Source organism: Pseudomonas sp. GW460-12-10-14-TSB1, assembly GCF_017349775.1.
In the GTDB taxonomy this organism is placed as follows: domain Bacteria; phylum Pseudomonadota; class Gammaproteobacteria; order Pseudomonadales; family Pseudomonadaceae; genus Aquipseudomonas; species Aquipseudomonas piscium.
This window is the reverse complement of sequence record NZ_JACNAC010000043.1, coordinates 1-57671: the sequence shown is the minus strand read 5'-3', so window position 1 is coordinate 57671 and position 57671 is coordinate 1. Positions and strand designations below refer to the sequence as shown.

Here is a 57671-nt window from a genome sequence, read left to right as displayed (position 1 = left end):
GTGGAGCAGGCCGAGCGCAAGCACATCGCCCACACCCTCAGCGCGGTGCGCGCCGATGTGCGCAGCGGCATGCGCCTGGCCGAAGCCCTGGCGGCGCGGCCACGGGATTTCCCGGATATCTACCGGGCGCTGATCGCCGCCGGCGAAGAGTCGGGCGACCTGGCCCAGGTCATGGAGCGCCTGGCCGACTACATCGAAGAGCGCAACACCCTGCGCGGCAAAATCCTCACCGCCTTTATCTACCCCGGCGTGGTCGGGCTGGTGTCGGTGGGCATCGTGATCTTCCTGCTCAGCTACGTGGTGCCCCAGGTGGTCAGCGCCTTCTCTCAGGCGCGCCAGGACCTGCCGGGGCTGACCCTGGCGATGCTCAACGCCAGCGATTTCATTCGCGCCTGGGGCTGGCTGTGTTTCGGTGTGCTGGCCGGCGGCTTCTGGAGCTGGCGTATGTACCTGCGCAACCCCCAGGCCCGTCTGAACTGGCACAGCCGGGTGCTGCGCCTGCCGCTGATCGGGCGCTTCGTGCTGGGCCTGAACACCGCGCGCTTCGCCTCGACCCTGGCAATCCTCGGCGGAGCCGGGGTGCCGCTGCTGCGCGCCCTCGAAGCGGCGCGCCAGACCCTGTCCAACGACCGCCTGAGCCAGAGCGTCAGCGACGCTACCGCCAAGGTCCGCGAAGGCGTCAACCTGGCCGCCGCGCTGCGGGTGGAAAAAGTCTTCCCGCCGGTGCTGATCCACCTGATCGCCAGCGGCGAAAAAACCGGCGCCTTGCCACCCATGCTCGAACGCGCCGCGCAAACCCTGTCCCGCGACATCGAACGCCGCGCCATGGGCATGACCGCCTTGTTAGAGCCACTGATGATCGTGGTCATGGGCGGGGTGGTGCTGGTGATCGTCATGGCGGTGCTGCTGCCGATCATCGAGATCAACCAGCTGGTGCAATAAAAGGAAGGCTTCTGTAGGAGCGAAGCTTGCTCGCGATGACGTCCTCGCGTCGCCTGGATCGCGGGCAAGCCTCGCTCCTACGGTCATGGCGCCGAACTGCTGTCGACGCGAATGCCTGTAGCCGCTGCCGAGCGCAGCGAGGCTGCGCTCGAGGACGTAGTCCTCGCCAAACCTGAACACGCGGTTCGCCAGGAACAACAGCAGGGGTTGTCTCAGTTTTTTTCTGCTCCGACGCCTGCCACCCGAGCGGCACATCCACCGAACTCGGGTTCCTCGTTCTGTCATGCACAACTCCCCCCATCGCCCCCAGCCCAAGACCCACGCCGCGCCAGGCCGAAAGCTGGCCAAAGGCCCAGCGAAACCTCGCTGTCACCTGCGCCGAAAAGCCCGTGCCAGGGCCCTCGAACACCCGAGAAAGTTTTTGAAAATCAAGCGCTTTCTCCCGAGGTTTTTTCCTTTATCTGTCACCGGAAACTGCGAACTTCTTACCCATGGCCTCACCCCGCACAACGCTCTCAGAGCAGGGCAGAGGATCTGAGCGCCATGGCGTCATGCAAGAACCATTGACCTCCGTATACACACGACGAAAGGAGATTCTTCATGTTTAAGCGCACTATGATCGCAGCTTCCCTGGCCGTAGCGGCTCTGGCTTCGGCCCAATCGATGGCTGCTGTTGTGGGTGGCGGTGCCACTCTGCCTGAGCAGCTGTACAACACTCCGGGTGTTCTGAACTCCGGTTTCAGTCCCTACTTCGGCGTGGGCAGCGGCGCGGGCAAGACAGCCGTGCTGACCAACAACATCGGTTCGCTGACCAACACCCTGCCCGGTGCCACCGTGGACTATGCAGGCAGCGACTCGGTTCTCAACGCCACTGAAATCAGCACCTACCAGGCTGCCCACCAGTCTCCAGGCGTACCGGCTACCGATGCTGCCAACTGGGGCCCGCTGCTGCAGTTCCCATCGGCCGCCACCTCGGTGACCATTCCTTACAACAAGACCGGCACCACCAACCTGAACCTGACCAGCGAGCAACTGTGCCTGGCCTTGTCGGCCAACAACGGCGTCGCCCGTACCTGGGGTCAAGTACTCGGCACTTCCGATACCACTCCGGTTCGCGTGGTGTTCCGCTCCAACAGCAGCGGTACCTCGGAAATCCTCACCCGTCACCTGAACAACCGTTGCCCGTCGGTATTCACCTCCGTCAGCAGCACTTTCGCCAATGCCCACCCAGGTGCCGAGCCAGCTTCCTGGATCCCCGTCACCACCAGCGCCGCCATGGCCAGCACCGTGGCCTCCACCGCTGGCGCCATCGGTTATGTCGGCCCTGAAGATGTCGACGCCACCAACAACGCTGTAGTGGCTCGTGTCAACGGCCTGCTGCCTACAGTGGGCAACGTGCAGACCGCTCTGAGCACCATCGACCCTCCATCCACCGCCACCGACCGTGCCGACCTGACCAAGTGGGCTCCAGTACTGCCTAACCCGGCTACCGGCTACTCGATCGTTGGCTACACCAACTTCATCTTCGGCCAGTGCTACAAGGACACCGCGGACGTCACCTCGATCCGCACCTTCCTGACCAAGCACTACAACGCCACCTTCGCCAACAGCAACGACCAGGCGATCATCGACAAGAAACTGATCCCGCTGACTGCAAACTGGAAAACCGCTATCCGCGGTGCCTTCATTCCGCCAACCAGCGCCCAGGGCGTGAACAACGCCAGCGTGTGCAACGGTATCGGCCGTCCAGCCTGATCCAGGCCGAGGCCCGCAACACCGATCGGCAACGGCGCAAGCCGTTGCCGATTTTTTCTTCGCGCGAATTTCAAGTTGCCATGGGTCATCCCGGGCAACAGAGGGAATTGCCATGTCCAGATATCTGTTGATCGCCCTGGCCGGGGCCTTGACCGGCCTCTGTAGCGCTGCGGCCTCGGCCGCTCTCGACGGCGGCGGTTCGTACCTGATGCAAGGTTTCTACAACACCCCGGGCGTATTACCGTCGACAGCCGGGGCCTATCGAGCCGCAGGCAGCGGGGCCGGCAAGAAGGCGCTGCTGATCAATGACAGCCAGGCACTGACCCCGGGCTCCTCTGTGCCGTTTTCCGTGGACTACGCCATCAGCGAATCACGGCTGACCGTCAACGAGCTTGCGGAATACCGCAGTAACCACCAGGTACCGGGGGCCGTTGCCGGCTCGGCGGCGGACTGGGGCCCGCTGATCCAGGTCCCGGTGGCTATCACCTCGGTGGCGATTCCTTACCGGGTGCGCTTGGCCAGCGGCCAGCCGGTGACCGATCTGGACCTGAACGGCGGCATGCTCTGCGGCCTGTTTTCCGGCGCCATCACCACCTGGGACCAGATCAACCCGGCCTATTCGCGCACGCCGGTAAAGGTGATCTACCGCGCTGATCGCGCCGGTACCAGCGAGATCCTTACGCGCCACCTCAACAGCCTCTGTCCTCAGGCCTTCAACATCGGCAACCTGTTCGTTTCGGCTCACCGGGGGCCGCTGCCCGGGCACTGGCAGGCGGTGAGCAGCGATCAGGCGCTGCTGGCCGGGGTCGCCGCCAACGAAGGCGCCATCGGTTACTCGGGCCCCGCGGCCCTGGATATCACCAGCAACGCCCAGGTGGCGCGGGTCAACGGCCTGTTGCCACCCACCACGAGCACTCCAATCAGCCTGACGCAGATAGCGCCGCCGGCCACCGCCGTCGATCGTGCCGACCCGCACAAATGGGCACCGGATATCGCCAATCCGGCTTTTGGCTATGCCATGGTCGGCTACAGCTACCTGATCTTCAGCCAGTGCTATCGCGACCCGCAGGACGCCGCCGCCCTGCGGATTTTTCTGGTGCGCCACTTCAGCCCGAGCGCTCAGACCAACAACGACACCCGGTTGATCGCACAGCACCTGATCCCTCTGGACGCGGTCTGGAAAAGGGCCGTGCGCGACAACTTCCTGCTCACTACCAGTCTCCTGAGTCTGAATAACCCCAACGTCTGCAACGGTATCGGCCGTCCGCTCTGAACCCACAGGTGGATGAAGTTTTCATGACAAAGGTTCGGTGCCGGCCGGCGCCAACCGCCTATTACCTGAGCGCTCCGTCCGTGACAGCGGGCGGGCCGCCGACCTATTTCGCGACTGTGTAAAAGGATAAGTGAGCGATGCGCCTCGGTAAGCCCAACCCTGTTCTGAAGTCCGCAAGCCACTGCGAGGCGTTGCCTGTCCTGCATCTCAAGCCCTTGGCCCATGCCATTGCCCTGTTGCTGGTGGCGGGCAGTGCCCAGGCCGAGACGGCGTTCAGCGCCGGCTGGTTCGCCAGCAAGGGCGCGGCGCAGCAGGCGGCGGGCGCCGGCGGGGTAGCGGGCAGCTTGCCCAAGCCAGGTTCGCCTCCACCCCTGGCCCAGCAATTGAAGGCCAACCAGCAGTTGCAGCAGTCCTTGAGCAATGTCAGCAACACGGTGGCCGCTATCGCCGCGCAGCAGGCGGCTCAGGCGGCCGGGCGGCGCTCGGCCCTGGTGGCGGCCTCGAGCATTCCCGATGGCCTGGGCGAGGGCGGGCTCAAGGTCGACGAGAATACCCTGACCAAGGGCTGGACCAATGCCAGGAACCCGGTGCAGACCCAGGCCGACGGCAAGACCACGGTGAGTATCGGTCAGACCGCGGACAAGGCCATTCTCAATTGGGAAACCTTCAACGTCGGGCGCAACACCACGGTGGATTTCCAGCAGCAGGCTGACTGGGCGGTGCTCAACCGGGTCAACGATCCGCAGGCGCGACCGAGCGAGATCCAGGGCCAGATCAAGGCGGCCGGCACGGTGATGCTGGTCAACCGTAACGGGGTGATTTTCAGCGGCAGCAGCCAGGTCGATACCCGCAACCTGGTGGCCGCCGCCGCGACCATCAGCGACAGCCAGTTCCGCGAGCGCGGGTTGTATGTCGACAGCAGCGGCTCGCAGCCGACCTTCACCGACGCCGCTGGCAAGGTCCAGGTGCAACAAGGCGCGCTGATCCAGACCCGGGCGCCGGGAGTGTCCACCGAGTCCGGCGGTTATGTCCTGCTGCTAGGCAGCGAGGTGGATAACGCCGGTAGCATTGTTACGCCCAAGGGCCAGGCGACCCTGGCCGCTGGCGACAGCTTTTATATCCGTAGGGGTGCCGGCACCGCCGGTAATAGCACTTCGACCACCCGTGGCAACGAGGTGGCCAGCACCCGCAAGGCCGGCAGCCAGGCCGGCAAGGTCAGCAACAACGGCCTGATCCAGGCCGCCACCGGCGATATCACCCTGACCGGGCACCAGGTGCAGCAGAACGGCGTGGCCCTGGCCACCACCTCGGTGGACAGCCGCGGCACCGTGCACCTGCTCAATTCGGCCAGCGACAGCAGTTCCAGCGTGACCCTGGGCCAGGGCAGCCACACGGCGATTCTGCTGGACGCCGCCAGCGGCACCGCCCTGGACAGCCAGCGTGCCGCGGGCCTGGCCGGGATGGGGGGGCAGGGCAACAACATCGGCGGCGCCTTCGACAACCTCAGCAGCGTGGTCGACCGTACCGACCAGTCGCGGGTGGAGATCGTCAGTGGCGGCAGCGTGGACTTCCAGTTCGGTTCCAGCACCCTGGCCACCGGTGGCCAGGTGGCGGTCAGCGCCGGCCAGCGCAGCCTGGTGCGCGACGGCGCGGTGATCGATGTGGCGGGTGCGGTCGGGGTCAAGGTGGCCATGGAGGCCAACAGCGTCAAGGTCAATATCCAGGGCAACGAGCAGCGCGATGCCGCCGGCAACCGCGACCAGGGCAGCCTGAACAACAACGATGTGTGGGTCGATGTGCGCGAACTGGTCTATGTGCCGGCCGGGACCAACGGCTATGCCACGGATCGCTGGTACACCGGCGGCGGCCTGCTGGAGGTCGGTGGCTACCTGGGGACCCAGGCCCATGGGGTGGGCGAGTGGATGGCCCAGGGCGGTACCCTGACCTTCACCGGGCGCGATGTGGTGACCCAGGCCGGTTCGAGCATCAACCTGTCCGGCGGCACCCTCGATATCCAGGGCGGCCTGGTGCGTCAGACCTGGCTCAAGGGCCCGCAAGGGCGTCTCTACGAGTTGTCCCGGGCACCGGGCGACATTCTCTACAGCGGTATCTACAAGGGGTATGAGGACAACAGCCCACGCTGGGACCAGACCGATTACTACTACAGCCCGCTGATCGCGCCGCAGCAGCGCTACGAAGAGGGTTATAGCGTCGGCCGCGATGCCGGCAAGCTGGTGGTCGGCACCGGCAGCGCGGTGCTCGAAGGCCAGTTGCTCGGCAACACCTACCAGGGCGAGCGCCAGGCCCTGGCCGCCCAGGCCGGGCTCGATGGCTACGACCAGGCACAGAATGCCGTGGCCCGTGGCGCGCAGTTGATAGTCGGCGACTACCGCCCGTTCTGGCAGAAGGACAGCGGCACCCTGCAAAACACCCTGCAGGCCACCGACAGGACCCTCAAGCAAGTGATCCTGGCCCCGGGGCAGGTCGCTGAGGCCCTGGCCATCGAACTGAACTCGGCCCTGGGCGAGCGCCAGGGGCAACTGCGCCTGGACACCGAGCAGCTCAACGGCTTCGCCCTGGGCGCGGTGCGGATCGCTGCCTATGAGAGCGTGACGGTTGACGGCGACCTGCAGGTCGGGCCGACGGGGGAGATTGCCCTGCACGGTCCGCAGGTACGGGTCAATGCCGGGTTGACCAGCCATGGCGGGCGCATCGCCTTGGGCAACGTGCTGCTGCAGAGGCCCGCGTCGACAGCCGCCTTGGTGGATACGCTGATCGGCTCCACTGCCGGTCCCATGGCCAGCCTGGTGCTGAGCGAGGGCGCGCGTCTGGACACCAGCGGGTTGTGGAGCAACCTGTTGCTGGCGCCGCAGGACAACAGTGGCCTGGCCTTTGTCAACGGCGGCAGTGTGTCCCTGCGCAGCCGTGGCGACCTGACCCTGGCCGCCGGCAGCCAGGTGGATGTCAGCAGCGGCGCGGCGCTGCTGGTGAACGGTAGCCTGCGCGGTGGCAAGGGCGGTGACCTGACCCTGGCGGCCAATGCCGGCACCAGCGTAGGCAATGGCGTCCTGACCCTGGATGGTCAGCTCAAGGGCTATGGAGTGAGTGGCGGTGGCAACCTGAACCTGCAAGCGAGCAAGGTGCAGATCGGTGGCGCAGCGGCGCCCGACGCCGCGACCCTGGTCCTGGCCAGCGACTTTTTCGGCAAGGGCTTCGGCGCCTACGAGATCATCGGCAACCAGGGACTGAAAGTCGCCGAGGGCGCCCAGGTGGATGTGCGGGTACCGGTCTACGCCCAGGCTGCCGGGACGGCCAGTGTCGCCACCGGCGAACCGGCCGCCAGCGCCCTACAGCTGTGGCTGCCGGAGCAATATCAGGAGGACCCGGCCAAGGGCCGCCTGAGCCAGCGCACTGGTGCCAGCCTGACCCTGCAGACCGGGGGGCTCGATTCCAGTGCTGCCGATATCGCCAGCGTGGCCCTGGATATCGGAGAGGGCGCCACCGTGCGGGTGGACAATGGCCAGTCCATCGCCTTGCGCGGGATCGGCCAGATCAGCGTCGATGGCCACTTGATCGCCCAGGGCGGCAAGGTCTCGATCAGCGCCACGCGGATGCCGCAGGTGGACACCGACGCCTTGACCACGACTCATCAGCGCTCGATCCTGCTGGGGAGCAATGCCCTGGTGGATGTTTCCGGGTATGTGGTCAGTGCCCTGGATGTCCAGGGCCGGCGCTACGGCAAGGTCGGCGACGGTGGCAGCATTGTCATCGGCGGTGCCCTGGACCCGGCCACTGGCCGTGCGGCGGCGCCGGATCTGTTCGTGCAGCTCAAGACCGGTTCGCGCCTCGAGGCTTCCGGCGCCCAGGCCGTCCTGGATATCCGGGGCGCCGGTCCGATGACCCTGGCCAGCAATGGCGGCAGTCTCAGCCTCAGCTCGCTCAATGGCCTGTACCTGGACGGCGACCTGCGCGCCGCCTCCGGTGGCCAGGGAGCGGCGGGCGGCAGCCTGACGGTGGCCTTGGAGACCGCTGCCTATGATAGTGCCCAGTTGGGCAGCGATGCGCCCCTGGCGCCGCGGGAACTACTGATCAGCCAGCGCCGCCGGTCCCTCGACGACGCGGCTTCCGGGGCGTTGGCCTATGGACAGGGCAATCTCAGCGTGGAGCAGGTCGACGCCGGCGGCTTTGGCAACCTGACCCTGCTGAGCAACGGCCAGATCAGTTTCGACGGCGATGTCGATCTGGCCCTGGGCCAGAGCCTGCAGTTGTATTCGGCTTCCCTGGGCCTGGCCGAAGGCTCGGCGGCCGATACCCGGGTCAGGCTCAGCGCGCCTTACGTGCGGTTGGCGGAGGCTGCCCGGAACAATAACGGCTCCCCGGGGTTGACGGTGCCCGTGGTCCGCGGTGGCAGCTCGACCCAGGCGACCCAGGCGCAGTTGGTCGTGGTCAGCCAGTTGCTGGATATCCGCGATGAGGTCAACCTCGGTTCCCATGGCAACATCAACCTGCGCAGTGGCCAGTTGCCGCTGGACCAGCGCGGCTTCGCCACGATGGATGTGCGCAGCGCCGGGGACATGCGCATGTTGCGCCCCACCGGCAATATCTCCGTCACCCGCCTGAATACCCCAGGCGACCTGAACCTGACGGTGGCGCAGCTCTACCCGGAGACCCTGGCCCGTGCCGAGATCCGTGCCCGCCACCTGAGCATCGGCCGCAGCAGCGCCCAGGACCCCGACGTGCCCTATTCGGCCTATGGCAGCCTGCTGCTGTCCGCCCAGAGCATCGACCAGGGCGGGGTGGTTCGCGCGCCCCAGGGCAGCCTGGTGCTGGGCTTCAGCAATGGCCCGCAAGATAACAGCTCAATCATTCGCCTGCTGCCCGGCAGCCTGACCTCCCTGAGCGCGGTGGGGCTGGTGATGCCCTTTGGCGGTACGGTGGACGGCCAAGCCTGGACCCAGGACGGCAAGCCGCTGGGCGAGAGCATACTCAATCCCTTCCTGGGTTCCGACTGGCTGACCCTGACGATGTTGGGGCAGTCGATTGATGTCCAGAACGGTGCCGTGGTGGATTTGTCGGGCGGTGGCGAACTGACCGGCGCGGGCTTTGTCTCCGGGCGTGGCGGTTCCACCGATGCCCGTTTCAACCCCTTGGTGCAGATCGGCGCCGACGGTCGTTTCAGCCTGCCGGGGCTGGCCAGCAATCCGGTCTACGCCATCGTGCCCGGCAGCCAGGCCGGTTATGCCCCTGGCGCCGGACAGAGCGGCGCCCTGGACCCGCTGATCGGCCAGCAGATCACCCTGGAGGCCGGGGTACCGGGAGTGGCGCCGGGGGTCTATACCCTGTTGCCGGCGAACTACGCGCTGCTGCCGGGGGCGTTCCGGGTCGAGCTCAACGGCGGCGCCGGCCTGGCCGCCCAGCAGCCGGGCCTGGCCATGGCCAATGGCTCCTGGAGTACCTCGGGGCGCTTGTCGGTCCTCGGCACCGGGATCCAGGACAGCTTGTCGCGCCAGGTGATCCTGACCTCGGCCGATGTGCTGCGCCGCTATTCCCAATACAACGAAACTTCCCTGGCTCAATTCCTCGTCAGCGACGCGGCGCGCCTGGGCATTCCCCGCGCCGCCCTGACCGCCGACGCCAAGGGCCTGACCCTGAATCTGCTGCAGAACCAGACCGGGCAACCGTCCTTCACCTATGCCGGCACCAGTCGCTTCAACCCGGACAAGGGCGGCTACGGTACCGTCGCCAGTGTGCTGAGCCAGAGCCAGAGTTCCCAGATGGAGATCGTCGCGGGCGGCCCCAGCGCGGGCTTTACCGGCACCTCGATCGATGCGGCGCAGCTCAATGCCCTGGGCTCGGCCAGCCTGCGTATCGGCGGCACCGGTACCCGCCAGTATGGCCAGGGCGGCAATTACATCGCCTTCAGCTCCAACCTGACCGACCTGACCCTGCGCTCGGGAGCCCTGTTGTCGGCACCCGAAGTGATGCTCCTCAGTGGCATGACCATAGGTGGCATCGTGGTGGAGCAGGGCGCCGGGATCGATACCCTGGGGCGCGGCGCCAGTGCCTACGATTCCCGCGATGGCTTTATCTACGACCCCGGCAGGACCAGCCTGCTGGCGGTGTCCAACGGCTGGCTCGATCTGCTGCCGCCGACCCCGGCGCAGAACGGCCAGGTGGGGCCGGGCAGTATTCGCATCGGCAGCTGTGCCGGCAGTTGCAACGGCGTGACCCAGTTGTATTCCGAAGGCACCCTGGCCGCGGCCACCGATAACCTGTTCGAACTGGGGGACGAGGTGCGTTATGGCACCCGCAACCTGACCTTGGCGGTGGGTGGGGTCAATGTCGGCAGCAGCCAGAGCCTGGCCGAGGCCGCCGCGGGCAATACCCTGGCACCGGGCCTGACCCTCAACCAGCAGGTGCTCGACCGGCTGCTGCGCGGCGACCGCGAGCGCGGTGCGCCGGCCCTGGAGACCCTGACCCTGAATGCCCGGGATTCGCTGAACTTCTATGGCTCGACGCAGTTGAGCACCCTGGATCCGGTCACCGGCAAGTCCAGCCTGAGCAACCTGATCCTGGGCACGCCGGCGATCTACGGTCATGGCGGCGCCGAGGACGTGGCCAGCATCCGCACCGCCAACCTGATCTGGAACGGCACGGCGGGGCTGCCGGGCACGGTGATCAACCAGGGCGCGGGCACTGGCAGCGGTCGCCTGGAACTGGCCGCCGAGCGCATCGAGTTCGGCTACGGCCCACAATCGCAGCCCGACAGCCTGGCCTCCTTCGATCGCCTGGCCCTGGGTTTTGCCAGGGTCGACCTGCGTGCCAGCCAGCGCCTGACCGCCAACCACAAGGGCAGCCTGGCGGTCTACCAGAGCCAGGGGGCCTACGAGAGCGGCAAAGGCTACAGCTACAGCGGCGGCGACCTGAATATCCTCACCCCGTTGTTGACCGGTGAGGCTGGTTCGGTGAACCGGATCAAGGTCGGTGGCGATATCCGTATCTCCGGTGGTGGCGCCGTGCCGGGGCCGATCAACACCCTGGGCGGCGAGCTGGCGCTGGAGGGGCGCAGCATCAGCCTGGACACCGCGGTGGTGCTGCCCAGCGGCAAGCTGAGCCTGCTGGCCGAGCGCGACCTGGTGCTGGCGGACAATGCCCGGCTGGACCTGGCCGGGCGCACCGTGCCCTTCAATGACCTGAACAAGTACAGCTGGGGCGGCGATGTGATGCTGGAAAGCCGCGGCGGCGATATTCGCCAGGCCGTCGGCTCGCGGATCGACCTGTCGGCGCAGAACAACAAGGCCGGGACCCTGAGCGCCATTGCCCTGGATCCGGAAGCGGGCCAGGTGGCGCTGTTGGGGGCGATCCTCGGTGGCAGTTCCGGTCATTACGATGCCGGCGGCACACGGGTGCCGTACAAGGCCGGTGGGGTGGATATCCGCGCCCAGGGCGTGGGCGATTTTGCGGCCCTCAACCAGCGCCTCAACGAGGGCCAGGTCTATGGTGCGCGCAGCTTCCAGCTCAAGCAGGGCGACCTGCAACTGGGCAGCGAACTCAAGGCGGGAGAGATCAACCTGTCCCTGGACAATGGCCACCTGACGGTGCTCGGCACCGTGGATGCCAGCGGCGAGCAGGTCGGCAGCATCCGCCTGGCGGCGCGCAACGGCCTGACCCTGGGCGGGTCGGCGTTGCTCGATGCCCATGGCACGCAACTACGGGTCGACAGCTACGGCAAGATCATCGATGCACCGAACCGCGCGGTGGTCGAACTGACCTCGGGCGACGGCCGGCTGGTGCTGGCCGAGGGCAGCCGCATCGACCTGCGCCACGGCACCGCCGCGACCCTGGGCAGCCAGCCCGGGCAGCACGATGGTCAGGCCCGAGGCACCCTGGAACTCAATGCGCCACGGCTGGGCGGGGTCAGTGGCGGCGATATCGATATCGATGCCAGCGGCCGCCAGCAGATCAGCGGGGCCAGGTCGATCGCGGTCAATGGCATCTGGCGTTATGACGACAGTGACAGCGACGCCTTGCTCAAGGACGGCAGCGACGCCGCCAGCGGCAGGCCGTACCGGGTAATCGACCAGGCCTACATGAACCTCAAGCACGACCAGAGCACCGCCTTCATCGACGCGGCCCTGGCCAATACCGGGCTGCTCGACGGCAAGCTGGCCGGCCTGACCGCGGGCGGTTATGGCGATGCCCTGCACCTGCGCCCCGGGGTGCAGATCAGCAGCGAGCGGGACGTGGTGATCCAGGGCGACCTGGACCTGTCCGGCTACCGCTATGCCAGCCTCAATCCGCACTTTGCCAGGACCGCGGTCTACGGTTCCGGCGAGACTGGCAGCCTGGCGATCCGCGCCGCCGGCAACCTCGAAGTGCGCGGCAGCGTCACCGATGGTTTTACCCCGCCGCCCGCCACCCCGGACGACGCCGGCTGGGTATTGTTGCCCGGCAAGCAGCCGTTTGGCGGCGAGTTGGTGGTGCCGGGCCTGGGCGTGACCCTGGCCGATGGCACGCTGTTCCTGGGCGGCAAGACCCTCAACTATGACTTGCCGATCAAGGCCACCACTTTCGCCAGTGGCGTGGTGCTGCCCACCGAGGGCCGCCTGGCGCAGGCGCTGACCCTGGATGCCGGCAGCGTGTTGCGCGGCGATGTACGCGCCGCCGACGGCAGCCTGCTATACGCCGCCGGCACCTTGCTGGAACAGGCCGTGACCCTGCCCGTGGGCACCCGGCTCGGTGCCGGGACCCTGTTGACCAGCCGTACCGCCTTGCAGGCCATGCTCTGGCCCAAGGGCGTGGCGCTGCCGGCGACCCTCGATCCGAGTAGCGGCCAGCAGGACACTTATGCCCTCAATGGCGACCTGGCGCTGAAAGCCGGTGCGCTGATCCCGTCACAGACCGACGTCAAGCTGCCCAACGGTGCCTTGTCGGTGGCCCTGCGTCCGACCGATGGCGAAAGCCAGGGACGCAACTGGGCGATCGCCGGGTTGTTGCCCGAGGGCTCGCAATCCTGGTCGCTACGCCTGGTCAGCGGCGCCGATACCTCGGCGGCCGATACCCGCAGCGTCAAGCCCCGGGTGGTCGATGGCCAGTTGATCCTGGCCGATACCCATTATTCGCTGTTCCGGGACCGCGAGATCGTTCCCGGCAAGCCGGGAGGCAACTGGGTCTGGGGACCTGAGGCAGAGGGTCCGGACTGGAGCTGGTTGGGTGGCGTGGTGGGGCAACCGCTGTCGCCGGAAGACCTGGCTAACGGTTATTGCGACTGGGCTCCGGGACTCTGTGAATTCAAGCCCAGTGTCGATAGCTGGGTCTGGGGGCCTGAAGTGGAAAGCCCGGACTGGAGCTGGTTGGGTGGGGTAGTGGGACAGCCGCTGTCACCGGAAGATCTGGCTAATGGTTATTGCGACTGGGCTCCGGGACTTTGCGTCTTCAAGCCCGGTGAGCCAGGCGAACCCGACAAGCCTGGAGAAGTGATCGCGGTGCGCGCCATGGCGCCGATCTTCAGCGTGCTGCGCACCGGTACTGGCGACCTGGACCTGATCGCCGGTGGCGACCTGAGCATGCAATCGGTCTTCGGCGTCTATACCGCAGGCACCCAGTCCCCGGCCATGGGCGCGGGTTTTGCGGCAACCCGCGGCGTGGGCAGTGCCGGCACGGTGCTGGGTGGGTACAACAGCCTCCCGCTGTACGGCAATGCCAACTACAAGGCCGGTTTCGACGAGCAGGTGGCGGCCTATGAAAAACTGGTGACGGGCGCGGATCTCTACCAGGCCTGGTACCCGGAGCAGGGCGGCAACCTGTTGCTGTCGACGGCGGGTAGCCTGCGCGGCGATGCCCTGGGCAGTACCTGGGACCAGAGCGCGAACAGCACAGCCCTGTCGAGTGCCGGTACGGGCAACTGGCTATGGCGCCAGGGCAGCGGCTCGGCGGCGCTGGACCAGGCCGTCCCGACCGCCTGGTGGATTAACTTCGGTACCTATGTCACCCCGACCGTAGGCGCGCCCATGCCCCAGGTCACCGGCTTCACCGGAGTCGGCACCCTGGGTGGAGGCAATCTGGACGTCCGGGTCGGCACCGATGCCGGCACCCTGCTGCGCCGTGGCAACCGCGATATGACCATGCCGCGTAGCGAGGCGCTGATCCTGGCAGTGGGCAGCACCGGGCGGGTGACCGCTGATGGCAGCCTGGCCCTGACCGGGGGCGGCGACCTCAAGCTGAATATCGGCGGCAGCCTCAACCCTTCCCTGGACGCTCGGGCTTCCAGTGTTGGCAGCGGGCCCGCGGTGGGGCAGAACCATGAGTTGAACGGCGCCCTGATCAACCTGCGGGGCAATGTGCAGGTTGATGCCGGGGCCCTGGGCGGCATCAAGCAGAGTTTCGGCCGCTTCAGCCTCAACCAGGACGCCAGCGAAGTGCGGGCCTATGATCCGTATTCGGCCTCGGTGGCCAGTGCCACCGGTGGCCTGGTGATCATTCCCGGCGATGCCACGGTCAGCCTCGCCACCCGTGGCGACCTGGTGCTCGGCGGTGCGGTCGACCCAGGCCGTACGCGGCAGCACAATACCTCGGCGTTCAGCCTGGACGGCACTGCCTACCTGGGCGGCGGTAGCGGCTGGTTTTCGCTCTGGACCGAGCATACCGCCATCGACCTGTTCTCGGCGGGGGGCAACCTGACGCCTTCGACCCAGGCCGGCGAACTGGCCATTGGCAGCAATGACACGCCACGGGCGCAACTCGATACCTCGCCCACCGACGGGCGCTTTATCTATCCGTCGATCCTGCGGGCCGTGGCCCCGGGCGGCAATCTGTACTACGGCTCTTCGGCGCTCTACACAGGCAGTGGCACTGGCAGCGGCCAGAAAAACTCGCCTTACTCCCTGGTACTGGCGCCTTCGCCTAACGGTCAGTTGCAGATGCTGGCCGGCGGCTCGATCTTTGCCGGTGGTTATGCGCTCAACCAGTCCGGGGCCGACAGCCGTCTGTTGCCAACGCCGTTCGCGCCGGCCTTCGAAGGGCGCAGCGACGGGCGTTTGCTGGTGAGCAATCTCAGCCCCGATGGTTTGTCTTCCCTGCAAGGCATGGGCGGCTTCCCGCTCTTCGCCTTTGGCGGCGACACCCTGACCACCCTTGGCGGCCGACGGGATCCGGCGCGTTTCTATGCCATGGCCGGCGACTTGCTGGGCATACGCTCGGGTGAGCAACTGAACTTCAGCGCTTCCGGCTCGCGCCCGGGCCAGACCTGGTACGACGCGGCCGCGCCGGTGTGGATGCTGGCCGGCCGGGATATCGTCAACAGCGGCACCCAGCTGGGGCAGGCGACGACCATCGTGCCGTTGCTGGGTGGCGGTTCGAGCAGCGGCAACCTGTTCGTGCACAGCGATCCGCTGGATATCTCCCTGGTCTCGGCCGGGCGCGACATCCTCTACAGCAGCTTCAATGTCGCGGGGCCCGGCCTGCTGCAAATCAACGCCGGGCGCGATATCCGCATGGAAGACAAGGCTTCGATCACCAGTCTCGGCGCCCTGGCGCCGGGCGACAACCGGCCGGGGGCGAGCATCGTCCTGCAGGCGGGGGCCGGGGCCAGTGGGCCGAACTACACCGCCTTTGTCTCGCGCTACCTGGACCCGGCCAACCTGGCCAGCGACAGCGCTTCCCTGGCGGCACAACCGGGCAAGGTGGCCAAGACCTACGAAACGGAATTGGCCAGCTGGTTGAAGCTGCGCTACGGCTTCAGCGGCAGCGACGAGCAGGCCCGGGCCTATTTCGCCGGCTTGCCGGCGGTGGAGCAGGGGCTGTTCGCGCGCCAGGTGTATTTTGCCGAACTGCGCGCTGGCGGCCTGGAGTACAACCAGGTCGACGGCCCGCGCCAGGGCAGCTACCTGCGCGGACGCAACGCCATTGCCGCGCTATTCCCGGACACCGATGTGGCCGGCAACCCGATCGTCTACCAGGGCAATATCACCCTGTATGGCGGCGCCGGGGTGCACACCAATGTCGGCGGCGATATCCAGATGCTCACCCCGGGCGGGCAACAGGTGTTTGGCATCGAGGGCGAGGCGCCACCGTCCACGGCGGGGGTGATCACCCAGGGCCAGGGCAATATCCAGCTGTACTCCCAGGGCAGCATCCTGCTGGGCCAGAGCCGGATCATGACCACCTTCGGCGGTTCGATTCTCGGCTGGTCGGCCGAAGGCGATATCAACGCCGGGCGCGGCTCGAAAACTACCGTGGTCTATACCCCGCCAAGGCGTGTGTATGACAACTGGGGCAACGTGACCCTGTCGCCGTCGGTGCCGAGCACTGGGGCCGGTATCGCCACGCTGAACCCGATTGCCGAAGTGCCGCCGGGGGATATCGACCTGATCGCGCCCCTGGGCACCATCGATGCCGGCGAGGCGGGGATCCGGGTCTCGGGCAACGTCAATATCGCCGCCTTGCAGGTGGTCAACGCGGCAAACATCCAGACCCAGGGCAAGTCCTCGGGGATACCGGTGGTGGCGTCGGTCAATACCGGGGCCCTGACGTCGGCCAGTTCGGCGGCGTCGTCGGCGACGCAGGCCGCCGAGGATGTGGCGCGCCAGCAGCAGGCGGCGTCGCGGCAGAATATGCCGTCGGTGTTTAGCGTGCAGGTGCTGAGCTTCGGCCAGGAACGCCTGGCGCCGACCCAGGATGGCGCCAGCCGGGCCAACCCCGGTTACAACCCGGACAGCCCGGTGCAGGTGCTGGGCGCCGGGCCGCTGAGCGATCAGGCGCGGCAGCAGTTGACCGAGGAGGAACGGCGGCAACTGACCTTATAGGTTCTCTCGTGGTACCAAGCCTCGGGGTGATCGTTGATCACCCCTTTTTTTTGCCTGCATCTGTAGGAGCGGCTGGTCACCGCCTTTGCGCCGATTCATGGTTCAGGTAGTGGCAATTTAATGGCATTGCGCATTATTCTGCGTCACCCGAATACGCCTGGGGGCGTCGGGCGGCCTTATTTTCTGAATCAGAACTGGATGGATGCCAATGACTGAAGTCGTCATGAAATACCTGAAACTCGCTGGTTTGCTGCTGGCGACCACGACCTTGTTCGGCTGCGCCACCAGCCGTTCGGTGGTAGATATCGACGGGCCTGAAGTGGCCAGTGGCAACGGCCAGAAGGTGGTGATCAACGTGCTCGACGAGCGTCGTTTTGAAGCCGATCCGCGCAGTGCCGACATTCCTTCGCTGAAGAATGGCGAGATCAACGACAAGGCGATCACCGAGCGCGCGATTGCGCGCAAGCGCAATGGCTATGGCATGGGGTTGGGCGATGTGCTGTTGCCGGAGGGCGTCAAGGTCAGCACGCTGATTGCCAAGAGCATCGGCGCAGCCTACGGCAAAGCCGGTTATCAAGTGGTGCCGAGCACCGAGCAGGCGCCGGATGCCAGGACAATCACCGTGCATGTGGTCGAGTTCTGGTCATGGATGTCGCCGGGCGCCTTCTCCGTTGCGGTGAACAACAAATCGCACCTGAAGGTGGACACCGGTAGCGCGTCCTCGCCTGTCGAGGTCAAGACCTTGAAACGCGAAGGTATGCAGATGATTACCGAGGATGACTGGAAACTGATCACTGAGTCTGGCTTGCAGGCCATCAGCGAGTCCATGGCCAAGCAACTCTGAATCCAGGGTTGTTCAACTGCCGGGCGCCCGCATGCTGATGGGGCCCCGAGCGCTTACTTCCCTGACGCTTGCTCTGTAGCCGCTGCCGCAGGCTGCGATAAGGTCCGAAGGACCTTCAGCGGTCTTGAAACCGTCACAGCCATTCGGCCGATCGCAGCCTGCGGCAGCGGCTACAGGTGTGCGGTGTCAGGCCTGCAGGCGCCAGCCCATGACGTCGAGCAGGTCGCAGCTGTCGCGCAGCAGGATGGCGCTGGCGTTGGCCAGGTGTTGCAGGTCGGCGCTGTCGGCGTCTTTCAGGTCGAGGCGGGCGAGGCTTTCCAGCACTTGGGTGACAGCCAGCAGGCGCGCTGCGCTGTTGGCGTGAAGGACGTCGAGTGGGGTGTTTTTGTCGATCAGCAGGCAGGGAATGAGGCTGTCGATGCCCGTGAGGGGGATGTATTGCTTGTTCATGGGGTACTCCTTTGCGGATGAGAGGAGCTGCCGTCGTCGCCAAACGAAAGGGTGGCAGCTGCACGCAGGTTGGCGAACCGATCATCCACAAATCGGCAGATCCGAAGATCTCCCGCGCGCAGCCGCCATAAAAGATCGCCGCGAACATAAAGGCTCGACGGCAAAGATTGCAAGCGTGACTGCTTGTAGATGAATGGCCAGGTCGCCAAACCCGGTCGCCTTATGGGCGAGCAAGGACTATAGGGCGTGGTTTGCGCAGCAAACAAGTCAGCACTTTCTGCAAGTTGTGTAGGGCCAATCGCTGCCCGTCGCCCTTTGTTTTGCGCGGGTTTCAGAGGGGCAACCTTTTCAGGATCGCCTGATTCAGCCGCCTGATATTCGCCGCTACGTTCGAGGCAAATTCCTCATGGAGAACGTAGCCATGGCCTTTGTCATCAGGGAAGGCGACCCCACCACAACCGGCGGCAAGGTCATTGCCGGATCAGCCACCACCTTTGTCGTGGACCAACGAGTCGCCCGCATTGCCGACCCGGTGTGGTGCCCGGTGTGCCAGACGGTGGGCTATATCGCCGAAGGCCATCACACCTGGGCGGATAACCACCAAGCCACGGCGGTGGAGGGTGGCCTTGTGCAGTGTGGCTGCCCGACCGGGGCCAACCGCCTGATCGCTACTCAGCGGACGGTCTGCTCCGGGAATCAACCGACCATCCCGCTCGACAGCGATTACATCGGGCCCGCGGTGATCAATACCCAGCGATGGGCCGACGCCATTCACAAAGGCTACCCGCAAAACGAGTTTGCCGATGCGGTGCCACGGGATCGGGTGCGCGGCCTGACCGTTGCTCATGGCGAGATCGTTTCTCCGCCGCTGTCTGTGCAGGACACGCAGCATTTGGTGGAGCCGGGTTTTCATATCGTGCAAACGCCGATGAGTCGGGCTGCGCTGGAGACGGTGCTGTTCGGCCAGGCCGATGAGGCTGTGCTGGAGAAATTCCGCCGGCTCAATCCTCAGCTATCGAGTCCTGCCAAACCTGGCCAACTTGTTGTGCTCAGTCATCCCGACAACTATCAATGCACTCAGGAAGAAGCGTTGCTGATGGAAGCAGCGGAGAAGGTCAGTGCGGCCTTGGCGTCCATGAGCGATGAGGAGGCGGCCTTTATGCTCAAGTATCGGGCGCAGGTTGAGTCAATACTTTCTTATGGCTCGACTGCTTTAGGCGTCGGTACCGTAGCAGCGGGTAACCACATAGAGGGGCTGAAAAGGACGCTGCTGGATGTCGAGGCGCTCCATCAGAAATTCTTTCTGCGGGATGGGCATTTGCGCAGCGTTGAGTTCTTCAGTGAAAGGAGAAAGCTGTTTGCACAACTGGATACCAACCTGACCTCCATTACGAAAATGAGTATTGCCTTCCCCGATCACCCGAGCCTTAAAAATGCGTTGGGGATTTCCAACCGCAGCCTGGTGCATCGTTGGACCCAGGCGGGCGCAGTGGGGCAGATACCCGGATATGCCACGCATATCGACGGTATTTCCAAGGCCTCCAAGGTGCTGAAATTGGGCGGTTGGATTGGAACGGCATTAGGCGGTGGAGCTTCGTATGTGAAGGTGCAGGATGTTTGCCAGGCGGGGAGCAAAGAGGCGTGTGAGAGGGTGAAGTTTACGGAGACAGGGAGCTTTTTAGGTGGAGTGGCTGGAGGGGTGTTTACGGGAATGGCTTTAGGTGTGGGCGTAGCTGGGGGTGTTTGTGCGGCTATCGGGGTTCCTAGCGCTGGCATCGGCAGCGTGGTGTGTGGTTTGGTAGTGGCCGGAGGGAGCTTTTATGCAGCCAGCGAGACCGGGGAGCTTTTTGGCGAGTATTCCGGAAATATTATTTACGAGGTGGGGAAATGAATAAGGTCAGCACTGCAGATCTGGTGCTTGTCTCTTTTGGTGGGGCGACCTTTCTCGGGATGTTCGTTGTAATGGGGATCTATCTTTATTGGGGATATACCCGCATGGACAGCATTATGGTGGGACTTAAGAACTGCTTGTTGGTTAATAGATATAAGTTCTATCTGTATATGGGGCCATGGGGGCGTCTCATGATGATAGGCGGGGTGGCAGGGTGTTTTGCTTTTTCCGGGTATTTAATAAAAAAGGGGCTGTTGAGTGCGGGCGATATAAATGATTTTCCTAAGCCGCTTAAAAGGAGGCTGATCCTGTCGCACTATATTGCGCTGGGGTTGATTGCCAGTCTTTTTATCGAGGCTATCGCAGTAAAAGTTATTAAAAACCAGCTTTGAAAAACAGAAGTGGGGGGGTTGGAGAATTGATTTATGAGAGAGTAAACACATGGTAATCACCACAGCGCATATTGTTCTGGGTGTGTTTATTGGAGTTACGTTTCTCGGAATGTTTACCCTGATTGGGTACTACTTCTATTTGGGCTATACCCGCATGGATAGCATTCTGGAGGCGGTCAAGAACTGCTCGCTGATCAATAGCTATCGGTTTTATCTATACATGGGGCCTTGGGGGAAATGATGATGGTGGCGGGAGTGGGCAACTGTTTGTTGTTCTCTAACTATCTCATCAAGCATGGCGCGTTGGACAAGGGGGATATCGAAAACTTTCCGGAGCCTCTCAAGGGGCGATTGCTGATGTTGCAGTACATCGGATGGGTTTTGTTGGCGAGTCTTTTTCTGGAGGTTATCGCAGTCAAAATTCTTAGAGGTCAAGTGCAACTATAAGGAAATATCGCTTCATGTTCGGTATGGAAAATGCCACCCTGCCTGATCAACTTCAGTAAACCGGCATGCAAGAATATCGCTGTATCCACCAGGTCATTTCAGACAAGGATAACCCATGACAGACCTCAAGCCCTCGCAACCGGGGGTTGCCGACGCTATTGCCTACAACCGGGCCTCTTCGGCCTTGCAGCGAGCATTTGCCTTGTTGCAGCAGCGTGTCTATCCCGAACCGGATGAGTCTGAACCAGCGGAAGTCGCACCGTTGCACGATCCTGTGTTCGAAGCGTTCTCGTTTTATATCTGCACCCACGACAGGGTGGTCAGCTATGCCGCTGTCGTCATGAAGACGATCGAGCATAGCGGCGACACCTTCTACATTGGCGGGCTCAGCTGTGTCATGACCGATCCGGATTGTCAGGGACAAGGCCTGGGGCTGAGGACTGTCGCCGCGGCCACCCGCTGCATGGAGCACAGCAATCTTGATATAGGTGTCTTCACCTGCGATCCACCCTTGGCGCGTTTCTATGCCCGGGCGGGCGGTTGGACGATTGCGCCGGATGTGGTCCTGATCGGCAACCGGAACCACGGAGCGTTGCGCAGCGATACGCTGGGGAAGGTCGTGCTGTTGCGGCTGTTTTCCGCGAAGGCCAGGGCGGCGGCGTCGGCATTGGCCAGTGGGGTCATCGATCTGGGCCTGCCGGACGGGCAGTTTTTATAGCGGCGATGGCGGTCGGCTGGGAGTCTCGTGTACTCCATCCAGCGCATCAGCGATGGTGCCGACGCCATCGCGGGCAAGCCTCGCTCCTACAGGTTCTCTGAGCCCCGATGAACGCGAGGCTCCAGCCTTTTTCGACTCGTCTCCTGGCGGGTCAGGGCTATCTGGGCCGGTTTCACGGGGCCCCGTCTTTCTTGGATATCCCCTATCCGATTCGAGTACCTGGTGCTCTCAGCGTTGTCATCGCGAACAAACCCCACCCTCTGGTGAATGAAGCTTTTGTGACAAAAGTTCGGTAGCACTTCGCCAGTCCCGTCATGGATATGTGACGCGCTTGAGGGGGCCTTCTGGCCACTTTTCTGAGCCGAGGCGGGACGCCGGGAGTGAGGTTATGGGGACTATGGAACGCTACGCGAAAGTGGGCATGCAGGAGCTGGATCAGCGGCTGTCGAAGATAGTCGAGGCCGCGCGCAAGAAGCCGGTATCGGTCTATCGCTACGGTGCGCCGTGGGTCTGGATCGTTTCCCAGGATGACTGGCAGGGCGCCTTGAAGGAGGTGTCGAGCTATATCCCGCCGGGCCATTCGCTGGTGTTGCTGCGTCCGCAGATCGACGCCTTGCTCGACCAGCACCGCGACATTCTCCAAGGCCTGGATGCCGAGCCCGGCATGCTCATCGCCCCTCGCACGGTGATGCACATCCTGCTGTTGCAGCTGCTGTATTCGGTGCCCGGCGAGCAGCAGTTGTACGAGCAACTCAATTACAACCTGCTGTTTCGCTGGTTCGTCGGCCTGGACCTGAACCAGAAGGTCTGGAGCCTCGGCGTGCTGAGCCGCGATATCGCCACGCTGTTGAACGACGCACGGGCGGTGCTGCTGATCCAGAAAATCATCGGTGAAGTGTTCTGTGGCGCCTTGCTGCAAATGCCCGAGTTCTCGTTGAACTTCGCGCTGCTGCACAGCTGGCTGGCCAAGCACGCCACGACATCGACCTTGAGCAATTGATGCGGCCAAACGCCGTACAGACGGCGACGGCGGTTTCGACGCGGTTCGACATTCTTGGAAATCTAGGGGGCGGTGTGGAGCATCTGTTCGATAGGGGGCGGCCGGGGCCGACCAGGCGCTGGCTGCCGGTGTGCGGCTGGCTGGCGCTGGTTGCGCTGAGCCAGCCGTTGTTGGCCGAGGAGGGCGGCCCGGTGGAAGGCGAACCGGTGCAAGGCAGCGCGGCGCCAGGCGAAGCCGCACCCGCGCGGCTGGTGGATGTGAATGAGTACTTCGTGCGCGGCAACACCGTGCTCGACGCCCGGGCCATCGAAGAGGCGGTGTATCCCTTCCTCGGCCCGCAGAAAGCCCTGAGCGATATCGAGGGCGCCCGCGACGCCCTGCAGAAGGTCTACCAGGCCCGCGGTTACCAGTCGGTGTTCGTCGAGCTGCCGGAGCAGAAGGTCGAGGACGGCATCGTCTACCTGCAGGTCAGCGAGACCAAGGTCGGGCGGGTGCGGGTGGTGGGGGCCAAGCATTATTCGCCGGTGGAAATCCGCGACGAGGTGCCGGCGCTGCAGGAAGGCGAGGTACCGGACTTCGCCAAGGTCCAGGGCCAGCTGGCGAGCCTGAACAAGACTCCCGGGCGCCAGGTCATGCCGCTGGTCCGCGAAGGCCAGCGCCCCGGCACCATGGACGTCGACCTGCAGGTGGAGGACCAGAACCCCTGGCAGGCCAGCGTCGGCTTGAACAACGACTACAGCGCCGACACCAAGCACCTGCGGGCGGTCACCAGCCTGGGCTACAACAACCTCTGGCAGCTGGGCCACAGCATTTCCCTGACCTATTTCACCGCACCCGAGGACCAGGACAACGCCAAGGTCTGGTCCGGTTCCTATACCGCGCCGCTGAATGAGCGCTGGAGCCTGCAGTTCGCCGGCTACAAGTCCGACAGCAACGTCGCCACCATCGGCGGCAGCAACGTGCTGGGCAAGGGCCATTCCTACGGCCTGTCGCTGATCTACAGCCTGCCGGCCAGCGGCAGCTGGGCCAATTCGTTCTCGGTCGGGGTGGATTTCAAGGACTTCGAGGAAGAGCTGAGCCTGGGCGGCGAAAGCGACAAGGTGCCGCTCAAGTACGCGCCGTTCACCTTCGCCTACAACGGCTTCCGCTACACCGAGACCTCCCAGCTGGGCCTGGGCCTGAGCCTGGTGGCCGGCACCCGCAGCCTGTTCGGCTACGGCAGCTCGGACGAAGACTTCGACTACAAGCGCTACCGCGCCAACCCCAGCTTCGCCGTGCTCAAGGGCGATCTGAATTACACCTACACCTTCGCCAACGACTGGCAGACCGCATCCAAGGCCGCGTTCCAGCTGGCCTCGGGGCCGCTGGTGTCCAACGAGCAGTTCTCCGCCGGCGGCGCCACCTCGGTGCGCGGTTACCTGGCGGCCGAGCGCACCAGCGACGACGGCTACCTGTTTTCCCAGGAGCTGCGCACGCCGTCCCTGGCCAAGTACCTGGGCGGTTATGTCAACGAATGGCGCTTTTACGCCTTCGCCGAAGGGGCCCAGATGTACCTGCGCGACGAGCTTCCCGACCAGGAGGCCGACTACAGCCTGGCCAGCGTCGGCCTGGGCACCCGCGCCAGCTTGAGTAAATGGCTTTCCGGCAGCCTGGATTGGGGTTACCCGCTGCTTGATGGACCGAACACCCAGAAACAGGACTCGCGCGTGCACTTCAGTGTGCAGGCGACGTTTTGATCTTTCACGGAGTAACTTTCATGCAGCGCTTACTGATTTCCCTGTTGATCTGCCTGGGCTTCGTGCTCCCGGCGACCGCCCAGGCGTGGTGGCAGGACGACTGGCACTACCGCAAGCAGATCTCCATCGACACCACGCCGCAAGGTGCGGCCATCAATCAGGCCCTGGGCCGCACTGCGTTGCTGGTGCGCCTGCACACCGGCAACTTCAGCTTCGACGGGGTCAAGGAAGACGGCTCCGACCTGCGTTTCGTCAGCGCCGATGACAAGACGGTATTCAACCATCAGATCGAAAGCTTCGACCCGCTGATGGGCATGGCCCTGGTCTGGGTCGATGTGCCGAACGTGGAGGGCGGCCAGCGCCAGGACATCTGGATGTACTACGGCAACCAGAAGGCCCCGGCCAGCGCCAACGGCCAGCTGACCTTCGACCCGAACTACATCGCCCTCTATCACTTCGACGGCGCCAACGGCACCCCGGCCAAGGACACCACGGCCTATGGCAACCACGCGCAGAACGCCACCGGCGCGAGCATCGACGGGGTCATCGGCCGGGCCTTGCAGTTCAACGGCCAGCCGCTGCTGTTGCCGGCCAGCCCGTCGCTGCAACACACCGCCGAGGGCGCCTTTACCTTCAGCGCCTGGCTGCGCCTGGACCAGGCCAGTGGCGAACAGTTGTTGCTGGCCCGGCGTGAAGGGACCAGCAGCCTGCTGATCGGGGTCAACCAGGGTGTGCCTTTTGTCGAGGTCGACGGCCAGCGCGCGGTGTCGACCCAGCCGCTCAATCCCGGGCAGTGGCAGCACCTGGCCCTGACAGCCCAGGGCAGCCAGCTGGCGCTATGGGTCAATGGCCGCGAAAGCGCCAGCCTGGCGGTGGCGCTGCCGGCGTTCAATTCTCCGCTGGCCATTGGCGCCGACCTGCCGCCGGCAGCGGGCGCCGAGGCCAGTGCGTTCCTGCCGTTCAACGGCGCCATCGACGAGCTGCGCCTGTCCAAGGTGGCCCGTCCCGCCGGCCTGCTGTTGGCCGATGCCGCGGCCCAGGGCGCCGAGTCGAAACTGGTGGTGTACGGCGTCGATGAAGAACAGTCGGGCTTCGGTTTCGGCAGCCTGGGTTTCTTGCTCAAGGCGGTGCCGGTGGATGCCTGGGTGATCATCGCGGTGCTGGTACTGATGATGTTCCAGTCGTGGATCATCATGATCCGCAAGAACCGCATGGTCAGCCGCGTCAGCAGCGCCAACCAGCTGTTCCGCGAGCAGTTCGCCCGGGTCGGCACCCGCCTGGAGATGTTCGCCGACGACCGCGAACTGGCCCAGCGCCTGGAGCATTCCTCGCTGTGGCGCCTGTACCAGGTGGCGGTCCAGGAGATCCGCACCCGCCGCGAGCAGGGCGCCGACACCTCGTCGGTCTCGGCGGCGACCATCGAGGCCATCCGCTGCTCCATGGACGGCGTGCGCACCCGCGAGAACCAGCAGCTCAGTTCCAAGCTCTCGACCCTGTCCAACGCCATCGCCGGCGGGCCCTACATCGGCCTGCTGGGCACGGTGCTGGGGATCATGGTGGTGTTCCTCGGCACGGCCATGGCCGGCGACGTGAACATCAACGCGATCGCCCCGGGCATGGCCGCGGCCCTGCTGGCCACCGCCATGGGCCTGTTCGTCGCGATCCCGGCGCTGTTCGGCTACAACCGGCTGATTACCCGCAACAAGGAAGTCAGCGCCGACATGCGGGTGTTCGTCGACGAGTTCATCACTCGCCTGGCCGAGCTGCATGGCGCCAGCCAGTCCAGTGAAGCCGCGCCCGCGCGCGTTCATAACGCCAGCGTGCCGGCCTGAGGAGAAACGTCATGGCTTCTGTGAACGCCTCCCACGACGACGATGACGACGCGGCAGTGGACAGCATCAACATCACGCCCCTGGTGGACGTGCTGATGGTGGTGCTGGTGATGTTCATCCTCACCGCCACCGCCCAGGTCTCCGGGATCCAGATCAACCTGCCCAAGGCCAGTGCCTCGGTGTCGCTGTCCGAGGCCAAGACCAAGGCGATCTCGGTCAACGACGGCGGCCAGGTATTCCTCGACGCCTACCCGGTGACCCTGGCGGAGCTGGAGGAACGCCTGCGCATGGAAAAGGCCCTGAACCCGGACTTCCCGGTGATCGTGCGCGGCGACGCCACGGTGCAGTACCAGAAAGTCATCGAGGTCCTGGACCTGCTGCGCCGGCTGGAGCTGTCCCAGGTCGGGCTGGTCACCGGCAAACCGAGCCAGGGCTGAGCCATGACCGCACAACAACCGATCCACCTGCCGCCCGTGAAGAACCGCACGGCGCCGCGCCTGCTCAAGTGGGGTGTGGGCCTGCTGCTGGGGGCCGGCGCCGCCTGGCTGTTCTGGCAGTGGGCCAACGACATGAGCGGGGTGCGCCGCGAAGCGCCCAAGGTGCCGACCATCATCCCGTTGCCGCCACCACCGCCACCGCCGCCGGAAAAACCCAAGGAGCCGGAGCCACAGGTCGAGGAGAAGGTGCCCGAACCGGAACCGACCCCGGAGCCGGAACAGGTCAAGCCCGAGGAAGAGGCGCCGCCGTCGCCGGTGGACGATCTGGCCAACCCGATGCAGATGGATGGCGATGCTCAGGCCGGTAGCGATGCTTTCAACATCGGCGCCGGCAAGGGCGGCGGCATGGCCGGCTCCGGCGGTGGGCGCCTGGGCAACGGCACCTACAGCCAGTTCCTGGCCTTCACCTTCCAGCGCGTGCTGCGGGAAAACCCGGACCTGCGCAACCAGGCCTTTTCGCTGCAAACCGACGTCTGGCTGAGCGCCGTCGGCGAGATCACCCGGGTCGAGCTGGTCAAGTCCAGCGGCAACCCGCAAATCGACACCCTGGTGCTGGCCGCCTTGCGCGGCGCGCCGCATCTGACGGAGCGGCCACCGGCCTCCCTGACCTTGCCTGTACGCCTGTCCCTGCTGGGGCGGCGCCCGGGTTAACCGAACGACTGATGCAAGTTTTGCCAAAAGGAGCTGTGTGCAAATGATTTCCAACGTGAATCGATTGTCCCTGGCGATCGGCATGGTCATCGCGACCCTGGTGGGACCGGTAGCGGCCGCGCCCGCTGCGCCCTCGGAAAACGCCACGATCAATCTGATCCGTTTGCTGGTGCAGCAGGGCGTGCTGAAACAGGAGCAGGCCGACGGCCTGATCGCCCAGGCCGAGCGCGAAGCGCAGCAGGCGCGCCAGGCCAACACCGCAGTGGCGGCAGGGCCGGCGGCGACCCCGGGGGATGTGCGGGTGCAATACGTGCCGGCCATTGTCCGCGACCAGATCCGCGACCAGGTCAAGGCCGAGGTCATGGCCACCGCCAAGCAGGAAAACTGGGCCCAGCCCAACACCTTCCCGGACTGGGTGTCGCGCATCAGCTTCGACGGCGACATTCGCCTGCGCGACGAATCGCGTTACTACTCGGGCAGCAACAGCAACGAGATCGTCGATTTCGCCAAGCTCAACGACAAGGGCCCGTACGACGTCAACCCCAACAGCAGCACCAACCTGCCGCCCTTGCTCAACACCCGCGAGGACCGCGAGAACCTGTTCCGCCTGCGCGCCCGGCTGGGCATGAAGGCGCAGGTCGCCGAGAACTGGACCGCCGGCATCCGCATCGGCACCGGCTCGGACAACAACCCGGTGTCCACCACCCAGACCCTGGGCGGCGGGTTCGGCAAGAAGGACATCTGGCTCGACCAGGGCTACCTGACCTGGAAGGCCACCGACGACCTGACCCTGACCGGCGGGCGGATCGCCAACCCGTTCTTCTCCACCGACATGCTGTATTCCACCGACCTGAATTTCGACGGCGTGGCGGCGATCTTCAACCACAAGCTCAATCGTGACTGGGGCCTGTTCGGCACGGTCGGCGCGTTCCCGGTGGAGTACACCAACGACACCTCCACCAGCAACGGCTTCGACAAGGAAGAAAGCGACAACAAATGGCTGTATGGCGCGCAGATCGGCGCCAACTGGGCGATCAACAGCAACCACCGGCTCAAGGGTGCGCTGGCCTATTACCGCTTCGACGACATCGAAGGCCAGCGCTCCGGTGCCTGCGAACCCTGGGCCGGGGCGCCGGGCTGCGACAGCGACGGCAGCCGCGTAGCCTTCATGCAGAAGGGCAACAGCGTGTTCCTGCTGCGCGACATCACGCCCAACCCGCTCAACCCGGCCGCCACCCCGCAGCCGCAGTTCGTCGGCCTGGCCTCGGAGTTCAACCTGCTGGACCTGAACCTGGTATGGGACGCCGACCTGCCGGAGAACTTCAAGCTGCGCAGCCAGGCCAACTACATCCACAACCTGGGCTACGACGAAGGCGAGATGCGCAAGCGCTCCGAAGGCCAGATCGTCAACAACCTGGACAGCAACGGCGAGCTGGAAAGCGGCGCCAACGCCTGGATGGTGCAGTTCACCCTGGGCAACAGCCTGGAGCTGGCCAAGCAGGGCGACTGGAACCTGTTCGCCGGCTACAAGTACATCCAGCCCGATGCGCTGCCTGACGGCTTCAACGATTCCTCGTTCCACCTCGGCGGCACCAACGCCAAGGGTTATTTCCTCGGCGGCAACTACGGCCTGGCCAAGAACGTCTTCGCCACTGGCCGCTGGCTGAGCTCCGAGGCGGTGTACGGCGCGCCGTTCGACATCGATGTCTTGCAGCTTGAAATCAACACGCGCTTCTAGGGCGCGAGGGGCACTGTCATGACCAGTCTTGCCATGAAAAGCACGGCGATGAAATGTACGGCTATGAGGAGCACGGCGATGAACGCGCGAGCCAGGGCAGGGCGCTGCCTGTTGTTGACCCTGGGCGTGCTGGTGGCCAGCGGGGCCAGCGCCGAAGGCATGGAGGAGCGCCTGCGCACTCAGTTGCGCAGCACCACCCAGCAGTTGCAGGCGCTGCAGAGCGAACAGGCCCAGGCCAGTGCCGCCCGCGTCGCCGCCGAGAACCAGGCCAAGCAGGCGCAGGCACAGATCAAGCAACTGACCGCCGACCTGGCCAAGGCTCGCGGCGTGGCCGAGCAACTGGCCGGCCAGCAGCAGAACCTGCACAGCCAGGCCCAGGCGCAGATGGCCGCCAGCAGCGAGCAGATCGGCAAGTTCAAGAAGGCCTATGACGAGCTGCTGGTCATGGCCCGGGCCAAAGAGGCCGAGCGGGCCAGGCTCCAGGCGCAATTGAGCGAACGTGACACACAAGTGCAGCAATGTTCGGTCAAGAATCAGCAGATGTATGGCGTGGCCAAACAGATCCTCGCGGCCTACGAAAAGATCGACGTGGCCGAGGTGATGAAAATCCGCCAGCCCTTCGCCGGCGGCGCCCGGGTCAAGTTCGAAGAACTGGCCCAGGGCTTTGGCGACGACCTGTACAAAACCCAGTTCGATGCCCCCCAGGCAGCGAGCACCCACTGAATATCAGGGAAGAACCGAGCATGACTGAACCAACCCAACTGATCGCCAGCGTCACCCCGCAGAGCCTCACCGAACTGCTGCAAGGCGCCGGCTACCGGGTCAACCAGACCGACCAGAACGGCATCGTGCAACTGCTCAGCGCCAGCCAGGGCATCGGCTACGCCGTGCGCTTCGGCAACGCGGCGGGTGGTGCAGAGGGTAGCTATGTGGACTTCACCTTCAGCTGCGCGCTGCGGGTCCAGGGCGAGCTGCCGGCGGGCCTGGCCGAGTTGTGGAACGCCTCGCGACGCTTTGCCCGGCTCTCGGTGCAGGGCGAGTTCCTGGTGATGGAAATGGACGTGGTGGTGGCCGGGGTCGGCAACGATCACCTGCGCAGCCAGCTGGAACTCTGGGACCGGCTGTTGCAGGAATTCATCGTCTACCTGCGCGACTACAGCCAGCACGCCGCGCGCCTGCAGGCCCAGGCCGATGCGCCCGAAGCAGCGCCTGAAACAACGCCTGAGGCCGTCGCCGAGGTGCCTGCGCAGTGAAGAAGCCAAGCCTGGTGGTCGGTGTCGGGGCCCTGGCCCTGGTGGCGCTCGCGGTGTGGCTGGGCGTGCGCCCGGGCAGCGACCCGGTGGCGGCGCAACAGCCCAGGCTGATGGCGGCCAGCCCGGTCGACGACGGCCCGGCGGTGGCGCGCCTGGGTAACCAGCGGGTGGCGCCGGAGGAACTCAAGGCGTTGTTCGCGGCGTTGCCCGAGCCGTCCCGCGAGCAGCTGCGGGGCAATCGCCCGGCCCTGGAAAACTGGATTCGCACTCGCCTGGCGGAAAAGGCCGTGCTCGAACAGGCCGATGCCCAGGGCTGGCGCCAGCGCCCGGACGTGGCCTTGCAGACCCGGGTGGCCACCGAGCAGATCGTCTTTCGCGACTACTTGCGTTCGGTCAGCCAGGTGCCGGCCGGTTATCCCAGCGAGGCTGAATTGCAGCAGGCCTACGATGCGGGCAAGGCGCAGTGGCAGACCCCGGCCTTGTACCGGGTCAGCCAGATCTTCCTCGCGGTGAATGACCCGCAGGCGCTGGAGGCGACACGCAAGCAGGCCCAGGAACTGAGCAAGAAAGCCCAGGCCGCGCCCGGCGAATTCGCTGCCCTGGCCAGCCAGTATTCCCAGGAGCCCGACAGCGCCCGACGCGGCGGCGACTCCGGGTTGCAGCCGTTGCAGCAACTGCTGCCCGAGGTTCGCGGCGCGGTGGCGCGCTTGAAGGTCGGTGCGGTGTCGGATGTGGTGCAGAGCGCGGCGGGTTTTCATGTGCTCAAGCTGACCGAGCAGCAACCGGCCCGCACCGCGACCCTGGACGAGTTGCGTGAGCGCCTGACCCAGGCCCTGCGAGCCCAGCGCCAGGAACAGATCGCCAAGGCCTACCTGGAAGGCATGCTCGACACTGCGACCCTGAGTATCGACGGTGCGCAGTTGAACAAGGTGCTGGAGGAGAAGCTTTAGGGGGGCGGTGCGGCGTAGATCGCTATCGCGAGCAAGCTTCGCTCCTACAGGGGGATTGCGTTGCTTGTGTAGGAGCGAAGCTTGCTCGCGATGGACGGCGTAGCCGTCCGACCTGCTATGAACAACGTGCAATGGATGCCATCACCCACACGACAGGGAGTCACCCATGTCCTTTCTGGAACCCGTCCCGATCTCGGGCATCACACCCTACAGCGCTCCGGCCGAACCCCGGGAAGCCTGGCTGGCCCTGGCCGCCGGGATCGAGCCGGAGCTGGCCCAGTATTTCCTGGTCACCGCCCGTTGCGGCTGTTTCATGCAGGCGGCGCGCAGCCTGAACATCAAGTCGACGCTGCTGCGCAAACAGCTGGCGCACCTGGAAGAACAACTGCGCCGTTCCTTGTTCAGTTTCCAGGGCAGTGCCCTGAGCCTCAGTCGTGAAGGCCAGCAGCTCAAGGCGCAACTGATCGCCCTGGCCCACGAGCGCACGCTGCCGGTGCTCGAACAGCCGCTGCTGCGCCTGGCGGTGGCCGAGTCGATCCTGCATGACATCCTCGGCCGTGACCTGATCTCCCTGTTGCGACGCAACGCCAGCGTGCGCCTGGAGATCATCTCCATCGACAGCGAGCTGTCGCTGCGGGCCCTCAGCGCCGACGTGGTGGTATGGCTGGGCGGGGTGGACTCACCCAAGCCGGGGCCGAGCTTCGTCACCAGCCCGCCGCAGCCGCTGGTGCGCCTGGACTACCTGCCGCATATCGCCAAGCGTTACTCGCGGGTCGCGGCGCGCCCCGACAGCCTGGACGACCTGGCCGACTACATGCTGGTGCAGTGGCAGCAGGACCGCCAGGTCGAGCCGCTGCGGCCGTGGAACCAGCTGGTGGAGCAACGCCTGGCGGGGGTGGTGCAGGTGCACTCCTACGCGCTGATGCTGGAGATGATCCGCTGCAGCGCCTGCATCGGCCTGTTGCCCCACTACATGAGCCGCTTCGACCGCGGCCTGACGGCCTTGCCCGGGCTGTTCGACGAGGCCATGCCGCGTCAGGTGTGGATGGCGGTGAATGCCGAAGTGGAGCACGACGCCGAGGTGCGGATGCTGGTGGAGCTGATCTTGCACACCTTCAATGAGCGCAGCGAATGGTTTGAATAGCCCCGGGCGCGCGCTTCTGCTTCTGTAGGAGCAAGGGGGGCGCCCAGCTCTTGCTCGCGATTGGCCGTACCGAGCCGTGCTCGCCACAACCGCCGCTGGCGCTCTACACTCGACGGCCGTATCGCATGAACCAAGGAAGACTTATGCCTGCCGAGACCCCCACCATCGTCATCGAACGTTTCAGCGAAGCCCATGTGCAGGGCATCACCGCGCTGTACAACGACCCTGCGGTCGCCCGCCAGGTGCTGCAGATGCCGTTTCAGTCCGCCGAGGTCTGGCGCAACCGCCTGGCACCGGACAACGAACGGCGGGTGGCCCTGGTGGCGCTGCACCAGGGGGCGGTGATCGGCAGTTGCAGCATCGAGCAGTACTCGCGCATCCGTCGCGCCCACTGCGGCGGCGTCGGCATGGGCGTGGCGGTGGAATGGCAGGGCCGAGGCGTCGGCAGCCGGCTGTTGGCGGCGGTGCTGGACGTGGCGGACAACTGGATGAACCTGCAGCGGGTGGAACTGACGGTGTTCGCCGACAACGAAGCCGCCCTGGGCCTGTACCGCAAGTTCGGTTTCGAGAGCGAAGGTTTGCTGCGCGACTATGCGGTACGCGACGGCCAATACGTCGACGTCTTGAGCATGGCGCGCCTGCGCCGCAGGCCCCAGGCCTGACTCGCCCCTGTAGCCGCTGCCGAGCGCCAGCGAGGCTGCGATAGGTCCGAAGGACCTCAATATGGGATCCGAAGGACCTCTGGCATCCGTAAGATCGTCGCGCCCGTTCCGGGCGTTCGCAGCCTGCGGCAGCGGCTACAGGTGATCATCCCGCAAAAAGTTACGCCTGATCGTCCAAGGCAAACGCCACCGCCGCCCGCGCATGCAGCTCGGTGGTGTCCAGCAGCGGCAGGGGGCTGTGTTCCGGTTTGAGCAGCAAGCCTATCTCGGTGCAGCCGAGGATGATGGCCTCGGCACCGCGCTCCATCAGGGCCTGGATCACCTGCTGGTAGCGCTGGCGCGAGCTGTCGCTGATGACGCCCACGCACAGCTCGTCGTAGATGATCCGGTGCACGGCCTGGCGGTCCACGGCGTCTGGCACCAGCACCTTGAGGCCGCGATCGACCAGGCGTTGCTTGAGAAAATCCTGTTCCATGGTGAAGGCCGTGCCCAGCAGGCCCACACTGAGGGTTCCAGCCTCGAGCGCGGCCTCGGCGGTCGGGTCGGCAATGTGCAGGAAGGGCACCGACAGCACAGCCTGAATCTCGTCGGCGACCTTGTGCATGGTGTTGGTACAGAGCACCACGCACTCGGCGCCACCGACCTCCAGCCGGCGCGCCGCATCCACCAGAATCTGCGCCGCGAGGTCCCAGCGCCCGGTGTGCTGGGCCTGTTCGACAGGCCCGAAGTCGAGGCTGTACATTAGCAACCGCGCCGAACGCAGCGGGCCGAGACGGTCCCGTACCTGCTGGTTGATAAGACGGTAATACTCGGCGCTGGACTCCCAGCTCATGCCGCCGATAAGGCCGATGGTGCGCATACACAGCTCCTGTTGCTGACCAACCTGAATGCCGAGAGTGTCCCGTGACACAGCCCCGCGATCTATCAAGAAATTTCATATGCCCGGCACACTGAGCAGCAAGGTCCAGGGTTACGAGCGCCGTGAACTGCTGGGCGGCACGCTCGACCTGCAATTGCTGCCGCGCGCGGCCTACAGTGCGCGCGATCCGCTGCAGTGGCAAAGCCTCGGCGTGAGCCTGGAACGGCAGCAGGGCGTGCATGCCATCGGCAGCGACCGGCGCGAGGATTTCGACAGCTGGCCGGGGACACTGGCCTTGACCCCGGCCGGGGTCGAGGTGTTTTCCGAGTCGCCCCACGGCGGTGAATACCTGTTGCTGCGCTGGCTGGCCGAACCACGGAATCTGGGCATCGCCAGCGGTTCGCGGCGCCTGCAACTGCCCGGACATGCCCGGGCCCTGGCGTTGGGACGGCAGGCGCGGCGGCTGTTGCTGGACCCCAACCAGGATCAGCTGGCCCTGGAACAATGCGCCTTGCAGTTCGCGGGCCTGGCCGCCCTCGACAAGCCAGCGGCCAAGGCCGCCAGGCGAGCCGAGTTCAGCCGGGTGCTGAGGCTGATCGACCAGCAATACGCCGAGCCCCTGTCGCTCACTGAGCTGGCGGCCTGCACCGGGCGCAACGAACTGCGTTTCCTGCGCGACTTCACCCGCGCCATCGGCATGACGCCCCATGCCTGGCTGGTCGAAGTGCGGGTGCAGGCGGCGCGCCGGCTGATCGAACACAGCGACCTGCCGCTCGCCGCCATCGCCCTGGAAACCGGCTTCGCCCACCAGTCCCATATGGGCAGCGCCTTTCGCAAGATCCTCGGCCTGACTCCCAGCCAGTACCGCGCCCTCAGCGGCTGACTGGGCTGAGGGGGAGCGCGCGGTCACCGTTCGGCAGCAGCGCGCCCCGCGTCCCGCTTTTAGTCATACGGCACGGGCGGCATCTGCCATGCTCAAGGTGTGCAATCGCGGTTCCTCGGAGGGCTATGAACGTGGACGACGTACGGCAACTGGGCGAGATGCTTCGGCATTACGCAGAAAGCGAAGCCCACAAGAAACAGCTGTTCGAAAGCCAGTCGGTGGTCTGGACGAACCGTATCGGCGAGCTGTTCGACCTTATCCAGCAGTGGTTGGCACCGGTGCTGATGCCGGACCTGCTGGTCTTGACTCGCGAGCCCTACGTGGCCTTCAGCCCCAGCGTCCCGGTGAAAAGCTCGACCTTCAAGACCGAGAAGCTGATCATCGTCATCGCCGGTAAACCGGTGGAGTTCGTACCCGATGTGATGGGCGCCGCCGGGCAGATTTCCCTGGCGGTCATGGGCCTGACCGCCGCGCGGTATGGCAGCGTGTCCCTGGTAGGATTGCCCGACGGCAGTTGGCAATGGCGCAAGGCCGACGGCCTGAAGGAGCCCGACGTCTTTGCCTTCGATGGCGACTTCCTGGCATCGCAGCTGCAGGTGCTGATTCCCCGCGAGCGTGGGTGAGTTCCATGCTGTCTGGCGGATGAAGGGTTATCGGTTGTTGCGGTTGTTGCTCCAGCCCGCCAAGGGCATCCCTCAAACCTCCACATTGCCCCAGCCCGGCCGGGCTTCGGTCGGTTCCGGCGCCACCGCGTCGATTTTCTTGCCGGTGGCCAGTTCCACCCGGCGCGCCACTTCCGGGTCGTCGGCGAAGGGGATCAGGCTGGCGTCGTCGAGGCTCTTGGCCGATTGATGGCGCAGGCAATAGCCGATGCTGAAGTAGAGAAAGGTCACGCCGAGCAGGTCAAGGGCGAATTCGATCATTGGGGGCTCGCTGTGCTGCAGGAGGGGGGATGAGCGACGCGGGCCGGGTTGCGGCCCGCGTCGTGCTCTTGGGCGATCAGATGATCAGGCGATCTGGGCGTCGCTGAGGGCCAGGCGCGGGTCGGCCACGCGCACGGTGCGCCAGGTGTTGTAGGCCATCAGCAGCATGCCGCTGAGGAAGAACACACCACCGGCGAAGCGCACGATAAAGCCCGGGTGGCTGGCCTGCAGGGCCTCGACGAAGGAGTAGGTGAGGGTGCCGTCGTCGTTGACCGCGCGCCACATCAGGCCCTGGGTGATGCCGTTGACCCACATCGAGGCGATGTAGAGCACGGTGCCGATGGTCGCCAGCCAGAAGTGCAGGTTGATCAGCGGGATGCTGTGCATCTGCTCACGGCCGAAGACCTTGGGCACCATGTGGTAGATGGCGCCGAAGGTAATCATCGCCACCCAGCCCAGGGCGCCGGCGTGGACGTGGCCGATGGTCCAGTCGGTGTAGTGGGACAGGGCGTTGACCGTCTTGATCGCCATCATCGGCCCCTCGAAGGTCGACATGCCGTAGAAGGCCAGGGACAGCACCAGAAAGCGCAGGATCGGGTCGGTGCGCAACTTATGCCAGGCGCCGGAGAGGGTCATCATGCCGTTGATCATGCCGCCCCAGCTCGGAGCCAGGAGAATCAGCGACATGGCCATGCCCAGGGATTGCGCCCAATCCGGCAGGGCGGTGTAGTGCAGGTGGTGCGGGCCGGCCCAGATGTACAGGGTGATCAGCGCCCAGAAGTGCACGATGGACAGGCGATAGGAATACACCGGGCGCCCGACCTGCTTGGGCACGAAGTAATACATCATCCCCAGGAAACCGGTGGTGAGGAAGAAGCCCACGGCGTTGTGGCCGTACCACCACTGGACCATGGCGTCGGTGGCGCCGGAGTACACCGGGTAGGACTTGAACCAGTCCACCGGGATCGACAGGTGATTGACCACGTGCAGCATGGCGATCACCAGGATAAAGGCGCCGAAGAACCAGTTGCCGACGTAGATGTGCTTGGTCTTGCGCTGCACCACGGTGGTGAAGAACACGATGCCGTAGACCACCCAGACCACGGCCATCCACACCGCGCCGGAGAATTCGATTTCCGCGTATTCCTTGGTGGTGGTGTAGCCCAGCGGCAGGGTGACCAGCATGATCAGGATCACCGACTGCCAGCCCCAGAAGGTGAAGGCGGCGAGCTTGTCGGAATACAGCCGCACCTGGCAGGTGCGCTGTACCGCGTAGTAACTGGCGGCGAACTGGGCGCTGCCGGCGAAGCCGAAGATCACCAGGCTGGTGTGCAGCGGGCGCAGGCGGCCGAAGCTGGTCCAGGGCAGGTCGAGGTTCATTTGCGGCCATACCAGCTGGGAGGCGATCCACACCCCCATGGCCATGCCGATCACGCCCCAGGCCACGGTGGCGATGACGAATTGGCGCACCACCTTGTAGTTGTAGGCCGGTTCCATTGTTGCTGTGCTCATGGTCAATGCTTCCACGGTTGCAAAGGCTTGCCAGGCCACCCGGCCTGGCATGCCATGCACTGTAGAAAGCACCGGCGAAACAAAACAGGCTCAGAAAAAAACCATTAATACGGATCAGATTTGCCCGCCTGCCTGTGCCGGTCTGCGACCGGCTGATACGGTTTTTTAGTTTTTACCTGAATCTGTAACGCTCTGAGCCGTAAGGGCATAGTCACCGCCACACCAAAACCCCCGGATCACCCCTGGAATGCCATAACCACCGTGGCCCTGTAGCCGCTGCGCTCGGCAGCGGCTACAGGCTTAGAGGGCGATGGCGGCCAGGGGCGGGATCGGGGGCAGCACTGATGAGGCCGTGACATGTATCACTATGACGAGTACGACCGGGCCCTGGTCTTTGAACGGGTGGCGCAGTTTCGCGATCAGGTCGAACGCTTCATGGCTGGCGAGCTGAGCGAAGAGGAGTTCCTGCCGCTGCGCCTGCAGAACGGCCTGTACATGCAGAAACACGCCTACATGCTGCGGGTGGCCATTCCCTACGGCACCCTCAGTGCGCGGCAGATGCGCACCCTGGCCAGCATCGCCCGCGACTACGATCGCGGCTACGGCCACTTCACCACCCGGCAGAACATGCAGTTCAACTGGATCGAGCTGGCCCAGGTGCCGGACATCCTCGAACGCCTGGCCGGCGTGGAGATGCATGCAATCCAGACCTCCGGCAACTGCGTGCGCAACATCACCACCGAAGCCTTCGCCGGGGTGGCCGCCGACGAGCTGATGGACCCGCGGCCCCTGGCGGAGATCCTGCGCCAGTGGTCGACCATCAACCCGGAATTCCTGTTCCTGCCGCGCAAGTTCAAGATCGCTATCTGCTCGGCCCGCCAGGACCGGGCGGCGATCATGATGCATGACATCGGCCTGTACCTGTACCGCGACTGGCGCGGGCAGATGCTGCTGCGGGTGATGGTCGGCGGCGGCCTGGGGCGCACGCCGATCCTCAGCCAGCAGATCCGCGACGGCTTGCCGTGGCAGCACCTGCTGTCCTATGTGGAGGCGGTGCTGCGGGTCTATAACCGCCACGGCCGGCGCGACAACAAGTACAAGGCGCGGATCAAGATCCTGGTCAAGGCCCTGGGCATCGAGGCCTTCGCCAAGGAAGTGGAGGAGGAGTGGCAGCACCTCAAGGACGGCCCGGCGCAGTTGACCGAGGCCGAATACCAGCGGGTCGCCAGTGCCTTTATCCCGCCGCTCTACGAGCGCCAGCCGGCCACCGATCTCGACTATGGCAGCCGCCTGGCCGAGGACCCGGCCTTCGAGCGCTGGGTCGCGCGCAACGTCAAGCCGCACAAGGTGCCGGGCTACGCCAGCGTGGTGCTGTCGACCAAACCCGGCAGCGCCTCGCCACCCGGCGACGTGACGGCGGCGCAGATGGAGGCGGTGGCCGACTGGTCCGAGGCCTTCGGTTTCGGCGAGATCCGTATCGCCCATGAACAGAACATCGTCCTGCCGGACGTGCCCAAGTCCGCGCTCCATGAGCTGTGGCGGCTGGCCGGCGAGCAGGGCCTGGGCAGCGCCAACGTCGGCTTGCTGACCGACATCATCGCCTGCCCCGGCGGCGACTTCTGCGCCCTGGCCAACGCCAAGTCGATCCCCATTGCCCAGGCGATCCAGGCGCGTTTCGACAATCTGGATTACTTGCATGACCTGGGCGATATCAGCCTGAACATCTCCGGCTGCATGAACGCCTGCGGCCATCACCACATCGGCAATATCGGCATCCTCGGTGTCGATAAGAACGGCAGCGAGTGGTACCAGATCACCCTCGGCGGCGCCCAGGGCAAGCACAGCGCGCTGGGCAAGGTCATAGGCCCGTCGTTCAGCGCCGAGGAAGTACCAGGAGTGATCGAACGCATCATCGCCACCTTCGTGCGTTACCGGGAAAGCGAGGAGCTGTTCGTCGATACCGTACAGCGCATCGGCCTGGAGCCGTTCAAGGAGCGGGTCTATCCGAAGGTGCTGGAGGCGCAGCCATGAACCTGCAGCACGACCGTGCCACAGAAAGCACAGCCATGAGCGAGGAATTACAGCCGTGAGCGAGGAATTACAGCCATGAGCCAGGAGTTACAGCCGTGAGCGAGAGACTAAGACCATGAACAATCTGTTGCGCTTGCAATATGGCCAGGCCGGGCGGGTCGAGGACGATCCCTGGAGCCTGGTGCGCGAGGTGGACGGCCCGCTGCCCGCGGGGCCGCTGATTCTGCCGCTGGCCCGCTGGCTGATCCGCCGCATCGAGCACGAGCCGGCGCGGGACGGGGTCTGGCTCGGCCCGGACGACGAGGTGGAAAGCCTCAGGCCCTGGCTCAAGCTGATCCCGCTGATCGCCCTGGACTTCCCCAGCTTCCGTGACGGCCGGGCCTACAGCCAGGCCTACCTGCTGCGCACCCGGCTGGGCTGGATGGGCGAACTGCGGGCAGTGGGCGATGTGTTGCGCGACCAGCTTAGCCATATGCGCCAATGCGGTTTCGACAGTTTTGCCATTCGCGAAGACAAATGCGCCGACGACGCCCTCAAGGGGCTGGCGGGCATGAGCGTGCTCTACGGGCGCTCGGCGATCGAGCCGCGGCCGCTGTTCCGCCGGCGTTGAAGAGGAGCGCCGGCACAGGCCGGCGCTTCGCTCGATGCTCACAGTCGCCCGGGAACAAGGCAGGCGACCGCCATTGTTTGGCTGGCAGGGGCATTTGTCCTTGGGTCGATGATGGCGCTTTGGTAGAGTCCCACCCCTTATGAAGGAGCCAGGGATCGGCGTCCGGCGATCAGTCGCAGGCGTGCCTGGCATGGGCCATCCATGGAAGAGAGTCGCGGCTGTGAGCGTTGCTAAAAAGATACTCGGGTTGTTTTCGTTGTTGCTGATCCTGACCCTATGGGTCGGCTATTTCTATGTGTACCAGGATGCCCGCAGCGGGCGCCTCGGCGACACCCTCGACAGCTACGGCTGGTGCGGCCCCGCCACGGATTCGCCGCATTCCTTCAAGCGCGACTACCTGCTGCTCAGGGTCACCAACAGCACCCAGGGTGAGTTCAAGGTCTCGGGGGAGGTCAACGTTTCCGAGCGCACCTACAACCGCTACGAGCTGGGTCGCTACCCGCTGAAGTTGCGCCTGGAACCCTTGCAGTCCACCTACAGCATGCCGCCGCTGTTCTTTGAAGAGGTCAAGGTCAAGCCCTTGAACCGCAACTTCAACTCGCCGCACAAGAACGCCTACGCAGACCTGGAAAGCCGGCCGATCCGAGTGATCGGCGAGTCCAGCCGGTTTCCTTTCGAGGTCTACCGCTACGGCTACAAGCCGGTGCTGTACATCCTCAAGGGCAACGAGCAGGTCGACCTGCCGTTCAAGCGCATCACCACGCAGATGAACCTGTCCAATACCTTCACCCCGACCCGGATGTACAACCCGGCAGACTACATCGCCGAGCAGAACAGCCTGGTCCAGCCCGGCGACTATCCGGCCTATGGCGCCAGCGAGTGTGCCTTCAGCATCGAGCGCAAAGGCTCGTTCAAGATCATCGTGCTGCTGTTGTTGCTGGTGTTGTGCCTGCCGCTGTTGATGGTGCTGTACCGCGACGAGCCGACCATCGACTTTCTCGCCACGCTGCTGGGCGTGGCGGCGGTGCGGGTATTCCTGGTCGGGCCGCTGCAGGACTACCAGTTGTACGGCATCGACTTTGTGTTTGGCGCCGTGATTATCCTGGCCGGGACCTTTTCCCTGCTCAAGGCCATGCGCATCGACGCTCGGCGCGAGGCGGCGGCAAGGCGCGGAACGACTTGGTAACGGACGGGCTGGTAACGGGCCTGGGCGAGGTGCGGCTTTGACGCCGCACCTGTATCTGCTCGATTTGCTAAGAGTTCTCTGGCCTGCTTTGGCGATTAATCTGCTTTTACTGTGCTGATATGCCCACTATTGGCTATACCTAAATTTCCTCAAACCAGTAGCGCTTCCGGATTTCTGACAGGAGTTACCCCATGAAGCTCGCATCAATGATGAGCACGCTGTGCCTGGCCTCCCTAGGGTTGGTGGGCTGCTCCAGCAACATCACCCAGCCCGACGAGTATTCCGGTTTTCTCGGCGACTACAGCCAGCTCAAGGAAGCCAAGTCGCCGTCGGGCGTCGAGGTGATGCGCTGGGTCGATCCCAAGCTGGACCTGAAGCAGTACCGCAGTGTCTATATCGAGCCCACCCAGTTCTATCCCAAGCCGCAGCCAACGGTGAAGATCCCGCAGAACACCTTGTACGGCATCAACCGCTATTACGACGAGGCGCTCAAGCGCGAGATCGGCAAGGACTTGCCGCTAGCCACCGCGCCGGGGCCGGGCGTGATTGTGGTGCGCGCGGCGATCACGGCCGTGAGCAGCAAGACCGAAGGTCTGAAACCTTACGAAATCATTCCCATCGCCCTGGTGGCGGCGGCGGTGAGCACGGCCAGCGGGATCCGCGACCAGGAGACCACCCTGGGTACCGAGGCGCAGTTCATCGACGGCGGCAACAACAAGGTGATCGCCCAGGTGGTGCGCAAGGGCAGCGGCAAGCCGCTGCAGAACGACACCCAGGTCATGCAGCCTGCGGACGTGAAAAACGTCATCGACGGCTGGGCCTCCGACCTGCATCAGTCCTTCAATAAGCTGAAAAAACAGTAGGGGCCGGGGTATCTCCCGAGCTTTTTTGCCAACTGCGTCGGGGTCAGGGCGGGTGCCTGGCCCCTTCATCGAGCAGGTCCGGCAGCCAATGAAGAACACAGGTTTCGCTGGCGAGGCGAGGGCGCAAGGTCCACGAGGATTACAGCCTCCGCGCACTGACTGCGCGCTCCAGGATCGAGCGGTGACCGAGTTCCAATGCCTGCTCAAGTGTTCATGTGGATTATGATTATTTCCATGTATTTTGTATGGTTTAGTTAATGTGATTTATTAAGAATAAAAAATTCAATAAAAACATGTAAATATAATGCATATGTGATGTTTTGCATCATGTTAGATTGGTGCTCTCAAGGAGTTTTTCCCGGCATGCCCGTGGTTGAACGCACGACTTTCATTGCTGCTCGCAGCCCGGCCCAAGTGCTGGATTTCTGTCTTGAAGGCGCCAACTTCCCGAAGATCTTTCCCGAGCGCATCACCCCCTTGCGGGGCGTGGACATCAATAACCTGCGGATCAGCGCCGGGCGCCAGTTCAGCTTTCGGCACTGGATGTGGGGTGTCATACCGGCGACATGGACGGTTGTTATACGTGAAGTCAGCGATCGTCATTTCGTCGACGAGATGCTCAAGGGACCGCTGCGCGCCTTCCGTCATGAACACTGGGTCGAGGCCCGCGACGGGGGTACCCTGTATACCGACCGGGTGACTTATCGGGCACTGGGCGGCGCACCTTTGGAATGGCTGGTGGTCAATGCCTACATGGCGCGCATTTTCGAGGCCCGGCATCGCAACATGCTGCGCTTGCTGAGTTGATGGTCGTCCTGCGGCCTCGCTCCCTGTATCCAGTCAAGGGCGCAAAAGGGCGACAATTTGTATCCCGGGCATAGGTGGCCGGAGCGTTTCATGTTTAACTTCCGGCCTCTCGATTTTCTTTACAGCTGTTCAATGACAATCGTTTAAAAGGACTCCGTTCATGGCTCAAGTCACCCTTAAAGGCAACCCGGTTCAAGTCAACGGCCAACTGCCACAAGCCGGCTCCAAGGCGCCAGCGTTCTCCCTGGTGGGCGCCGGCCTGGCCGACATCACCCTGAGCAGCTTTGCCGGCAAGCGCAAAGTGCTGAACATCTTCCCAAGCGTCGACACCCCGACCTGCGCCACCTCCGTGCGCAAGTTCAACGCCCAGGCTAGCGGCCTGAACAACACCGTGGTGCTGTGCATCTCGGCTGACCTGCCATTCGCCCAGGCCCGTTTCTGCGGCGCCGAAGGCCTGGAAAGCGTGCAGAACCTGTCGACCCTGCGTGGTCGCGAGTTCATCGAAAACTACGGCGTGGCCATTGCCGACGGCCCGCTGGCCGGCCTGACTGCCCGCGCGGTGGTGGTGCTGGACGAGAACGACACCGTGCTGCACAGCGAGCTGGTCAAGGAAATCGCTGAAGAACCGAACTACGACGCGGCCTTGGCCGTTCTGAAGTAACAGGTTTTACAATTATTCACGGCCTGGCCCTGTCCAGGCCGTTTTTATTTGTGCTTCAGTGGCTTAGCAGACACTTGCAAACGTAAGCCCAAGGTAAATTGCCGGTAAAGGCGCTTTGCTAAACACCGGCCAGTGCTTATCTTTCAGCCTTCTGAAAAAGATCCCCTCGCGCCCAATGGTTGATCATTCCATGCAATCCTCCGTTTCCCGCAACTCCCGTCGCTGGCTGCTCGGCCTGCTTGTCCTGTTGGCTATCGTCGGCCTGTGCTGGAAGTTCTGGCCGGCCTCGACCACCCACAAGGATGCCGCCGGGCAAAAGGCCGCGGCCGGGCACACCGGGCGCAGCGGGGCGATGCGCCCGGGGTTCGGGGGCGCGACCGGGCCGATCCCGGTGCGGGTGGCGCCGGCCACGCGCGGGGACTTCCCGCTGTATTACAAGGCGCTGGGCACCGTCACCGCGCTGAACACCATCAATGTGCGCAGCCGGGTCGCCGGTGAACTGGTCAAGGTGAGCTTCGAGGAAGGGCAGATGGTCAAGGCCGGCGACCTGCTGGCGGAAATCGACCCGCGGCCTTACCAGAACGCCTTGCTCCAGGCCGAAGGCACGCTGTTGCAGAACCAGGCCCAGCTGAAGAACGCCCAGGTCGACTACGAGCGTTATCGCGGCCTGTACGCCCAGGACAGTATCGCCAAGCAGACCCTGGACACCGCCGCGGCGCTGGTCGGCCAGTACCAGGGCACGGTCAAGACCAACCAGGCGGCGGTCAACGACGCCAAGCTCAATCTCGAATTCACCAAGATCCGCGCGCCGATCACTGGCCGCGTGGGCCTGCGCCAGCTGGACGTCGGCAACCTGGTGGCGGCCAACGACACCACCGCGCTGGCGATCATCACCCAGACCCAGCCGATCAGCGTCGCCTTCACCCTGTCGGAGAACAACCTGAACAGGGTGCTGGAGCGTTATCGCAGCGGCGCCAAGCTGCCGGTGGAAGCCTGGGACCGTGGTGACCAGGAGCTGCAGGCCAGCGGCGTGCTGCAAAGCCTCGACAACCAGATCGACACCGCCACCGGCACCCTGAAGTTCAAGGCGCGCTACGAGAACCGCGACCAGGCGCTGTTCCCCAACCAGTTCGTCAACGTGCGCGTGCTCGCCGACACCCTGAAAAACGTGGTGCTGGCGCCATCGGCGGCGATCCAGTTCGGCACCAACGGCACCTTCGTCTACGCCCTGGACGGCGACAACAAGGTCAAGATCCGCGAGTTGCAGGTCGGTGACAGCAATGGCGACTCCACGGTGATCAAGACCGGCCTGGAAGCCGGCGACCGCGTGGTGCTGGAAGGCACCGACCGCCTCAAGGACGGCAGCGAAGTGGAAGTGGTCAACACCACCGAAGAGGTGCCGGCCACCCCGACCCAGCACCTGCAGGGCAAGCCGGCCAGTTCGGCGACTACGCCTGCCACGGCCCCGGCCGCTGACGCCCCGGCGAGCAAGGTCGGCGCATGAACCTGTCGCGGCTGTTCATCCTCCGTCCGGTAGCCACCACCCTGAGCATGCTGGCCATTGTCCTGGCCGGCCTGATTGCCTATCGCCTGTTGCCGGTCTCGGCCTTGCCCCAGGTCGATTACCCGACCATCCGGGTGATGACCCTGTACCCCGGCGCCAGCCCCGACGTGATGACCAGCGCGGTCACCGCGCCCCTGGAGCGCCAGTTCGGGCAGATGCCCGGCTTGACCCAGATGGCCTCCACCAGCTCCGGCGGCGCCTCGGTGCTGACCCTGCGCTTCAACCTCGACATCAATATGGATGTCGCCGAGCAGCAGGTGCAAGCGGCGATCAACGCCGCGACCAACCTGCTGCCCACCGACTTGCCGGCGCCGCCGGTGTACAACAAGGTCAACCCGGCGGACACCCCGGTGCTGACCCTGGCCATCACCTCCAAGACCATGCTGCTGCCCAAGCTCAACGACCTGGTCGATACCCGCATGGCGCAGAAGATCGCGCAGATCAGCGGCGTCGGCATGGTCAGCATCGCCGGCGGCCAGCGCCAGGCCGTGCGGATCAAGGTCAACCCCGAAGCCCTGGCGGCCAACGGCCTCAACCTGTCGGACGTGCGCACCCTGATCGGCGCCTCCAACGTCAACCAGCCCAAGGGCAACTTCGACGGCCCGACCCGAGTGTCGATGCTCGACGCCAATGACCAGCTGACCTCGCCCAAGGATTACGCCGAGCTGATCCTGGCCTACAAGAATGGCGCGCCACTGCGCCTGAAAGACGTCGCGCAGATCGCCGGCGGCGCCGAGAACGAACGCCTGGCGGCCTGGGCCAATGAAAACCAGGCGGTGCTGCTGAATATCCAGCGCCAGCCCGGGGCCAACGTGATCGAGGTGGTGGACCGGATCAAGGCGCTGCTGCCGAGCATCACCGACAACCTGCCGGCCGGCCTCGACGTCACCGTGCTCACCGACCGCACCCAGACCATCCGCGCCTCGGTCACCGACGTGCAGCACGAACTGCTGATCGCCATTGCCCTGGTGGTGATGGTGACCTTCCTGTTCCTGCGCCGGGCCAGCGCCACGGTGATCCCGTCGATCGCCGTGCCGTTGTCGCTGATCGGTACCTTCGGCGTGATGTACCTGGCGGGCTTCTCGGTCAACAACCTGACCCTGATGGCCCTGACCATCGCCACCGGCTTTGTGGTCGATGACGCCATCGTGATGCTGGAGAACATCTCGCGCTTCATCGAGGAGGGCGACAGCCCGATGCAGGCCGCGCTCAAGGGCGCCAAGCAGATCGGCTTCACCCTGGTGTCGCTGACCCTGTCGCTGATCGCCGTACTGATTCCGCTGCTGTTCATGGCCGACGTGGTCGGGCGGCTGTTCCGCGAGTTCGCCATCACCCTGGCGGTGGCGATCCTGATTTCCCTGGTGGTGTCCCTGACGCTGACGCCGATGATGTGCGCGCGCCTGCTCAAGCGTGAGCCCAAGGAAGAAGAACAGGGACGGTTCTACCGCGCCAGCGGTGCCTGGATCGACTGGCTGATCGCCAGCTACGGCCGTTGGTTGCAGTGGGTACTCAAGCACCAGCCGCTGACCCTGCTGGTGGCCGTCGGCACCCTGGCGCTGACCGTGTTCCTTTATATGGTGGTGCCCAAGGGCTTCTTCCCGGTACAGGACACCGGGGTGATCCAGGGTATTTCCGAGGCGCCGCAGTCGGTGTCCTTCGCCGCCATGAGCCAGCGCCAGCAGGACCTGGCGAAAATCATCCTGGCCGACCCGGCGGTGGAAAGCCTGTCGTCCTATATCGGGGTCGACGGCGACAACGCCACCCTCAACAGCGGCCGGCTGCTGATCAACCTCAAGCCGCACCGCGAACGCGACCTCAGCGCCACCGAAGTGATTGCGCGCATCCAGCCCCAGGTCGACCAGTTGGTGGGCATCCGCCTGTTCATGCAGCCGGTGCAGGACCTGACCATCGAGGACCGGGTCAGCCGCACCCAGTACCAGTTCAGCCTGTCGTCGCCGGACGCCGATCTGCTGGCCCTGTGGAGCGGGCGCCTGGTGGATGCCCTGGCCCACCGGCCGGAGCTGACCGACGTTGCCAGCGACCTGCAGGACAAGGGTTTGCAGGTGTACCTGGTGATCGACCGCGACGCCGCTTCGCGCATCGGCGTCTCGGTGTCGAACATCACCGACGCGCTGTACGACGCCTTCGGCCAGCGGCAGATTTCCACCATCTACACCCAGGCCAGCCAGTACCGCGTGGTGTTGCAGGCCCAGGCCGGGGAAACCATCGGCCCGCAGGCGCTGGAACAGATCCATGTGAAGACCACCGATGGCGGCCAGGTGCGGCTGTCGAGCCTGGCCCGGGTCGAGGAGCGCCAGGCGCAACTGGCCATCGCCCATATCGGCCAGTTCCCGGCGGTGATGATGTCGTTCAACCTGGCGCCCGGCGTGGCCCTGGGCGAGGCGGTGAACGTCATCGAACAGGTGCAGCGGGACATCGGCATGCCGGTGGGCGTGCAGACCCAGTTCCAGGGCGCGGCCCAGGCGTTCCAGGCCTCGCTGTCGAGCACCTTGCTGCTGATCCTGGCGGCGGTGGTGACCATGTACATCGTGCTGGGGGTGCTCTACGAGAGCTACATCCACCCGATCACCATCCTCTCCACGCTGCCGTCGGCGGCGGTGGGGGCCTTGCTGGCGCTGATCCTCAGCGGCAACGACCTGGGCATGATCGCGATCATCGGCATCATCCTGCTGATCGGCATCGTCAAGAAGAACGCGATCATGATGATCGACTTCGCCCTCGACGCCGAACGCAACCAGGGCATGGCCCCGGAGCAGGCGATCTACCAGGCGGCGCTCCTGCGTTTCCGGCCGATCCTGATGACCACCCTGGCCGCGCTGTTCGGCGCCGTGCCGCTGATGCTGGCCACCGGTTCCGGCGCCGAGCTGCGCCAGCCCCTGGGCCTGGTGATGGTCGGCGGCCTGTTGCTGAGCCAGGTCCTGACCCTGTTCACCACCCCGGTGATCTACCTGTACTTCGACCGCCTGGGCCGGCGCTGGCGTTCGGCGCCTGAGCCCGCGGAGCCGGTAGAGCAGCCATGAACCTGTCCGGACCCTTTATCCGCCGGCCGGTGGCTACCATGCTGCTGAGCCTGGCGATCATGCTGCTGGGCGGTGTCAGTTTCGGCCTGCTGCCGGTGTCGCCGCTGCCGCAGATGGACTTCCCGGTGATCGTGGTCCAGGCCAGCCTGCCGGGGGCCAGCCCCGAGGTGATGGCGTCCACCGTGGCCACGCCCCTGGAGCGTTCCTTCGGCGCGATCGCCGGGGTCAACACCATGAGCAGCCGCTCCAGCCAGGGCTCGACCCGGGTCATCCTGCAATTCGACCTGGACCGCGACATCAACGGCGCGGCGCGGGAAGTGCAAGCGGCGATCAACGCCTCGCGCAACCTGCTGCCCAGCGGCATGCGCAGCATGCCCACCTACAAGAAGGTCAACCCGTCCCAGGCGCCGATCATGGTGCTGTCGCTGACCTCCGATGTGCTGGAGAAGGGCCAGCTCTATGACCTGGCCTCGACCATCCTGTCCCAGAGCCTGTCCCAGGTGTCCGGGGTGGGCGAGGTGCAGATCGGCGGCAGTTCGCTGCCGGCGGTGCGCATCGAGCTCGAACCGCAGCTGCTCAACCAGTACGGCGTGGCCCTCGACGATGTGCGCAAGACCATCGCCGAAGCCAACGTGCGCCGGCCCAAGGGCTCGGTGGAGAACAGCGAGCAGATGTGGCAGGTGCAGGCCAACGACCAGCTGGAGAAGGCCAAGGACTACGAGCCGCTGATCATCCACTACAAGGACGGCGCGGCCCTGCGCCTGAAAGACGTGGCCAAGGTCAGCGACGGCGTCGAGGACCGCTACAACAGCGGCTTCTTCAACGACGACGCGGCGGTGCTGCTGGTGATCAACCGCCAGGCCGGGGCCAACATCATCGAGACGGTCAACGAGATCAAGGCGCAGTTGCCGGCGTTGCAGGCGGTGCTGCCGGCCAGCGTCAAGCTCAACCTGGCCATGGACCGCTCGCCGGTGATCAAGGCCACCCTGCATGAAGCCGAGATGACCCTGCTGATCGCCGTGGCCCTGGTGATTCTGGTGGTCTACCTGTTCCTCGGCAATCTGCGCGCCTCGCTGATCCCGACCCTGGCGGTGCCGGTGTCGCTGGTGGGCACCTTCGCGGTGATGTACCTGTACGGTTTTTCCCTGAACAACCTGTCGCTGATGGCGCTGATTCTCGCCACCGGGCTGGTGGTGGACGACGCCATCGTGGTGCTGGAGAACATTTCCCGGCACATCGACGAAGGCATCGCGCCGATGAAGGCAGCTTACCTGGGGGCCAAGGAGGTCGGTTTCACCCTGTTGTCGATGAACGTCTCGCTGGTGGCGGTGTTCCTGTCGATCCTGTTCATGGGCGGGATCATCGAGAGCCTGTTCCGCGAATTTTCCATCACCCTGGCGGCGGCCATAGTCGTGTCCCTGGTGGTGTCCCTGACCCTGACCCCGATGCTCTGCGCCCGCTGGCTCAAGCCCCATGTGGCGGGCCAGGAGAACGGCCTGCAGCGCTGGAGCCAGCGCACCAACGACTGGATGGTGGCGAAATACGCCGGCAGCCTGGATTGGGTGCTGCGCCACAAACGCCTGACCCTGCTCAGCCTGTTCGTGACCATCGGCGTCAACATCGCGCTGTACGTGGTGGTGCCCAAGACCTTCATGCCGCAGCAGGACACCGGCCAGTTGATCGGTTTCGTGCGTGGCGACGACGGCCTGTCGTTCACCGTGATGCAGCCGAAGATGGAGATCTTCCGCCGCGAGGTGCTCAAGGACCCGGCGGTGGAGAGCGTGGCCGGCTTTATCGGCGGCAACAACGGCACCAACAACGCCTTCATGCTGGTGCGCCTCAAGCCGATCAAGGAACGCAACATTTCCGCGCAGAAGGTCATCGAGCGCCTGCGCAAGGAAATGCCCAAGGTGCCCGGTGCCCAGCTGATGCTGATGGCCGACCAGGACCTGCAGTTCGGCGGCGGCCGCGAGCAGACCACCTCGCAGTATTCCTACATCATCCAGAGCGGCGACCTGGGGGCGTTGCGCGAGTGGTACCCGAAAGTGGTCACCGCGCTGCGCGCCTTGCCGGAGCTGACCGCCATCGACGCCCGCGAAGGGCGGGGCGCGCAGCAGGTGACCCTGGTGGTCGACCGCGACCAGGCCAAGCGCCTGGGGATCGACATGAACATGGTCACCGCGGTGCTCAACAACGCTTACAGCCAGCGGCAGATTTCCACCATCTACGACAGCCTCAACCAGTATCAGGTGGTGATGGAGGTCAACCCGAAATACGCCCAGGACCCGGTCACCCTCAACCAGGTGCAGGTGATCACCGCCGATGGCGCGCGGGTGCCGCTGTCGACCATCGCCCATTACGAAAACAGCCTGGAAGACGACCGGGTCAGCCACGAAGGCCAGTTCGCCTCGGAAAGCATTTCCTTCGACATGGCCGAAGGGGTGACAGTGGAGCAGGGCACGGCAGCCATCGAACGAGCGATCGCCAAGGTCGGCATGCCGGAAGACGTGATCGTCAAGATGGCCGGCACCGCCGACGCCTTCGCCGCGACCCAGAAGAGCCAGCCGTTCATGATCCTTGGCGCCTTGCTGGCGGTGTACCTGGTGCTGGGCGTGCTCTATGAAAGCTACATTCACCCGCTGACCATTCTCTCCACGCTGCCGTCGGCCGGGGTCGGCGCCTTGCTGTCGATCTATGTGCTGGGCGGCGAGTTCAGCCTGATCTCGCTGCTGGGGCTGTTCCTGCTGATCGGCGTGGTGAAGAAAAACGCCATCCTGATGATCGACCTGGCGTTGCAGCTGGAACGCCATCAGGGCCTGAGCCCGCTGGATTCGATCCGCAGCGCCTGCCTGCTGCGCCTGCGGCCGATCCTGATGACCACCCTGGCGGCGATCCTCGGCGCCTTGCCGTTGCTGCTGAGCAGCGCCGAAGGCGCGGAAATGCGCCAGCCCCTGGGCCTGACCATCATTGGCGGCCTGGTCTTCAGCCAGATCCTGACCCTCTACACCACCCCGGTGGTCTACCTCTATCTCGATCGCCTGCGCCATAAGTTCAACCACTGGCGTGGGGTTCGTACCGATGCCGCTCTGGAAACGCCGCTATGACTGACTGTTCGCCACGCAACCTTCCTCAGCGCCTGGCCCTGGCCCGCGGTTCGCGGTTGTTGAGCCTGAGCTTGAGCCTGGCGCTGCTCAGCGCCTGCGCCATCGGCCCGGACTATCAGCGCCCGACCGTCGCTGAGCCTGCGCAATACAAGGAGGCGGCGGGCTGGCGCCAGGCCAGCCCCAGCGATGCCCTGGCCCGCGGCGCCTGGTGGGAGCTGTACGGCGACCAGCAGCTCAACGGCCTGATCGACAAGCTCAACAGCGCCAACCAGACCGTGGCGCAATCCGAGGCCCAGTACCGCCAGGCCCAGGCCCTGGTGCGCAGCGCCCGTGGTTCGCTGTTCCCCACGGTGGACCTGAGCGCTGGGAAAACCCGCGCCAGCCAGGGCACCGGCAGCAGCAGTTCGGCCCTGAGCAGCTCTTCCAGCGGCATTCGCGACACCTACAACACCCAGCTCGGGGTGAGCTGGGAGGCCGATGTCTGGGGCAAGCTGCGCCGCGGCCTGGAAGCCAACGAAGCCAGCGCCGAAGCCAGCTTCGCCGACCTTGCGGCAATGCGCCTGAGCCAGCAGTCGGAGCTGGTGCAGAACTACCTGCAACTGCGGGTCATGGACCAGCAGAAGCGCCTGCTCGAAGCCACGGTGGCGGCCTACCAGCGCTCGCTGACCATGACCGAGAACCAGTACCGCGCGGGGGTTTCCGGCAAGGACGCGGTGGCCCAGGCGCAAACCCAGCTGAAAACCACCCAGGCCGAGCTGATCGACCTGATCTGGCAGCGCGCCCAGCTGGAAAACGCCATCGCGGTGCTGATCGGCCTGCCGCCCTCCGAGTTCAGCCTGGCCGAGACCCAGGACATCCCGGCCTTGCCCCAGGTGCCCTTGAGCCTGCCGTCGCAGTTGCTGGAACGGCGCCCGGACATCGCCTCGGCCGAGCGTTCGGTGATCGCCGCCAACGCCAATATCGGCGTGGCCAAGGCTGCCTATTACCCGGACCTGACCCTGAGCCTGGCCGGCGGCTACAGCAGCAGTACCTACGCCGACTGGATCAGCCTGCCGAACCGCTTCTGGTCGGTGGGGCCGAAACTGGCCATGACCCTGTTCGACGGCGGCCAGCGTTCGGCGGAAGTCGACCGCACCGAGGCGGCCTACGACCAGACCGTGGCCAAGTACCGCCAGACCGTGCTCGACGGCTTCCGCGAGGTGGAGAACTACCTGGTGCAGCTCAAGGTCCTGGAAGACGAGGCCGCGGTGCGCCAGCAGGCCCTGGATGCGGCGCGTGAGTCCCTGCGCCTGACCGAGAACCAGTACAAGGCCGGGGTGATCGCCTACCTGGACGTGGTGGTGGTGCAGGCCACTGCATTGAGCAACGAACGCAGCGTGCTGACCCTGCTGCAAAGCCGGCTGGTCACCAGCGTGCAACTGATCGCCGCCCTCGGCGGCGGCTGGGACGGCCAGCTGCAGGCCAGCAAGGAGTAACGGGCTGAATCCGTGATCCGCCCGGACAATCGCATCGCCGGGTTTGCGACCGCTGCCTGACCCTTGTAGCCGCTGCCGAGCCCGCGAGGCTGCGAACGGTATGGGCGGCACTCCGACGCTGCGACCCTAAGCCCTGGCCCCGGGGCCTGCCTGGATAAATGCGCGGCCTGGTTTCACGACCGCTATGCGGTCGCGCGCAGGCTGCGCCAGCGGCTACATCGATAGCGGCGTGCCTGGCGTTGTCAGGAGCCGAGTCGTTGTAACCGATTTGTTTTATCAGCCGGCTACTTTCATCCGACTGATGGCTTTTTGCTTACTTTGTGAGTGTGTTTCTGTACGCAATCAGTACAATTACGCCTTTTACCGCCGGGCATGGAAGCTTCCGGCTCACGCCACGAGACGTTCATGCTCACCGGTACCTACTCTCCCGCACTGGTTCTGATTTCCCTGTTTGTGGCGATTCTCGCCTCTTACACCGCGCTCGACCTGACTGGTCGCATCGCCACCACTCGGGGTCGAGCGGCACTGTTGTGGATGGCCGGCGGAGCCCTGGCCATGGGTATCGGGGTGTGGTCGATGCACTTTATCGGCATGCTCGCCTTCAGCCTGCCCATCGACCTGGGCTACGACACGGGCATCACCGCGCTGTCGTTGCTGATTTCCGTGCTGTCCTGCGGTTTCGCCCTGTGGCTGGTGAGCCAGCAGAGCCTGCCGCTCTGGCAGCTGGCCTTCGGCGCGCTGGTCATGGGCGCCGGGATCAGCGCCATGCATTACACCGGCATGGCGGCGATGCGCATGCAGCCGGGCATCGACTACGACCCAAGCCTGTTCGGCGCCTCGCTGCTGATTGCCGTCGGCGCCTCGGCCGCGGCGCTGTGGATCGCCTTCCGCCTGCGCCGCAACACCCCTTATGTGCGCCTGGCCCGTTGCGGGGCCGCGGTGGTGATGGGCATCGCCATTGTTGGCATGCACTACACCGGCATGGCCGCGGCGCGTTTCCCCGACGGCAGTTTCTGTGGCGCGGCGGTGGACGGCCTGAGCGGCAAGGGCCTGGACAACCTGGTGCTGATCACCACCCTGGCGGTGCTGGTCATTGCCTTGCTGACCTCGGTACTCGACGCACGCCTGGAAGCGCGCACCGCGGTGCTGGCCGAGTCGCTGACCCTGGCCAACCGCGAGCTGACCCAGCTGGCGCTGCACGACACCCTGACCGGCCTGCCGAACCGCACGCTGCTGGCCGACCGGATCGACCAGGCGATGCAGCGGGTGACGGAGCAGGGCGGCTGTTTTGCGCTGATGTTCATCGACCTGGACGGCTTCAAGCCGGTCAACGATGCCTTCGGCCATCACATGGGCGACCAGTTGCTGCGTGAGGTGGCCGTGCGCCTGCGCGAAGACCTGCGCAGCCAGGACACCCTGGCGCGGATCGGCGGCGACGAGTTCGTGCTGCTGGTGCAACTGAACGAGGCGGACGATGCCTTGCGCCTGGCTGCGCGCCAGGTGGGCCTGATCGGCCAGGCGTTCCGGGTGGCCGAGCACGAGTTGCAGATCTCCGCCAGCGTCGGCATCGCCGTGTACCCGGGTAACGGCCTGACGCCCCAGGAGTTGCTGATGAATGCCGATGCGGCGATGTACCACGCCAAGGGCACCGGCAAGAACGGCTACAGCTTCTTCGACGCCTCGATGAACAGCGACGCGCGCCGGCAGCTGCAACTGCTGCAGGACCTGCGCCATGCTGTCGAGCACGGCGAGTTCAGGCTGTATTACCAGCCCAAGTTCGACGCCGCCAACGGCTCGCCGGTAGGCGCCGAAGCCTTGCTGCGCTGGGAACACCCGCAACTGGGCTTGCTGCTGCCGGACAAGTTCATCGACTTGGCGGAAAAGACCGGGCTGATCATTCCCATCGGCGAATGGGTGCTCAACGAGGCTTGCCGGCAGATGCGCGAGTGGTACAGCGAAGGCTATGAAAGCTGGCGGATCGCGGTGAACATCTCGGCGCTGCAGTTCTGCCATGTCGGGTTGGTCGAAAGCGTGGCCAGGGCGCTGAGACTCCACCGCTTGCCGGCCAACAGCCTGACCCTGGAGATCACCGAGACCACGGCCATGAGCGATGCCGATGCCAGCATGACGGTGCTCAAGCAGCTGGCGGACATGGGCGTGGACCTGTCCATCGACGACTTCGGCACCGGTTATTCGAGCCTGATGTACCTCAAGCGCCTGCCGGCCAACGAATTGAAGATCGATCGCGGTTTCGTCCGCGACCTGGAGCACGACAGCGACGACGCGGCGATCGTCTCGGCCATCGTTGCCCTGGGCCAGGCCCTGGGCCTGCGCATCGTCGCCGAGGGCGTGGAAACCGATGTGCAGCAAAGCTTCCTGACCCAGCTGGGCTGCGATTCGCTGCAAGGTTATTTCCTCGGCCATCCGCTGCCGGCCGCACGCTTCATGCAGAACATCCACCAGGCCGAACGGTTGACCCTCTGAACGGCCTCTATCGCCTCACAGGGGGGCATCTGTAGGAGCGAGGCTTGCCCGCGATGGCGATGGACCGGACAGCGCCGACCTACAAGGATTGACTGATATAAGAACGTCACGGCCGTGCCGGCCGATCGCAGCCTTCGGCAGCGGCTACAGGTGCCTCTCCTCTGTAGGAGCGGCCGGTCGACGCTCGATTGTCCGCGATGGCGATGGGCCGGGCACCGCGGGGACATCGAGACGGCAGGCTGGCGCTTTGTCAGTTAGTGCCCGGGCGCCTGCTTCTCGATGGTTTGCAACGCTGGCCCCAGGGTGTTTAATTGGCGGCGTTCAAAGATCAGCGAGGGAGTTGGCAGCATGGACAAAGTCATCCTCATCACCGGTGGCGGTCGCGGTATTGGCGCGGCCACCGCGCTGCTGGCCGCGCAACAGGGCTATCGCATCTGCATCAACTACCAGGCCGACGAACAGGCGGCCTTCCAGGTACTGGAACAGGTGCGCGGCCTGGGTGCCCAGGCGATTGCCGTGCGGGCCGATGTCAGCATCGAGGACGAAGTGATCGGCCTGTACCACCGAGTCGACAGCGAACTGGGGCGGGTCACCGCGCTGGTGAACAACGCCGGGACCGTCGGACAGAAGTCGCGGCTCGACGAAATGTCCGAATTCCGCATTCTGAAGATCATGAAGACCAACGTGCTTGGGCCGATCCTCTGCGCCAAGCACGCGGTGCTGCGCATGTCGCCAAGGCACGGCGGGCAGGGTGGCAGCATCGTCAACGTATCCTCGGTCGCCGCCCGCCTGGGCTCGCCCGGCGAGTACATCGACTACGCGGCCTCCAAAGGGGCGCTGGACACCTTCACCATCGGTCTGTCCAAGGAAGTCGCCGGCGAAGGCATCCGCGTCAACGGGGTGCGCCCGGGCTATATCTACACCGACTTCCACGCCCTGAGCGGCGACGCCGACCGCGTCAGCAAGCTGGAATCCGCCATCCCCATGGGCCGTGGCGGGCGCCCGGACGAAGTGGCGGAGGCGATCATCTGGCTGCTGTCGGACAAGGCTTCCTATTCCACCGGGACCTTTATCGACCTGGGTGGCGGCCGCTGAGAATGGAGTAGCCCCGTAGCCGCTGCCGAGCGCAGCGAGGCTGCGATCGACTGCGCAGCAGTCGCAAGGCCGTTCAGCGCGTCTATCCAGACAGATCGCAAGTTCAGGTTTTGCGGTCGCTACGCGACCGATCGCAGCCTCGCTGCGCTCGGCAGCGGCTACAGGGTTACAGGTGTGAAGCCCCGGCTTCAGAACGACCGCACGATCCTGCCCAGGGTTTCCATGGCCTTTTCCGCCGCTTCGTTCCACGGGCTGCCGTAGTTGAGGCGGATGCAGTTTCGAAAGCGCTGGGTCGGCGAGAAGATCGGTCCCGGGGCGATGCTGATGCCCTGGGCCAGGGCCATCTGGAACAGTTTCAACGAATCCATCTGCGCCGGCAGTTCCAGCCACAGGAAGTAGCCGCCGGCCGGCTGGCTGACCCGGGTTTGGGCCGGGAAGTAGCGGGCGATGGCGGCGAGCATGGCGCTCTGCTGTTCTTCCAGGGCGTAGCGCAGCTTGCGCAGGTGGCGGTCGTAGCCGCCGTGTTGCAGGTAGTCGGCGATGGCCGCCTGGGCCGGCATCGAGGCGCACAGCGAGGTCATCAGTTTCAGCCGTTCGATCTTCTGCGCGTAGCGCCCGGCGGCGACCCAGCCGATGCGATAACCCGGCGCCAGGCTCTTGGCGAACGAACCGCAATGCATCACCAGGCCCTCGGTGTCGAAGGCCTTGGCCGGTTTCGGTGCCTGCTGGCCGTAATACAGCTCGGCGTAGACGTCGTCCTCGATCAGCGGCACCTGATGGCTGCGCAGCAATTCCACCAGTTCCTGCTTCTTCGCCTCGGGCATGGTCGCGCCCATGGGGTTCTGGAAGCTGGTCATGCACCAGCAGGCCTTGATCTGGTGCCGTTCCAGGGTCTGCGCCAGCACCCCGAGGTCGATGCCGTCCCGCGGGTGCACGGGGATTTCCACGGCCTTGAGTTTCAGGCGTTCCAGCACTTGCAGGCTGGCGTAGAAGGCCGGGGCCTCGATGGCCACCAGGTCGCCCGGTTCGGTCACCGCCTGCAGGCACAGGTTCAGGGCTTCCAGGGCGCCGTTGGTGATCAGCAGTTCTTCCATGGGCAGCATCAGCCCGCCGACCATGTAGCGCAGGGCGATCTGTCGGCGCAGTTGCGGGTTGCCCGGCGACATGTCGGTGACCACCACGCGCGGGTCCATCTCGCGGCTGGCGCTGGCCAGGGAGCGCGACAGGCGCTGCAGCGGGAACAGGGTCGGGCTGGGAAAGGCCGAGCCGAACGGCACGGTGGTCGGATCCTTGATCGAGTCCAGCACCGAGAACACCAGTTCGCTGACATCGACTTCGGTGGACTCGTTGACCTGGCTGCTGATCACCGGCTCCGAGAACGGGCTGGGCGCATGGGTGTTGACGAAGTAGCCGGAGCGCGGCCGGGCGCGGATCAGGCCGCGCCGCTCCAGCAGGTAATAGGCCTGGAACACCGTGGACGGGCTGACCCCATAGGTCTGGCTGGCGTAACGTACCGAAGGTACGCGCTGGCCGGGGCCGAGCACCCCGGAGCGGATCAGTTCTGCGATGTCGTCGGCGAATTTTTCGTAGCGTTT

Annotated in this window: 38 protein-coding genes (1 of these 38 running past the window's edge); 33 read left to right on the top strand and 5 right to left on the bottom strand. The window is 64.9% G+C overall.

Annotation, left to right across the window (positions count from 1 at the left end; genetic code table 11):
* The 5 genes from gspF to J4D52_RS22025 all read left to right on the top strand — a co-directional run.
* On the top strand, positions 1-942 hold the 3' portion of the coding sequence (gene gspF / locus J4D52_RS22045; RefSeq protein ID WP_016704707.1) for a type II secretion system inner membrane protein GspF. It extends 270 nt beyond the left edge of the window; only the last 942 of its 1212 coding nucleotides appear in the window; the start codon falls outside the window, past its left edge; the stop codon is at positions 940-942.
* 600 nt (positions 943-1542) lie between these two features.
* Positions 1543-2697 (top strand): substrate-binding domain-containing protein, encoded by a 1155-nt coding sequence (locus tag J4D52_RS22040; protein ID WP_102677027.1) that lies wholly within the window; start codon positions 1543-1545, stop codon positions 2695-2697.
* Between the two features lie 112 nt (positions 2698-2809).
* Positions 2810-3970, top strand: a complete 1161-nt coding sequence (locus J4D52_RS22035) for a substrate-binding domain-containing protein (RefSeq protein WP_102677028.1) — start codon at positions 2810-2812, stop codon at positions 3968-3970.
* Between the two features lie 137 nt (positions 3971-4107).
* Positions 4108-16773 (top strand): filamentous hemagglutinin family protein, encoded by a 12666-nt coding sequence (locus tag J4D52_RS22030; RefSeq protein WP_102677029.1) that lies wholly within the window; start codon positions 4108-4110, stop codon positions 16771-16773.
* 208 nt (positions 16774-16981) lie between these two features.
* Positions 16982-17617, top strand: a complete 636-nt coding sequence (locus J4D52_RS22025) for a flagellar biosynthesis protein (RefSeq protein WP_226304535.1) — start codon at positions 16982-16984, stop codon at positions 17615-17617.
* A 186-nt stretch (positions 17618-17803) separates the two neighbouring features.
* On the opposite strand, the gene J4D52_RS22020 is transcribed toward J4D52_RS22025, so the two are convergent.
* Positions 17804-18067 carry a hypothetical protein gene (locus J4D52_RS22020; RefSeq protein ID WP_016704711.1) on the bottom strand — a complete coding sequence of 88 codons (264 nt, stop codon included), beginning with the start codon at positions 18065-18067 and terminating at the stop codon, positions 17804-17806.
* Between the two features lie 421 nt (positions 18068-18488).
* On the opposite strand from J4D52_RS22020, the gene J4D52_RS22015 reads away from it, so the two are divergent.
* The 14 genes from J4D52_RS22015 to J4D52_RS21950 all read left to right on the top strand — a co-directional run bounded on the left by J4D52_RS22015 (position 18489) and on the right by J4D52_RS21950 (position 32978).
* Positions 18489-19958, top strand: coding sequence for a PAAR domain-containing protein (locus J4D52_RS22015; protein ID WP_102677030.1), 1470 nt, complete (start codon positions 18489-18491; stop codon positions 19956-19958).
* Positions 19955-20350 (top strand): hypothetical protein, encoded by a 396-nt coding sequence (locus tag J4D52_RS22010; RefSeq protein WP_102677031.1) that lies wholly within the window; start codon positions 19955-19957, stop codon positions 20348-20350. The genes J4D52_RS22015 and J4D52_RS22010 overlap by 4 nt, the downstream gene beginning before the upstream one ends.
* A gap of 562 nt (positions 20351-20912) precedes the next feature.
* Positions 20913-21515 (top strand): GNAT family N-acetyltransferase, encoded by a 603-nt coding sequence (locus tag J4D52_RS22005; RefSeq protein WP_102677032.1) that lies wholly within the window; start codon positions 20913-20915, stop codon positions 21513-21515.
* 388 nt (positions 21516-21903) lie between these two features.
* A complete protein-coding gene (locus J4D52_RS22000; protein WP_169897782.1) occupies positions 21904-22515 on the top strand; it encodes a transposase in 612 nt (203 codons plus the stop codon).
* A complete protein-coding gene (locus J4D52_RS21995) occupies positions 22515-24251 on the top strand; it encodes a ShlB/FhaC/HecB family hemolysin secretion/activation protein (RefSeq protein WP_371860296.1) in 1737 nt (578 codons plus the stop codon). The genes J4D52_RS22000 and J4D52_RS21995 overlap by 1 nt, the downstream gene beginning before the upstream one ends.
* A 20-nt stretch (positions 24252-24271) precedes the next feature.
* Positions 24272-26083, top strand: a complete 1812-nt coding sequence (locus J4D52_RS21990; protein WP_102677034.1) for a DUF2341 domain-containing protein — start codon at positions 24272-24274, stop codon at positions 26081-26083.
* An 11-nt stretch (positions 26084-26094) separates the two neighbouring features.
* Positions 26095-26520, top strand: coding sequence for a biopolymer transporter ExbD (locus J4D52_RS21985; protein WP_023964687.1), 426 nt, complete (start codon positions 26095-26097; stop codon positions 26518-26520).
* Positions 26521-26523: 3 nt separating this feature from the next.
* On the top strand, positions 26524-27231 hold the full coding sequence (locus tag J4D52_RS21980) for a TonB C-terminal domain-containing protein (RefSeq protein WP_102677035.1): 708 nt from the start codon (positions 26524-26526) through the stop codon (positions 27229-27231).
* A 43-nt stretch (positions 27232-27274) separates the two neighbouring features.
* Complete coding sequence (locus J4D52_RS21975; protein ID WP_102677036.1) at positions 27275-28969, top strand: putative porin; 1695 nt, start codon at positions 27275-27277, stop codon at positions 28967-28969.
* A gap of 78 nt (positions 28970-29047) precedes the next feature.
* Positions 29048-29692, top strand: coding sequence for a hypothetical protein (locus J4D52_RS21970; RefSeq protein WP_025809127.1), 645 nt, complete (start codon positions 29048-29050; stop codon positions 29690-29692).
* A gap of 20 nt (positions 29693-29712) precedes the next feature.
* On the top strand, positions 29713-30222 hold the full coding sequence (locus J4D52_RS21965) for a YbjN domain-containing protein (protein WP_102677037.1): 510 nt from the start codon (positions 29713-29715) through the stop codon (positions 30220-30222).
* The gene (locus tag J4D52_RS21960; protein ID WP_102677038.1) at positions 30219-31172 is read left to right on the top strand and encodes a peptidylprolyl isomerase; all 954 of its coding nucleotides are present in this window, start codon (positions 30219-30221) and stop codon (positions 31170-31172) included. The genes J4D52_RS21965 and J4D52_RS21960 overlap by 4 nt, the downstream gene beginning before the upstream one ends.
* Before the next feature lie 166 nt (positions 31173-31338).
* The gene (locus J4D52_RS21955) at positions 31339-32316 is read left to right on the top strand and encodes a LysR family transcriptional regulator (RefSeq protein ID WP_025809124.1); all 978 of its coding nucleotides are present in this window, start codon (positions 31339-31341) and stop codon (positions 32314-32316) included.
* A 143-nt stretch (positions 32317-32459) separates the two neighbouring features.
* The gene (locus J4D52_RS21950; protein WP_025809123.1) at positions 32460-32978 is read left to right on the top strand and encodes a GNAT family N-acetyltransferase; all 519 of its coding nucleotides are present in this window, start codon (positions 32460-32462) and stop codon (positions 32976-32978) included.
* Positions 32979-33138: 160 nt separating this feature from the next.
* On the opposite strand, the gene J4D52_RS21945 is transcribed toward J4D52_RS21950, so the two are convergent.
* The gene (locus J4D52_RS21945; protein WP_025809122.1) at positions 33139-33837 is read right to left on the bottom strand and encodes an aspartate/glutamate racemase family protein; all 699 of its coding nucleotides are present in this window, start codon (positions 33835-33837) and stop codon (positions 33139-33141) included.
* A gap of 79 nt (positions 33838-33916) precedes the next feature.
* Here J4D52_RS21945 and J4D52_RS21940 point away from each other — a divergent pair, with 79 nt between their 5' ends.
* Both J4D52_RS21940 and J4D52_RS21935 read left to right on the top strand, forming a co-directional pair.
* On the top strand, positions 33917-34720 hold the full coding sequence (locus J4D52_RS21940; RefSeq protein WP_025809121.1) for a helix-turn-helix domain-containing protein: 804 nt from the start codon (positions 33917-33919) through the stop codon (positions 34718-34720).
* A 131-nt stretch (positions 34721-34851) separates the two neighbouring features.
* Positions 34852-35343: a hypothetical protein gene (locus J4D52_RS21935; RefSeq protein WP_025809120.1), complete on the top strand. Its 492-nt coding sequence runs from the start codon at positions 34852-34854 to the stop codon at positions 35341-35343.
* 72 nt (positions 35344-35415) lie between these two features.
* Here the strand turns inward: J4D52_RS21935 and J4D52_RS21930 are convergent, their stop codons facing one another.
* Both J4D52_RS21930 and ccoN read right to left on the bottom strand, forming a co-directional pair.
* Positions 35416-35643 carry a hypothetical protein gene (locus J4D52_RS21930; protein WP_025809119.1) on the bottom strand — a complete coding sequence of 76 codons (228 nt, stop codon included), beginning with the start codon at positions 35641-35643 and terminating at the stop codon, positions 35416-35418.
* A gap of 84 nt (positions 35644-35727) precedes the next feature.
* Positions 35728-37155, bottom strand: a complete 1428-nt coding sequence (ccoN, locus tag J4D52_RS21925) for a cytochrome-c oxidase, cbb3-type subunit I (RefSeq protein ID WP_009048795.1) — start codon at positions 37153-37155, stop codon at positions 35728-35730.
* Positions 37156-37512: 357 nt separating this feature from the next.
* Between ccoN and J4D52_RS21920 the strand changes: the two genes are divergently transcribed.
* The 12 genes from J4D52_RS21920 to J4D52_RS21865 all read left to right on the top strand — a co-directional run bounded on the left by J4D52_RS21920 (position 37513) and on the right by J4D52_RS21865 (position 56076).
* Entirely contained in the window at positions 37513-39186 is a 1674-nt protein-coding gene (locus J4D52_RS21920) for a nitrite/sulfite reductase (protein WP_102677039.1), read from the top strand.
* Positions 39187-39301: 115 nt separating this feature from the next.
* Positions 39302-39796 (top strand): DUF934 domain-containing protein, encoded by a 495-nt coding sequence (locus J4D52_RS21915; protein ID WP_102677040.1) that lies wholly within the window; start codon positions 39302-39304, stop codon positions 39794-39796.
* A 220-nt stretch (positions 39797-40016) separates the two neighbouring features.
* Positions 40017-40982, top strand: a complete 966-nt coding sequence (locus J4D52_RS21910; RefSeq protein ID WP_025809116.1) for a hypothetical protein — start codon at positions 40017-40019, stop codon at positions 40980-40982.
* A gap of 191 nt (positions 40983-41173) precedes the next feature.
* The gene (locus J4D52_RS21905; RefSeq protein WP_025809115.1) at positions 41174-41845 is read left to right on the top strand and encodes a DUF3313 domain-containing protein; all 672 of its coding nucleotides are present in this window, start codon (positions 41174-41176) and stop codon (positions 41843-41845) included.
* Positions 41846-42208: 363 nt separating this feature from the next.
* Entirely contained in the window at positions 42209-42652 is a 444-nt protein-coding gene (locus tag J4D52_RS21900; protein WP_102677041.1) for an SRPBCC family protein, read from the top strand.
* Positions 42653-42812: 160 nt separating this feature from the next.
* A complete protein-coding gene (tpx, locus tag J4D52_RS21895) occupies positions 42813-43313 on the top strand; it encodes a thiol peroxidase (RefSeq protein ID WP_063430448.1) in 501 nt (166 codons plus the stop codon).
* 175 nt (positions 43314-43488) lie between these two features.
* The gene (locus tag J4D52_RS21890; protein ID WP_102677042.1) at positions 43489-44817 is read left to right on the top strand and encodes an MdtA/MuxA family multidrug efflux RND transporter periplasmic adaptor subunit; all 1329 of its coding nucleotides are present in this window, start codon (positions 43489-43491) and stop codon (positions 44815-44817) included.
* Entirely contained in the window at positions 44814-47918 is a 3105-nt protein-coding gene (locus J4D52_RS21885; protein ID WP_102677043.1) for an MdtB/MuxB family multidrug efflux RND transporter permease subunit, read from the top strand. Before J4D52_RS21890 ends, J4D52_RS21885 begins: the two co-directional genes overlap by 4 nt.
* Positions 47915-51022, top strand: coding sequence for an efflux RND transporter permease subunit (locus J4D52_RS21880; protein ID WP_063430452.1), 3108 nt, complete (start codon positions 47915-47917; stop codon positions 51020-51022). The genes J4D52_RS21885 and J4D52_RS21880 overlap by 4 nt, the downstream gene beginning before the upstream one ends.
* Positions 51019-52497, top strand: coding sequence for an efflux transporter outer membrane subunit (locus tag J4D52_RS21875; protein WP_063430454.1), 1479 nt, complete (start codon positions 51019-51021; stop codon positions 52495-52497). Before J4D52_RS21880 ends, J4D52_RS21875 begins: the two co-directional genes overlap by 4 nt.
* Positions 52498-52902: 405 nt before the next feature.
* Entirely contained in the window at positions 52903-54981 is a 2079-nt protein-coding gene (locus J4D52_RS21870; protein ID WP_102677044.1) for a bifunctional diguanylate cyclase/phosphodiesterase, read from the top strand.
* A 348-nt stretch (positions 54982-55329) separates the two neighbouring features.
* Positions 55330-56076, top strand: coding sequence for an SDR family oxidoreductase (locus tag J4D52_RS21865; RefSeq protein WP_025809107.1), 747 nt, complete (start codon positions 55330-55332; stop codon positions 56074-56076).
* A gap of 188 nt (positions 56077-56264) precedes the next feature.
* Here the strand turns inward: J4D52_RS21865 and J4D52_RS21860 are convergent.
* On the bottom strand, positions 56265-57671 hold a 1407-nt coding region (locus tag J4D52_RS21860), incomplete at its 5' end, for a PLP-dependent aminotransferase family protein (RefSeq protein WP_207272153.1).

Excerpts from the sequence above, each read along its gene's own strand:
- J4D52_RS21920 (WP_102677039.1), top strand. The coding sequence starts at position 37,513 with ATGTATCACTATGACGAGTACGACCGGGCCCTGGTCTTTGAACGGGTG.
- J4D52_RS21905 (WP_025809115.1), top strand. The coding sequence starts at position 41,174 with ATGAAGCTCGCATCAATGATGAGCACGCTGTGCCTGGCCTCCCTAGGG.
- J4D52_RS22030 (WP_102677029.1), top strand. The coding sequence starts at position 4,108 with ATGCGCCTCGGTAAGCCCAACCCTGTTCTGAAGTCCGCAAGCCACTGC.
- J4D52_RS21990 (WP_102677034.1), top strand. The coding sequence starts at position 24,272 with ATGCAGCGCTTACTGATTTCCCTGTTGATCTGCCTGGGCTTCGTGCTC.
- J4D52_RS21915 (WP_102677040.1), top strand. The coding sequence starts at position 39,302 with ATGAACAATCTGTTGCGCTTGCAATATGGCCAGGCCGGGCGGGTCGAG.
- J4D52_RS22035 (WP_102677028.1), top strand. The coding sequence starts at position 2,810 with ATGTCCAGATATCTGTTGATCGCCCTGGCCGGGGCCTTGACCGGCCTC.
- J4D52_RS21980 (WP_102677035.1), top strand. The coding sequence starts at position 26,524 with ATGACCGCACAACAACCGATCCACCTGCCGCCCGTGAAGAACCGCACG.
- J4D52_RS21970 (WP_025809127.1), top strand. The coding sequence starts at position 29,048 with ATGAACGCGCGAGCCAGGGCAGGGCGCTGCCTGTTGTTGACCCTGGGC.
- tpx (WP_063430448.1), top strand. The coding sequence starts at position 42,813 with ATGGCTCAAGTCACCCTTAAAGGCAACCCGGTTCAAGTCAACGGCCAA.
- J4D52_RS21900 (WP_102677041.1), top strand. The coding sequence starts at position 42,209 with ATGCCCGTGGTTGAACGCACGACTTTCATTGCTGCTCGCAGCCCGGCC.
- J4D52_RS22000 (WP_169897782.1), top strand. The coding sequence starts at position 21,904 with ATGGGGACTATGGAACGCTACGCGAAAGTGGGCATGCAGGAGCTGGAT.
- J4D52_RS21870 (WP_102677044.1), top strand. The coding sequence starts at position 52,903 with ATGCTCACCGGTACCTACTCTCCCGCACTGGTTCTGATTTCCCTGTTT.
- ccoN (WP_009048795.1), bottom strand. The coding sequence starts at position 37,155 with ATGAGCACAGCAACAATGGAACCGGCCTACAACTACAAGGTGGTGCGC.
- J4D52_RS22020 (WP_016704711.1), bottom strand. The coding sequence starts at position 18,067 with ATGAACAAGCAATACATCCCCCTCACGGGCATCGACAGCCTCATTCCC.
- J4D52_RS21950 (WP_025809123.1), top strand. The coding sequence starts at position 32,460 with ATGCCTGCCGAGACCCCCACCATCGTCATCGAACGTTTCAGCGAAGCC.
- J4D52_RS21945 (WP_025809122.1), bottom strand. The coding sequence starts at position 33,837 with ATGCGCACCATCGGCCTTATCGGCGGCATGAGCTGGGAGTCCAGCGCC.
- J4D52_RS22015 (WP_102677030.1), top strand. The coding sequence starts at position 18,489 with ATGGCCTTTGTCATCAGGGAAGGCGACCCCACCACAACCGGCGGCAAG.
- J4D52_RS21885 (WP_102677043.1), top strand. The coding sequence starts at position 44,814 with ATGAACCTGTCGCGGCTGTTCATCCTCCGTCCGGTAGCCACCACCCTG.
- J4D52_RS21975 (WP_102677036.1), top strand. The coding sequence starts at position 27,275 with ATGATTTCCAACGTGAATCGATTGTCCCTGGCGATCGGCATGGTCATC.
- J4D52_RS21965 (WP_102677037.1), top strand. The coding sequence starts at position 29,713 with ATGACTGAACCAACCCAACTGATCGCCAGCGTCACCCCGCAGAGCCTC.
- J4D52_RS21985 (WP_023964687.1), top strand. The coding sequence starts at position 26,095 with ATGGCTTCTGTGAACGCCTCCCACGACGACGATGACGACGCGGCAGTG.
- J4D52_RS21875 (WP_063430454.1), top strand. The coding sequence starts at position 51,019 with ATGACTGACTGTTCGCCACGCAACCTTCCTCAGCGCCTGGCCCTGGCC.
- J4D52_RS22010 (WP_102677031.1), top strand. The coding sequence starts at position 19,955 with ATGAATAAGGTCAGCACTGCAGATCTGGTGCTTGTCTCTTTTGGTGGG.
- J4D52_RS21995 (WP_371860296.1), top strand. The coding sequence starts at position 22,515 with ATGCGGCCAAACGCCGTACAGACGGCGACGGCGGTTTCGACGCGGTTC.
- J4D52_RS21940 (WP_025809121.1), top strand. The coding sequence starts at position 33,917 with ATGCCCGGCACACTGAGCAGCAAGGTCCAGGGTTACGAGCGCCGTGAA.
- J4D52_RS22025 (WP_226304535.1), top strand. The coding sequence starts at position 16,982 with ATGACTGAAGTCGTCATGAAATACCTGAAACTCGCTGGTTTGCTGCTG.
- J4D52_RS21865 (WP_025809107.1), top strand. The coding sequence starts at position 55,330 with ATGGACAAAGTCATCCTCATCACCGGTGGCGGTCGCGGTATTGGCGCG.
- J4D52_RS22005 (WP_102677032.1), top strand. The coding sequence starts at position 20,913 with ATGACAGACCTCAAGCCCTCGCAACCGGGGGTTGCCGACGCTATTGCC.
- J4D52_RS21930 (WP_025809119.1), bottom strand. The coding sequence starts at position 35,643 with ATGATCGAATTCGCCCTTGACCTGCTCGGCGTGACCTTTCTCTACTTC.
- J4D52_RS21890 (WP_102677042.1), top strand. The coding sequence starts at position 43,489 with ATGGTTGATCATTCCATGCAATCCTCCGTTTCCCGCAACTCCCGTCGC.
- J4D52_RS22040 (WP_102677027.1), top strand. The coding sequence starts at position 1,543 with ATGTTTAAGCGCACTATGATCGCAGCTTCCCTGGCCGTAGCGGCTCTG.
- J4D52_RS21880 (WP_063430452.1), top strand. The coding sequence starts at position 47,915 with ATGAACCTGTCCGGACCCTTTATCCGCCGGCCGGTGGCTACCATGCTG.
- J4D52_RS21955 (WP_025809124.1), top strand. The coding sequence starts at position 31,339 with ATGTCCTTTCTGGAACCCGTCCCGATCTCGGGCATCACACCCTACAGC.